The sequence below is a fragment of the Leminorella richardii genome (genome assembly GCF_900478135.1).
Taxonomy (GTDB): domain Bacteria; phylum Pseudomonadota; class Gammaproteobacteria; order Enterobacterales; family Enterobacteriaceae; genus Leminorella; species Leminorella richardii.
Map to the genome: position 1 here is coordinate 485,172 of NZ_LS483470.1, position 57,269 is coordinate 542,440.

Consider the following 57,269-nt stretch of genomic DNA (forward strand, 5'->3'; position numbering starts at 1 on the left):
TTTGGCCGGGTAGCAGGCTGACTCTGAGGGAATGGTCTCGATCCCTTTAAGATAGAGACGCTCTGTCGACGGCGGCGACAGTTCCACGCGAAAGCCGAGCTGGCTGAAAAATGTGTGCCAGAACGGGTAGTTTTCAAACTGGTTGAGCACGCGAGGAATGCCGACGCTCCCCCTAATTGCTAGCTCTTTGGGGAGGGACTTGTAGTTAAAGACCCGGTTTTCTTTGTATTCGTAGAGGTTTGGCAAACGGCTTGGTTCAGCTTCCAGGCGGGCGCCTTTTTCACAGCGATTGCCCGAGACAAACTCTCTGCCGTCTTCAAAGGTATTGATAGTCAGCATGCACTGGTTGTTGCACTCGCGGCAGCGGTCGCCGCTTTGCGCTACGCTGAACGTTTCCAGCTCGCTGGCGGGTAGCAGCGTGGAGGGCAAGCCGTCGGCGGCCTTGTCTCTGGCAATCAGCGCTGCGCCGTAGGCGCCCATCAGCCCGGCGATGTCTACACGGGTGACGTCTCTTTCTGTCAGGTTTTCAAACGCTCTCAGTACCGCCTCATTGTAGAAGGTGCCGCCCTGCACCATGATTTTTTGCGGCAGGGCGTCGAGCTGCTTGAGTTTGATGACTTTGTACAGCGCGTTTTTGATAACGGAATAGGAAAGCCCGGCAGAAATGTCTGCGACGGTAGCCCCTTCTTTTTGCGCCTGTTTGACCTTGGAGTTCATAAATACGGTACAGCGGGTGCCGAGATCTACAGGGCGTTCTGCAAGCAGCGCCAGCTGGGAAAACTCGGTGACGGGGATGTTCAGCGAGCGGGCAAACATTTCGATAAATGAGCCGCAGCCCGCGGAGCAGGCCTCGTTGAGCAAAATGCTGCTGATGACGCCGTCGTGAACGTACAGGCACTTCATGTCCTGTCCGCCAATGTCGAGAATGAACTCTACGCCGGGCAAGAGCTGGTCAGCCGCGCGGTAGTGGGCGACGGTTTCTACTTCTCCGGCATCAGCACGAAAGGCGGCTTTGATAAGCTGTTCACCGTAACCGGTGGTGGCCGACTTGGCGATAACCGCGCCAGAAGGCAGCTGGCGGTAGATGTCCGACAGCACTTCACGCACGATGTTAAGAGGATTGCCCTTGTTGTTGCCGTAGAAGTCATACAGCAGTTCACCGGCCTCTCCAATCAGGGCCACTTTGGTGGTCGTGGAACCTGAGTCGATGCCTAAATAGGCTGCCCCACGATAGCTGCTTAACGGCTGGCGGGACACGTTAGCCTTGGCGTGGCGGGCGCGGAAAGCGTCAATATCGGGCTGCCCGTAGAACAGCGGAGGTAAGAGATCGACCTCTTTGACGGTGCTCTCTTTAGCATCGTTCAGGGCGTTAACCAGTTCGCTTAACGGGATGGATTCACCCTGTTTATCCGCCAGCAGCGCTGCGCCAATGGCGACGAACAGCTGGGGGTTTTCCGGAAAGATAACCTGATCTTTTTTCAACCTGAGGGTTTTGATAAACAGCTTTCTCAGGTTGTCTAAAAAATAGAGTGGGCCGCCGAGGAACGCGACATTGCCTCTTATAGGCTTACCGCAGGCTAGGCCGCTGATGGTTTGGTTAACGATAGCCTGCAGAATGGATGCCGCGATGTCTGACTTGGCGGCACCCTGATTGATCAGAGGCTGAACGTCGGTCTTGGCAAACACGCCACAGCGTGAGGCGATGGGGTAGAGGGTCTGATAGTCGTTGGCCAGCGCGTTGAGGCCTGCGGCGTCGGTTTCCAGCAGGGAAGCCATTTGGTCAATAAAGGCGCCTGTGCCGCCTGCACAGCTGTTGTTCATTCGCTGATCGACACCGTGGCTGTCGAAGTAGGTGAGCTTGGCGTCTTCCCCTCCAAGTTCAATAGCGACGTCCGTATGGGGGATCAGTGAGGTGATGGTTTTAGAACTGGCGATAACTTCCTGTTCAAATGGGATAGAAAGTAGTTCTGACAGAGCAAGACCACCGGAACCGGTAATCACGGGAACAACGTTCAGTGAGGGAAACGCGCCCTGCACTTGTTCAAATAGCGCTGAAAGCGTTTGACGAATGTCAGAAAAATGACGCTGATATGCGTGGTGAACCAGTTTCTTTTGCCGGTCCAATAGTACCAGTTTGACTGTCGTCGAACCTACGTCAATTCCAGCAAGATAATAGTTGGGCACAGACGCCATGTTGATTCAACCTCTTCTCAAAACCTTCCGTATCTTTAAATCGGCTGTGGGCTATCAAGGGGTATAGAACCCAAAAGGCTGCGTGGATCCCGATACTGTCATTTTTTGCCGCGTCTGACGGCTGTCTCTGGGGTAACTCACGCATTCTTATGTAATTAATTGATAAATTACCATTAAACATAGGGGCTTTCTATAGATAAAATAGTGGTGAGATCGACAGTTTAAAGAATTTTATTCGAGCTTAAGGCGTAGCTTCAAAAGGTTAGTGACTTTTTTCATAGAAATGGAATAAATAGCGACGGCGAGAAGGTCGAAAAAAAGCATAAAAAGCGAAAAGTATTTCGGTGCCATTTTTAACAATCTATTTACTTCTATGAGTTACAAGCGTTTTTTTTGAAATAGTTACCCTTATCACTCTTTTTATGAAAGAGCGTGAAACTTGTTCATTAGAGGTCGATTTTGGAAGATAAACTGGGGTAATTATCGATATTTCTTTGCTTTTGGTGAAATTTGTTCTAACGAAAATGGTTGTTTATCGTATTGATATTTTTAATAAAAAATGACCCTTATGGGGGCAGCCGATAGGCGGGAACCCGAATCGCCGGGAAATTTACAAATATATACCCAAATGAGGGAATTATTAGGGCATAATGCGCTCTAACTTTCATTCCAACCTGATTACATGGCTTCCAAAATGTCGAACAATAATGAGGGCCAGGCATCATGATGAGTATGCTGAACCCAATAACAAAACGACTGAGTACCCCTCTGATAAAACTTGTTTGCTGTTCTATGCTGCTGGTCTCCGGCGCAGCGTATTCCTCTCAGCAAAGCTCTGCTAAAAAGGTGCAGGTGCAGAAGATCCAGACGGCAAAAGCTCAGACGAAACAGACCCAGACAAAGAAATCATCAGCCAAGGCTTCAACAAAAACTGCTCAGGTAAAAACGGCGCAGGCGAAGAGCTCAAAGGCTAAAACCACTCAAACAAAGACAGCTAAATCCACACAGACTAAGGCTACGCAGACTAAAACCGCACAGGTGAAATCTGTTCAGGCAAAGAGTGTTCAGGCACAAACGGCTTTGTCTAAGCAGCCGCTGTTGAACGGGCGGAAGTCGTTCAGCATGAGTTCCAGCAGCACCTCTATGCTCCGCTATCCGACAGCAGACGCTTTCCCCGTGACGTCTCACTTTAACCCCGAGCGCGTAAACCCTGTAACGCGCAAGCGCATGCCCCATAAGGGGATCGATTTTTCAATGCCCATTGGCTCTACCGTGATCTCTACGGGAGCAGGTGAAGTGGTTATTGCCAAATTCAGTCGCTCCGCAGGCAACTACATTGTTATTCGTCATGCAAACGGCTACAGCACTCAGTATATGCACTTAAGCAAGCTGATGGTGACCGAGGGGCAAAAGGTTAAGCAGGGCCAGAAAATCGGCCTGTCCGGAAATACCGGTCGCAGTACTGCCGCACACCTGCACTATGAACTGTGGTCTAACGATCGCCCGATAGACCCGCTGTCCAGCCAGTTTAACGGCATGGCCGTAGTGAACAATTTCCGCTACGACGGCACTTCAGCACCGTCGACCACGCTGGCTTCAGCGAATATCTCCAAGGGCAGCGATCCGTTTGCGTCAGGCAGTTCGTCGCGGGATCTTCAGTCTGCCAGCCGTCAAGACGGTGGATATGAAACCCAAATCCTTGGCGACGGTAAAATTCTATATACAAGACGCGCGTCTACCAGCGAAGCTAACTAACTTCTCTGAACAGAACAGCCTATAAAAAAGCCGATGCTCTATAGCATCGGCTTTTTTTATGGTGTGCCCTATCTCTCTCTTGACTATAGTTATTCCATTGCTGCTTGGGAGGAATGATGGCCTGGAAAATTGCGTTCAGCGGGTTTATTGCGTTAGTTATCGTCATGGGAATAGGGCGCTTTGCCTTTACGCCACAGGTTCCGCTAATGCTGGCTGAGGGGCAGTTTTCTCTTACCGGCGCCGGGCTGGTGGCCGCCAGTAACTATCTGGGCTATTTGTGTGGTTCGTACGACGCCATGCGGGCTTCCCATCGGGTTGAGACTCGCCTGTGGGCTGGGGTTTGGGGCGCGGTGCTGCTTACGCTGCTGTCCGGTCTGGTTGACGGCGCATACTGGCACGGGGCGATCCGCTTTGTTATCGGCTGGGCCAGCGGATGGGGGCTGGTGATGGTGGCAGCCTGGAGCAGCGAGCGGCTCTTGGCGCTGGGGCGGCCAGGACTTTCAGCCGCCGTATTTGCAGGGCCGGGAGCGGGAATTTTTCTCAGCGGCCTGCTGGCGGTGTGGTTTCACGCTCAGCAGTGGAGCGCGGATGCCGCTTGGCTAGGCTACGGTACCGTTGCGCTGGTGCTTGCCTCTGCGGTTAGTATGAATTTCCCCCGCAGAGGCGATATGCATCGCCCGCAAAGTGCGGCCACAGTGCCGATAGCGCTGACCGGAAACGTGAAGAGACTGGTGTGGAGCTACAGTCTGGCGGGGTTTGGCTATATCCTGCCTGCAACTTTTCTCTCTCAAATGGCGACAGAGCGGTTTCCCGGCTCCCCGCTTGCTCAGTTTATGTGGCCACTGTTTGGTGGCGCTTCTGTGGTTGGTATCGGCATTCTGATCGCTACTCGGCACTACTTTTCTACGCCAACCTCTCTTCGGTTGGCCATCGCGCTTTGGCTACAGGCGCTGGGGGTTGCCTGTGCAGAGCTTATACCCGGCGTTGTCGGTCTGGCCTTGGGGGCGATTCTGGTGGGGGGCGGATTCCTGTGTGTGGTGCAGCTATCGCTGCTGTACGGCAGGGAGCTAGCGCCAGACTCCGCGCGCTATATGGCGGGGCTGCTAACGACGGGCTACGCTGCTGGCCAGCTTGTAGGCCCAATGCTCTCCGCACTCTCTACTTCATTAACCGGCAGCCTGACACCCGCACTGTATGTAGCGGCTTTTGCCTTAATGCTTGCAGGACTCCTGGTTTGGCCCGTAAAGAAACTAGCCTGAAGGAATATTGGTGATGGCTACGTTAACGTTTCTGGTATCGGCACGCCCGCGATCGTCTATTGCCCGGATGCGATAGCGACCGCTGGCTTCAGGCCGCCATTCGATAGCCTTTTGGCTAGTAGAGTTCCCCAGATAGGCATCGTCAACGAACCAGTAGATAACTCGGCTGTCGCCGTCGGTGATGGCATTAAAGACGATAGGCGTATTTTTCAGGGTTGCTCGCCGCAGTGTATAGGTGGTATTGCGAAGCGGTGAGGTAATACGCGGTGGCGTACCCCCGACTGCGCTGTTGCCATCCCGACAGTGGGCGGTCGAGGGGGGCGCTTTTTTGGGTAGCCCAGCCTGTGCAAACACTTTTGCCAAGTCAGACGGCCAGTATTCGAAAACCTCAATATTGACCTGCGAAGGGTCGTAAGGTGGGCAGACGACGTCGCCGGTTTCCTTATCGATCGCGACTGGGCGATAAACCGTATCAACGCTAATGGGGGACTTGCCGGGGATAAACCAGGTTTTGCCCTTTCGCTGGCACCAGGGGGTAGGAAGGCTACCGCTGGAGAGGCAAACTTCAACCTGACGCAGATTTTCCGGCTGCCGATGGGGTGGCTCTTTAAGCGCTGGGTAGTCAGCAATGACGTTATCAATAATATTGAAAAATAGCGGAGCGGCGGTGTCTGCACCAATAAAGGCGCTGTTACCCTTGCCGTCAAAGTTCCCCTGCCACACCACCAGCACGTAAGGGCCGAAAATGCCGCTGCTCCAGGCGTCGCGAAATCCCCACGAAGTACCCGTTTTCCAGTATACCGGCAGCGAGAGCGGCCTTTGGGCAAGCGTGTCTCCAGGGCGGCGGTGCTGGCTAAGCATGTCTAGTGTAATAAAGCTGGCTTCTTCACTCAGCAGACGAACAGGGGCTGAGGGAGGTGTTGATTCTTCAAACCTCAGCGGGCTTAGTGTGCCTCTGTTTGCCAAGATGGCGTAGAGCCGGGCCAGTTCCTGTGCGGTAACTTCTCCGCCGCCAAGCGCCAGTGAGAGCCCGTAGTGCCGCTCTGTGGCTAAGTTGGCTACGCCAGAGGTTTGCAAAAACTGATAAAGGTTTGGCTGTTTTAGCCGAGCGGCAATAGCTACTGCGGGCACGTTGCGGCTGTAGTTAAGGGCGTCGGTGGCGGAAATGGGGCCGAGAAAGCGGTGGTCAAAGTTCTCCGGTGCATAGGCGCCAAAGGAAGAAGGGACGTCCTTGAGAATGGTCATCGGATGGAGCTGCCCCTGTTCAAGCCCCAGCGCATAGATAAACGGCTTAAGGGTAGATCCCGGTGAACGCTTTGCATCGGTACCGTTAACCTGCCCCTGAATGTCTCGGTTAAGGTAGTCAGCAGACCCAACCAGAGCTCGAACGCCCATGTCGCGGGTATCGACCAGAAGAACGGCAGCGTTGCGGATACCGCGGCTTTTGTTGCGTTCTATAAACGCACTGACCTGATTTTCGACAAGGTGCTGGAGACGAGCGTCCAGCGTGGTGATAACGTCCTGTTTCCTGTTTGTACTTAGGCGGTACTGCCGCTGAAGCTGCTCGACCAGATGGGGAGCGATAAAGGGCATTTTTTCAGGTTGCCTAAAGGTCAGGGGCAGTTGAAACAGCGCTGACAGATTAGCGTCTTCAGGATGCTCTTCCAGCCAGCTCTGATACAGCCGGTTGCGGGCGTTGGTCAGAGAGAGGCCGACGACTCCCGTTTTTGCATCAACCCGGTAGCTGGGGGACTGAGGCAATACTGACAGCGTTAGCGCTTCTGGCAGCGTTAGGGCTGAGGGCTTTTTGTCAAAATAGATCAGGCTGGCAGCGCCGACGCTTTCAATATTTCTACCGTAGGGCGCATAGTTGAGGTAGGCTTCAAGAATATCGCGTTTGGAGTAGCTAAGTTCCAGCTGAATGGCTCTTAGAATTTGTACGGCCTTACCGTGCAGTGTGCGAGTATTAAGCCGCCAGTGCATGCGGGCAAGCTGCATGGTTAGCGTAGACCCGCCCTGCTGGCGCCCTCCGCTGACGTAACTGACCCAGAAGCCGCGCAGCAGGCTGTAGGGGTTAAAACCGGGATGGTAGTAAAACCAGCGATCCTCGTAGCGCATTATGCCTTCAACCACCAGCGGCGAGATGTCTTCCAGCGGAGTCCAAAGCCGATAACGATCGTCGTTAGCCAGCGTTAGCCTCATCAGCGTTCCCTGGCGATCGTAATAGGCGGTCGACAGCGGAAGCCCTTCCGACAGAGGCGGATGCGGCCACAGGCGAAATCCGATAAGCAGTATCGCCAGTAGGAACAGCGCCATCAGCAGGTTTTGCAGAAAGCGCCTCATTCCGGCCCTCGAAAAGCGGCCGGAAGGTTTTGTGGCGATAGGTTCGGGCGACACGTAGTTAACCGCTACCTGATGGCGTTCGGCGCGGTAACCGTTAGGGTACCCGTACCGACGGCCAGCGCCTGAATGTCGCGGTTATACATTGCTTCACCAAAGGCAGGCGGCACGGTAAAGACGCCGGAGTTAGTCGCCTTGATTTGGTAAACGAACTCCTGGGCCTGCTTCGTGGCGTGGCCGTAAATGATGACTCTGTCTTCGCGAATATCGCTATAGCTGGGCTGGAAGCGGGATCCGGAAGAGGCTTTCGGTGACTGCCAAGAGGCGGCTGTACCGTCATCGCTTGAGGCACCGGCGCTTTCCGGTGACTGCTGAACAACTTCAAAGCCGCCGGGCAGCAGGTCAACGATCGCCAGACTGTTGAGCCCCTCTTTGGCGTTAGCGCGGATCTTCAGGCGTACGTAAAGTTTTTCACCCAGCGCAACGCTGTTGACGATATTGCCTTCCTCGTTAACGTAGTCTCGACTGATTTCTAAACCGCGAGAAACGGGCTTTGTCGGCAGGTGCCGATCGTAGCCGGCCTGAGTGACTACGTACCAGGCAGGGACGTTCTCTGGATTGTGGAACAGGACTTCCGTGGCCTGGGCGTCAAAGCTGCTGACGGTCGTTGAGCCAATCATCAGACTGCCGCCCGCCTGCTGTTTTTCTCCCTGTTTAACGCTGATGCTCAGTCCACTTACCGGTGCAGCAGGGGTTTGGAGGCGGGCAGTATAGTATTCCAGCGCTAAAATGGTCATTGCTGAAGAGTAGGTGGTATAACGCTCCTCTTTCAGGCGCAGCGCCATATTTTCCAGCAGCTGAGGCGGGATACTACCAGCCTTCTCTGGGAAATGGCGAACGATGAGGTAAAGGCGAGTGCTGTCTTGAACCAGCGGATCGAAGTAGCCTCTTGTCCACCAGGCTTTGTCATAGCTTTTGCTAAGGGCTTCCCAGGTTGGCTGTAAAAGCGCATCGGCCTGTTTGTCCATTTTCAGCATCTTGTAGGATGCGGCAAGGTACAGCGATCCCAGATCCTGCTGCCAGCTGTCAGGCGCATTCTTTTGCATGCGCGTCTGAACTGCGGCCAGCAGGCCAGTGGTGACCTCCCCTTGGCGCGTTAACAGATAGGTGGCAAAGGCGCGCAGACGCAGGTCGTCTTGCGTGTACATTGCGTCGTTTGCCGCCATACGCGCCAGATAGCCGTTGGCAGATTTAAGCAGCGATTCGGAGATGGGGTAGCCCGCTTCGCGCGCTTCCAGTAAGAACTGAACGACATAAGGGGTGATAAACGGATCGGCATCAGGCGAAGAGCGCCATTCACCGACAGCTCCCTGACTGTTTTGACGCGCCAGAAGCGTAGTGATCACGTTTCTAACCTGACTGCGGGTTTTTTCCTGTACGCTCCCGGCTTTTGTCTCAGGATGGCGCTGCTGAAACAGTAGCGGCACCGTCTGGCTGACAATTTGCTCAGAGCAGGCGTTAGGGTAGTCCGCCAGATACTGAGAAAGGCCGTTAGTCAACACCAGAGGCGAACGGGACACTCTGGCGTCGCGGCGGGCAAACTGATCGTACATTTGACGAATGTCGCTTACGTTTTGCTGAGTGCCGTCCATCCGGCCCATTATAGACTGGGTGCGGAAAGGTGCTGCTGGCCTGAGGGATAGGCTAACGGTACGTGAAGCTGACTTATCGCCAGCGTGGGCGCTAAATTGAATCGACGCATTGCCCAGATTGTCTTTCGCCTTGAGGCGGAAAGTCACAACCCCTTCCTGCTTTTCTGCCAAAGACAGGCTGTAGTTTTGATTGCCAACGACTTCAAGCTGAGGCGGCGGCTTAATAGCCACATCTAGCGTTGTTTTCTCGCCGTTAAGACCAGTCAAGTTGTTAGCGACACCCAGCGTGACGTCAAACTGGTCACCCGGAGAGACGGTTGTCGGCACGTTAGGGCTTAAGACAAAGTCGTCGCGAACGGTAGTGTAGCGCTGGGTATGACCGATGCGTTCTGGCGTAACGGACACCGCCATCACCCGCAGCTTGCCGTTAAAGTAGTCCGGCACGCGGTAGCTAAACTCGGCTTCGCCGTTAACGTCAGTAATGCCTGACCAATAGGCGACGGGCTCATCTTTTTTCCGCTTGAACGGGTTCAGGTGCAGGTCTACGCCTTCGCCCGCATCGCCGCCAGGCGCAGAGGCTAGGGAGAGCATCTTGCTGAACTCTGGCAGGATAAGGTCAAGGATCTGGGCGCTTTCTACTTCCAGCGCGCGCTTGCGGAAGAAATAGTCCAGCGGATCCTTCAGGCGATAGCGGGCAACCTGAAGAATACCTTCGTCCACGGCGAATACGGTAACGCGCTGTGCAGAGTCAGTTTTCACCTTGATAGACAGCGTTTCTCCGGGCTTGATGATTTCCGGTGAATCGATCTCTATTTTTGCCTGACGAGCTTCGTGGCTGATTTTAAACGGAGCCACGCCGTAGCTGAGCGGGCTCATAAAGATCTCATCGGAGTTCATATCGCGAATGAACTGCACGTTGATGTAGCCGTTGCCTTCCATGTCGGCGGGAAGGCGTATGGTTTGTACAGAGCTTGTGGTGTCAGTATGGAACCACTGCCAGTGGTAAACTTTATCCCGTTCAATAGTAATGATGCCGCTGCCCGCGTAGGGCGCATTAATCGCTACCTCAATATCTTCACCCTGACGATACGATGTTTTATTGAGGGTGAGTTTCAGCTCTGCATTGCGCTCAAGTGAACGGGAAACGTTAGCATTGCCCGCCACCGTGTAGGAAACGCGGTTGAGTACTTTATTGTCCGCATCTTTAATCACCAGCACGAAGTTACCCGGCTTTTCTGTGTTCAGCGTAAAGTCAGTTCCCTGAGCGCTGATAGAGAGAGGCTCTTCGGCGATGGCAGCCTCTTTCAGCTTGGACTGATACTTATAGACGCCGGAATTTTCACGGGTCAGTACCGAGAGGTACTTCTGCTCCAGTAGCTCTGCCTTTAGCCCAGACAGAGGGATCTGCGCGAGTGAAGGATCGACAGCAAGCAAGTTTATTTTGCGCTCTGAACGATGGCTGATGTAGTCCAGCGAACCGTCCGCCTTTACGCCGACCAGATAGTCGTGAGGGGAAACCATGACGCGCGCTGCGGCAGTGACAGAACGACCTCCACCGGCCTCAAAGGCTTCTGAAATAAGCTGGAGCTGATAAGTCGCATCGCCGTAGGCTTCAAGCCCCAGAGCAATCGAGGCTTTACCATTCGCATCGGTTGTGCGTTCTTCAAGTTCAGTGTCGAAGCCGTCGCCGCTGCGGCGGTTTTCATAAAACTGATAGTCGGCAAACTGGCTAAAGTTGGGGTAGATCGGGCGCAGCGTGAGTTTGGACTTAACGCGCCTGTCCTGTGCTGGCGTACCGAACAGGTTTTGTACGTCAATGTCAGCCTTTAGTTCGGACGGCTTGACCCAGCCCTGCTTGCGATCTGGCGTGAGGGTAAGGGCTACTTTCAGTCTGTCTGGCTCAAACTCTTTGATTCTAACCATGGTACTGCCCAGCAGGCGGGAATCCCGCTTGTCTTTGCCGACCAGATACAGATCGACGGTCCAGTCGCCAGTGGGTGAGTTTTCTGCGGTAGTGTAACTGAGCTCATTAAAACCGGAGGCTTCCAGTGTGAGCGGAAACTCTGCCATCAGAGTATTTCTTGGATCGCGCACTTCAGCGCGTAGAGGAATACCGGTGACAGGGGTTTTCCAGTCTACGGTTCTTGTAATCAGGCCAATGTTAAACTTTTCCCCAGGACGATAGACACCGCGATCGGAGAATAGATAACTCCCCAGCGTTCGGGGATCCCTAGGCGTGCTTTCACCGAAAATGTCGAAGCGAGAAAGTTCGAGCTGGCGATCGTAATAGGCATACGTAGGTAGGAAAGAGACATCCCCTTCCTTTTCCACCAAGAACATAACCGCCGTCTGTTCGGCGCGAAAGTCCTTTAGAGAAGGGAACGCGACGTGGCCGTCTTCAGCGGTGGTTTTACTTAACAGCGTAGTGCCGTTTTTAGCGATAACGGACACTGTCGCACCGCTGACGGGCTCGCCGCTGTGAATTGACTGAACGAAAACGTCTCGGGAGCCGTCAACTGACGTTTTTGACATAATGCCAAGGTCGGTAACAACGACAAAGCGGGAATCTGTAGGGCGCGGCTCCGCTTCTTCATCCATGGCTTCTGGATCGTTACCGTCATACTCGTTTTCATTCTTTTTAACTGTGTTCTTTTGAGGATCCCAGGGCTTTAGGCTAAGCAGGAAGATACCGCGTTTAGATTTAGGATCGCTGGTCAAATAGCGGCTAAGATCGATGCCCTCGTATTTGACATCACCTGGATTGCTAACGTTGATAGCCGTTTGATAACTGAAGCTTTCAGTAAAGTATTCGGCGTTCAGGCGATCAAAGTCTGCGGCGGTGAAGGTCTCATTCTTAAACGAAACGATGTGCTGTAGCTGGCTTGGAATAACGCGCTTAATATCAAGCTTCAGACCGGGCACGTTGCGGGCAGTGACCGTAATGCGTTTGTCTCCCTTCATGGATAACAGAGAGCCTTCTGATACGAAGCGCAGTGTCTGAGGATAGTCGGGAACGCTGACGAGCCTGTAAACATTATTTTTCAGCCTGTAGCCACCGGCAGAAGCCAGCCCGGCAGAGACTTCCACCAGTAAATAGCGGTTGGCCGGCGCGTTATAGGTAAAGCTGAAGCTGGCCTGATTTTCCTGTTCATTGTCGTTCATCACAATGGGCAGTGAGTCGGATTGAGACATAATGGATTCATCTATCTCCTCAATCTGCCAAGGGTATACAGCATCTTTATCGGTCTGTGCGCTTTTAGTTGGCTTATGCTGGGGGAGAAGCCAGGCTCTCGTGCTAGAAGCGATCGCTTTCTCATTAACTGCGTCGCTTAATGACAGAATCAGCGCCCGAGCGTCTTTACCGCCTTCTGTTTCAATCAGCTGACTGTGAATGTGATCCACACTCAGGCTATAGAGGCTTGGAACCTTGACTGTATAGGTTTTGGGCGTCGCGGTCGCGTTTACTGACGCGGCGCTTGTGACACCCTTATCGATACTGAGTGTGACCTGCATGTCATTATCTGAAGGGGCGATTTGCTCTGAATGAACCCACGCCTGAAGCTTTTTGTCATCGTAAACGACGGAGTGTTTTAGCTTTTGGTTAGGAGACAGGGTTAGGTTGAGGCGTTTTTCAAAGCTCTGTACGTCAACGGGCGCGTTAAAAGTTACGGAGAAAATAGCGCTCTTTTTCTGCGGATCGCGAGGGTCTTGGTAAAACTCTCTTTGGGACAGACGATAGTCGAAAGCAGCTATCTTAAAGGTGGCCTCACTTTGAGTTAGTGCAACCTGTGGAGCGACCAGCTGTGCGTTGTTGAACGTGACTTGGTACTCTTGCCCCATGGGCATCGCTTTGGCAGCAGTAAAGGTCAGTGTACGTTCATCCTGCCAGCGCCATTCCCCAGCAACGGCAGGTGAAAGAGTAATGCCTTCAGTAACGGTTTTACCAATGCGCTCAATGGGCGCTGCGGGGCGTGAAAACTTCAGAGTGAGGCGCTGAGGTTCTGCCGTTGCGCTGCGGTAGTTAACGGGTGACGGCACCTGAAGGCGGACATTGGTCTTGTGAATAACAAGCGGTGCCGGATCGATAGGAACCGGACGATTCAGATTCCAGTGATAGGCGTAGTAGCCGCCAGAGCCCGCGGCAGCCAGCAGAACCACCGCCAAGGCGGAGGACTTAGGATAGCGATTTACCCCGCCTTCAGCCCACAGGAGCGAGCGCCCGACAGCGCGAAGCCAGCCGGGCGTGCGCCACTGCACCCGCCCGATAAAGGGCGTTAACAGCAGGCCAAGAACGCGCAAACAGGCGGACAGCGTCCAGCCAATTGCGCGTAAAAGCGTAAAGGGAAAGCGGAGTAGAAAGCGCAGTACGTCCATATAGCTATAGTCCTTTAAGTGCCACAGGTCGAAAGTAAAAGTGCGTAGTTTTGGTCAGCATAGTTTGCCAAACCAGTATGAAGAGTATGTGAAGTAATAGTAGTGGGAAAGAAACTATCCCGTCCGTTGACCTGTAGGAATTATCGACGAAGCTGGTTCGGACGGGAAGCCTTGAACGCCTATTTAATGAGAGTCACAGCAGCGTTTACCTCCATCGTGATGGCAGTCACCATGGTCATGTTCGCTGCCTTCGTGACTGCATCCACATCCTCCGCCTACTGCTTTTTTCGTTTCATAGTTGGGGGAGCGCTTCCCCTGTTGGGCGTCTGTCAGCGGCGTAAACCCCTCCAGATGCGCGGCACACAGTGCCTGAACGTCGATATTTCCACTGTGGGTCTTGAAGACAGACAGTTCGCGAGAGAGCAGCTTTCCAAGCATGCGCTCGCCGATATGGCGGACGATCACCCGTTGTGCATTTTGACGCTGCAGCATGTTTAGCAGCGCTTTCTTTTCTGCACAGCCACCTTCTCGGGCCGGGTTTATGTGGTGACATACGATGCGGCCTTCGGCGTTGATAAAAATGAAGCTTTCCGCTTTGGTAAAATGGCCAGAGATATGCTCTTTTGTTACGGGAATTGCAGTGATCATTCGCGATCCTCCTGTATATTTTCAGTTTTGTAGTTCATTATCAGCGCCTTTCCCTGAGAGAGGCATTCGATCACTTTGAAACGAGCCGTTTTCAGTATGTTGGCCAGCGTTTGGCGTGAAACCCCCATTTCGGCGGCAGCTCTCTGCTGCTGCATGCCGAGGTAATCCACCAGCCTTAGAGCCTCAAACTCATCTTCTCCGAGTGAGACTTCATCCAGCAAGCGCATGGGGATACCGTTAGGCTTAAAACAGGTATTAGCCGGCTGGCCGCAGACTTTTCTCGGAATTTTAGGACGTGGCATAGTGGCTCCTTATTGGCATATGCTATATAAAATACGCGCTGTTTATGGCATATGCTAATAAATATTTCCGATCTTTGTGACTCGGATAGCTTTAAGTTACGTTAAACTAGTGACTATATTTTCTCTGAGGTCAGGCTATGGCTATTTCCTTAGTGGCTTATGCACGGGGGCTGGATAAGCCCACTAGTGATATTTACGTTGAGAAAAAGGCTATTCGCCGCGATAGCTATCAGGAGAGCGGCGTAAAGGTTGACGTGTGTGAAGAAACCTACCGATTTTGCGACGGTGTTGTGCTACGCCGCTTGATAGAGATTGACGACGTTTGCGCCGCGTTGGAGTCTGAAGGCGTATGTGCCGAGTGTTGGATAAGTTATGAAGTCTTAGATAGCGCGGGAATTGACATCCAGCCAAAGTGTAAGGTCTTTAGTAATACCTGCCAGATGAGGTTTTGGTTGAGGATGGGAGATTTGTCCACGACAGCGTAAAGATAAAAAAGCCGATGTTAAATCGGCTTTTTACTATACATCGTAGCTCTACTGGTTAGCCACCCGATCCCCATAGGGCAGTTTATCGTAGTCGTGCAGCCCGTCTTTTTCATAGGGATCGCCAATCCAACGGGTTCTTTCCTGAAACTCTGGGCTGGTGAGCGAGTAAGTAGGATCGTAGCCGTCATAGCTCAGCCCAGCTAAATCTGACCAAGTGTGTATAAGCTCAGAGCTGCTGTACTTTCTATCGACATAGGCGCTCAGATCGCGAGGGTGGGCTGACTGCCATTTGGGCGATGTCCACATGATAAAGGGTACGGTATACATGTGACGGGTCGGCTGTTTCTCGTTGCGCCCCTGAATATCGTGAGGGGGCGTGTCGTAAACCTCTTCGCCGTGATCGGAGAAGTACAGCAGGAAACCGTTTGGATCCGTTGCCTTATAGTCTTTAATCAGGGATGCCACAACGTAGTCGTTAAACAGGTTGGCGTTGTCATAATCGTTATATGACTCAAGCTTATCGTTGGACAGCCCCGCCGGAGCGTGCTCTGTCTTGCCGTCAAACTTACCCCAGTCTTCCGGATAGCGATACTTGTAGTTCAGGTGTGTTCCCAGCAGATGAACAATGATGAACTTTTTCGGAGCCGGATCGGCCAGCACTTTTTTAAACGGATCCAACACGTTGGTGTCGTATTCGCGGGCGCTTTGGGTGCGCTGCTGGTTCATGTAGTACTGCTCGTCCGTTTGCTTGGAGAAGACCGTTAGCATGGTGTTGCGCTTGGTCATGGTCTGCTGATTGGTGATCCAGAAGGTCTTGTAGCCCGCCTGTTTCATCAAGTTCATCAGTGACGGCTTGGTGAGATAGTCGTCCGGATTCTGTTCATTGGCGAACGTTAGCGCCTGCTGCAGAATTTCGATGGTATAGGGACGAGAGGTCACTACGTTGTTGAAGACAGTTAGACCGCGATCGCTATCGCGTATGGCGTCCAGCTCTGGCGTGGTCTTTCTTGGGTAGCCGTACAGACTCATGTGGCCCCGCTGAGTTGATTCACCGATAACCAGCACTAGCGTTCTTGGCGCTTCACCCGATTCATCTTTAAGGTTTTGCAGCGGCGGTAAAGCGCCGTTTTGGTCAAGCAGGCTATTCAAACTGCTGAGCTGCTGTTGGTACTTAACGTAACCCATCAGCATCTGCCAGGGTGCAGCGGGCTCCATACGGGAGGCGAGGTGCGACGCGCTGGAGGTAATCAGAGGGTTAAGAATAAGTCCGTACAGCAGAGCAAAGGGCACCAGTTGGCGCCAGCGACCGGGAATATAGACAGGGCGAAGGCGCGTCCAGAGAAATATCGCCACAGCCGTGTAAAGCACTAGCACCGCTAATAGCTTAAAGCTGAAGTATTGACTAACGTATTCACTGGCTTCGTTAGTGTTGGATTCAAACAGCGTAAACAGTACGCTTTGGGAAAATTCCTGTCCATAAATCACAAAGTAGGCTAGCGCACAGGCAGAAGCCGCCCACAGCACAATGCCGATAACCGCAGCGATTGCCTTGGTCTTGTTTGGAAACAGAAAAACGGGAATAAGCCACAGCGAGCTGTAAAGCAGCGAGTCGCGTAGGCCCGTGGTACCGCTATATCCGGTAATTAAAATAGTTATCTGGAGTGACGTGGAGAAAAACCAGAAGTAGGCCAGCACCCAAAAAAGGGCTGACCAGCGAAAAGAGGGTTTGGCCTGTTCAGTCGAGGACATCATGAGTTTTGCCTGTAAGAGAGAGAACGCCACGAGAGTAGTCGCCAATCCTTAATAAAAGCTTAACGCTGCCTTATTGAGAGTTGGTGAGTTTTTATAAAGCATTAGCAATGACTTGATGCTAAATATTTATAGTCTATGGATGAGATTTTTGTTATTTGGCGAGACGTTATTTATCAAGATAAGGTTTGTTTAATAATGCTTATTATTTCATTTGTTATTATTTGGTTGTAAGAGCGGGACTGAGGGGATAAATATTTGTAGAGGAAAGGATTAGAGGCTGTTTAACCACATATTGTTAAAGTATATTATGGGCTATCTCGTTTATTAAGGTACTAGGACAGTACTTGGACCTTTCCGTTAGCGGCCTTACCTGAGTATTTTTACGGTCTGCTAATGGGCGATTATTCATAATAGAGTGGTAACTATGAGTTCTCAGCAGGAATTATCAGAGTTTCAATCGTGGTGGGCAACGGAAGGCGACTGGGTTGAAGAGCCGAACTACCGCCGCAAAGGTATGAGTGGCGTACAGCGCATCGAGAAAGACGGCAAAATACTTTACGTGAAGAGAATGACACAGCACCTGTTTCATTCGCTGCGCTACCCGTTTGGCCGCCCGACCATAGTGAGAGAGATGGACGTTATCAGGACGCTGGCTAAAGCCGGAACGCTGGTGCCTAAGATTGTTTACGGTAAAGCATTAAAAATTGACGGAGAGTGGCGAGCGCTTCTGGTTACAGAAGATCTGACCGGATTTGTCAGCATCGATCTTTGGTATGAGCAGCATCAGAAGACGCCTTTTTCTGACGAGGAACGCTTTGCTATGCTGCGCGCGGTAGCCCACGCCTTTAAAAAGATGCACAGCGTAGGGATGCAGCACGGCTGCTGCTATGTGCGCCACATCTTTGTGACGACTCAAGGAGAGGCTCAGGCGGCATTTATCGATCTGGAAAAGGGCCGTCAGCGCTGGCGCAGAGCTAACGCTATTCGCCACGACTTCCAGCAGTTGGAGAAATATCTGGCTCCGATCCCGAAAGAAGACTGGCAGTACGTGAAGGACTATTACTGGTCTCTGTAGTTTTTACACAGCGCGTTGTTGAACGTTCAGCCTGTCGTGTCGCGGCCTTTTGCCGCGACTTTTTGTTTTATAAGCCGGATGTTTTTCCCTGCTCCCGCGATGTGTAAGAAAAAGGCTTTTATCGTCTAGGTCTGGTAGTATTTGCCACATATCTTCTTTTGTGTACGCTATCTGGATAGTGACTTAAACGGCATTGCCCACAGGGCTTTCAACTAATTTTTTAAAATTAAGAAAAGCTCCGTTGCTGGTATAATATGCCCACGAGACAGGTATGTATTGTTCAAAAAATAGACTATCAGCGTTCGGGTAGCTGCAAAGCCTGGGGCGGTAGCGTGTCTTTTTCTCCCATATTCTTTTCTATTATCAAGGATAAAGAGTCCTCTAGTGGATAAGCAATTTAAACGAATTCTTGTCATCAAAATGCGTTTTCACGGCGATATGTTGCTGACAACGCCGGTCATTAGCACGCTGAAGCGGCAGTATCCCGATGCAAAGGTTGACGTCCTGCTTTATCAGGACACCATGCCGATCCTGTCGGAAAATCCCGAAATTAATGCGCTTTATGGCATAAAAAATAAGGGAAGCGGAGCGAAAGAAAAGGTCTGCAATTTTTTATCGCTGATTAGAACCTTTCGAGCCAACCGCTATGACCTGATCGTGAACTTAACCGATCAGTGGATGGTTGCGCTGCTGGTGAGGCTGGTGTCTGCCAAACTGTCAATGACACAGAATTATAGCAATCGTCAGTCGGCATTTTGGAAGCGCAGCTTTACGCAGATTGTGCCTATCACTGGAGTTCACATCGTTGATCGTAACCTGTCGATACTGGCGCCGTTGGGGATTGAACCCTTTTATTCCAAAACGACAATGAGTTATCTCCCCGAGCACTGGGAGTCTCTTAAGGAACGGCTGGCGTCATTGGGTATAAGCGGTCAGTATGCGGTGATTCAACCAACAGCGCGCCAAATGTTTAAGTGCTGGGACGACGAGAAGTTCTCTGCAGTCATAGACGCTTTGCAGGCAAAAGGGCTTCGGGTCGTGCTAACGTCTGGCCCAGGCGCAGACGATCTCGCCTGCGTGAACCACATCGCGGAGGGATGTAACGAACCTCCCGTTACTGAACTGGCAGGAAAAACCAGCTTTCCAGAGTTAGGGGCGCTTATTGACCACGCGGCGCTGTTTATTGGCGTGGATTCTGCACCGATGCATATTGCTGCTGCGGTAAATACCCCCGTGGTGTGCCTGTTCGGTGCGACAGACCACATTGTGTGGCGCCCGTGGTCGGATAACGCGACGGTGCTTTGGGCGGGTGACTATCAGGCGATGCCGGAGCGAGATCAACGCGATAGAAATAAAAAGTATCTGTCAGCGATCCCGGCCGAGGACGTTATTCAGGCTGCCGAGTCGCTGCTGCTGAAAAATGCGCAGCCGCCAGAGCCAGAAAAGGGCGTAGAACCATGATCGTCGCTTTTTGCCTATACAAGTATTTCCCCTTCGGCGGCCTACAGCGCGACTTTATGCGCGTCGCTAAAACGGTAGCCGAACGCGGTCACGAGGTGCGGGTTTACGTTCAGTCGTGGGAAGGCGACTGCCCGCCAGAGTTTGAGCTGATTAAGGTTCCCGTGAAGTCACACTCCAATCACGGGCGCAACGCCGACTATTCTGACTGGGTTCAAGCCCACTTACAGCAGAATCCGGTTGATCGTGTGGTGGGGTTTAACAAGATGCCCGGTCTGGACGTCTACTACGCCGCAGACGTCTGCTACGCGGAAAAAGTAGAAAGAGAAAAGGGCTTTTTTTATCGGCTCACCGGGCGCTGCCGCCACTATTCGGCATTTGAACGCGCTGTTTTTGAGAACGGGGCAAAAACTCGCCTGCTGATGCTGACCGATCGGCAGATTGCCGATTTTAAAAAGCACTATCAGACTGAGGACGAACGATTCCTTATCTTGCCTCCGGGTATTTATCCGGATCGTAAATACGATCGGCAGATCCCTGATGCTTATCAAACCTATCGCGAGAAAAACGGCATTAGTCCAGAGCAATATCTTCTCTTGCAGGTGGGGTCAGACTTTACGCGAAAAGGCGTAGACCGCTCTATTGAGGCTCTGGCCGCGCTTCCCGAAGCGTTACGCAATAAAGCGGTGCTTTTTGTTGTGGGGCAGGACAAGCCTGGGCGCTTTGAAGCTTTAGCGGAGAAGCGAGGCGTGAAGCAGAACGTTCGCTTTTTCTCTGGCCGTAGTGACGTAGCTGAGCTGATGGCTGCTGCGGATGTGCTGGTGCACCCCGCTTATCAGGAAGCTGCAGGTATTGTTCTGCTAGAAGCGATTGCTGCCGGGTTACCGGTTATTGTGACGCAGGTATGCGGCTATGCGCACTATGTTGCCGAGGCAGGCTGTGGTGAAGTTATTCAGGAGCCATTTAGCCAAGAGGCGCTCAATCAGGCTCTGTACCGCGCTTTGGACGACCGCACTCGCCGTAGCGAGTGGGCTGAGAACGCTCGCCGCTGTGCCGATACTGTTGACTTATATAGCCTGCCGGAAAAGGCGGCTGATATCATTTTAGGCGATCGGAATGGTTGAATTAAAAGAGCCTCTGCTCTCCTTGTGGAGAGGTAAAAACGCGTTTAATGAAGTGGAAAAGCTTCAGGGGGAAGTGTTCCGAGCGCTGGAAACGCGCCGAACGCTACGCTTTGAGCTTGAGGGGAAGAGCTACTTTCTTAAGCTGCACTACGGTACAACGCTAAAAGAGGTGATAAAAAACCTTATTTCTTTCCGCCTACCGGTATTAGGCGCGGACAGGGAGTGGCGGGCGATTCACCGCCTGAAAGAGCTGGGCGTGGATACAATGAGTGGGATTGGTTTTGGCCAAAAGGGGCTAAACCCTATCCGCCGAACCTCCTTTATCATTACTGAAGATTTGACTCCAACGGTCAGCCTGGAAGACTACTGTGCCGAATGGATAAAGGTAGCGCCAGCTCCGCATGTAAAAAGAATGATTATTCGACGAGTCGCTGAGATGGTTAGAAAAATGCATCAGGGCGGTATTAATCACCGCGACTGCTATATCTGCCATTTTCTTCTGCACCTTCCCTTTGAGGGGGATGAGGAATCACTGAAGATATCTGTGATTGACCTGCATCGGGCGCAAATTCGCAACAGCGTTCCTCGCCGCTGGCGGGATAAAGATCTTATCGGCCTTTATTTCTCATCATTGAACATTGGGTTGACTAAGAGGGATGTTTTTCGCTTTCTCAAGATTTACTTCGCGCTGCCGCTTAGGGATATTTTACGTGGGGAGAGGGCGTTGATGGCATCGGCGCAAGAGAAAGCCGAGAAAATTAGAGAAAGAACGGATAGAAAATCACTATAATCAAGAGAATATGATGCGCTACTTTGATGATGATGTTGTCACAGAAACTATCCTATACAGTTTTAATCAAGATATCGTTACTGAAGATGAGATGACGGTCTGCTATGGTACTGATAGTGGGTTTATGCTTGGTGCTGCCGTTTCAATAGCCTCTGTGATTAAGGAAAATCAAGGAGCTAACTTATCCTTTCATATTTTTACCAATGAAGTTAAAAATGATTTTTTAACACGTTTTGAAGCACTAGCCGAGAAAAATAGGGTATCTATTTTTATTCATATTATTAACGAAGGTGTGTTATCTGCACTTCCTTCAAATCGACTTTGGTCGACGGCTATTTATTATAGATTTATTATCGCTGATTACTTTTCTGACAAGCGTGAAAAAGTTCTATATATAGATTCTGACGTTGTTTGTTTAGGTAGCATATCCTCTTTGTTTTCTATTGAACTTAAAGAGAATATTCTGGCTGCAGTCACTGAAAGAGATGAGTCTTGGTGGAAGAATAGGGCGAATACGCTTGGAAAAACTGAGCTAATTGACGGTTATTATAATAGTGGTGTTTTATTAATTAACACAGGCTCTTGGGCAAAAAACAGTGTAACCGTTCAAGCTATTTCTCTACTTAATAATGATGTGATTCGTAGTTCATTGACTTACTATGACCAAGATGTATTAAATATCATCACGATTGGAAAAGTTCTCTTTTTAGGGAAAAAATATAATACACAATATAGCCTAAATTATGAGCTAAAAGAAAAGCCAAATCGTCCTAATACTGATAGTGTTATTTTCTTACACTATATTGGGCCTACTAAGCCTTGGCATGAATATGCGTATAAGTATGAGATAGCGTTACCGTATTTTTCTGTGAAGAATGCGTCTCCATGGTGTGATATCCCATTTCAATCACCAACGTCTAGCATGCAATACCGGTATGCAGCAAAACATTATGTGAATCATAAAGCGATGCTACTCGCGATAAAGTCTTACTTTCTCTATTTTAAGTCTAAAGTTATTGGCTAGTAGAAAATGGAAATAATGAACTATAATATTAATAGTTGTATAAAAAACACTGTTTCATTTGGTAATGACGCTGGGTTTGAAGATAAAAAACCTTTCCATATAACTTATGGTGTAGATAAGCGGTACCAGCTTGGGGTTGCAATATCTATTGTTTCTGTACTCATTAATAATAGAAATTCCTTCTGTTTTCATATTTTTACTGATGAATGTTCTGATGAGTATTTAAATAAAATAAAGGATATTGCAGAGAATTTTAGTACATGTATCAATATCTACTATGTAGACCCCGCCTTCTTTCACACTCTTCCTAGTACGAAAGTTTGGTCCCATGCGATGTATTATCGCTTACTTGCCTATGATTGGCTTAATAGTGAAATTGAGCGGGTCTTATATCTTGATGCCGATGTTATGTGTGCAGGCAATCTTAGTGCGTTATTTCAGCTTGATTTTTCTGGGAATGTTGCTGCTGTAGTGGATGACTTTTTCAGTACAAAAGAGAGCAGTATTGTACGATTAGGCTCTAAACTAAAAGATAAACAGCATTACTTCAATTCAGGAGTGATGCTTGTAAATTTAAGAATCTGGCAGGAAGAGAGTTTGACTGAGAAGGCATTAAATATGCTTCTTGACCCTGCGTTAGCTAAAGAAATCAAATATCCAGATCAAGATGTTCTAAATATTATCTTAAGTGAAAGACTAATATTTCTGGAAAGAAAATATAATACTATATATACGTTAAAAGCTGAATTAAAAGATAAAACACATAAAAAATATACGTCAGTGATTAATGATAGTACAGTTTTAGTCCACTATACGGGGGTAACTAAACCATGGCATTCATGGGGTTTTTATCCCTCTGGTGATATTTTCAATATTGCATGGAATTCCTCTCCATGGCGGAACTCTCCTCGTCAATCGGCAGAAACAGTTTCTGAAATGCAAAAAGAATATAAGCATTATTTTGCTTATGGAAAATATCGGAAAGGTATTTTTTCTTTACTGAAATATAAACTTAAAAAATCAAGATAATATTATGATTAAAGGTATGCGCTATCGAGGTTTCTCATTTTACTTCAAAGATAATGACAGTAAATATAAAGAGATTTTCGATGATATTCTTTCCTATAATTTTAAAACAATAAAAGTATTACGCAGTATTGATGATACAAAAGTATCTCTTATTGATACTAAGTATGGTCGGTACGTATTTAAAGTTTTTGCACCTAAAAGTAAGAAAGGCGAGCGCTTTTTCAAATCTTTCGTTAAGGGTGACTACTATAAGAATCTTATTGTAGAGACCGATCGCGTAAGGAAAACCGGCTTTCTTTTCCCTAATGACTTTTACTTTCTAGCTGAGCGAAAGGTATTCAACTATGCCAGCGTATTCATTATGTTAATCGAATACGTAGAGGGAGTTGAGCTCAACGATATGCCTGACATACCCGATTCAGTCAGAGCTGAAATACAGAGCTCAATGAAGAGGCTCCACGAGTTGAAAATGCTGTCGGGCGATCCTCACCGTGGAAACTTTATTGTCAGTAAAGAAGGCGTCAGGATTATCGATCTGTCTGGAAAGCGCTGTAATGCTGAAAGAATGGCGCGCGATCGTATGGCGATGGAAAGGCATTTAGATATTAAAAATGAGCTTGAAGACTGTGGTTATAAAAGAGTGATCTTTAAAACCAAGCTTCGTAAATTTTTAAAGAAATTAAAGGGTAAGGAATAATTTATCCTTCAGCGTTGAGAGTGGACATGGATATCTTACAAGAAAGTATTAGCAGCGTTATGAGTTCAGGAAGCATCAATACAGATGACTTCCCTTCTGGATTAGACATCGCTTACGGTATCGATCGTAACTTTTTATTTGGTGCTGCCGTTTCTATGCAGTCTGTTGCTATGTATAACAGTGGTATTGCGCTTAGATTTCACCTTTTTACCGATTACATTGATGATGACTACCTCATAAGAGTGGATCAGTTCACGCAAAAGAACAAAAATGTTGAGGTTAAAATCTATGTTGTTTCAAAAAAATTTATTGATATCTTCCCTAGTCTAAAGCAGTGGTCATATGCCACTTTCTTCAGGCTAGTTGCATTTCAGATCTTGAGCGACAGTGTAGAAAAGCTGCTTTATATTGATGCGGATGTCATTTGTAAAGGCAGCTTAAGCGGTTTACTTGATATTCATTTTGAAAATGATAAGTATGCGGCAGTTATTAAAGATATTCCGTTTATGCAGGGAAAACCAGCTGAGCGGCTCAATGTGCCAGGCTTACCCGGAAACTACTTTAACGCTGGCGTTGTTTTTCTCCAGTTAGCGGCTTGGAGAGACAATGACTTTATGCATAAGTCGATCTCAATGCTGGCAAGCGATCCAGACCACTTGAAGTATAAATGTCTCGATCAGGATATCCTTAACATACTGTTTTGTGGGCACTGCATATTTATCAGCGGTGACTATGATTGCTTCTACGGCGTTGATTACGAGCTAAAAAATGCGAGTGATAACGACTACAAGAAAACGATTACTGAGGATACAAAGCTAATTCACTATGTCGGCATTACAAAGCCGTGGCATGACTGGGTCGACTATCCCTGCCAGCAGTACTTTAACGATGCTTATAGGTCATCATTTTGGAATGATATTCCTTTTCTGCCTGCCGTCGGCGAGAAGCAGTTTAGCGTGAAGTATCAACACGAATGGAAGAAGGGAAGATATATTTCAGCAATAAAATATTTTATTAAATTTCGTTGCGAAAAGTATTCAAGAAAGTATTTAAAGTAGCAAGATTCTTATTAGCTTTCTATTAAAGGACAATGAATAGTATAATGAAAGTATCAGTTTATGTTATTTCTTTATTAAGGGATAAAGAAAGAAGGGAAAAGATTCAGTCTGACTTTTCAAGTCTGGGTATTGATTTTCAGTTTTTTGACGCAATAGATGCCAAAGATGAACGAAATTCAGATCTTATTGATGGAATGAAGCACGCTGGCCTTGGTAGTGTAATGACGAATGGTGAGATTGCATGCACATTAAGCCATCAGTTTATTTATAAAGATATTGTTGAAAAAGGACATGAATGGGCCATCATTTTAGAAGATGATGTCATCGTCGATCGCCGATTCAAAGATTTTCTAGCATCGTTTAATAATAAAGAAATGAGCAAGTTAGAAAAGGATAATTTATATCTTCTTGGTGGTATGAAAGGATTGCATGATTATCCTGTTATTGGAGTTAGTTTTTTTAATTATATTAAAGTTAGCAGCGCTAAGTTTCGGCGAGTCAATTGGAATCAGCACAAGATACGCCGTTCCTGCTGTTATTTAATGAATAACGTAATGGCTCAACAGCTTTTAGATCTCACCCAAAGCTTTGGAACTTATCGAGCAGACAGCTGGAAATATATCTATCAAAATGGAATGATTAAAGATTTTTATATAGATGAGTTTATATATCACCCAATTGTAACTGAAGGAAACAGTAATCTTGAAAGTGAACGGCGTTCAGTGTCTAAGGAAAAAAAGCCTCGCAGTAAGTTTCAGAGGAAATTAAAAATAATACGTTCCTGGATTAAAGCAATTTTCTTTTCTATATTTTCTAAGTGATATTTTTACTCTAATTTAAGCAAGTGAGCTCATGATAACTAAAAGTTTAAAAGAGAATGGTTGCCATTTGATATTTTTTTCTTATCTTATTGGTCTTATTTTTATCCCAATAGATCCCAATGTATCAAATAAGATAATTAATATAACCGGTGCTTTTTCCTTCTTATTATTACTTATTAAACCAAGATTTTCTTACGATAGAAATATCATTGTTTTATGCCTTGGGCTTTTTCTTCTTGGAAGCTTTTATTTGACGTGGTATGAAGTCTATAAAACTCCAGATGTTGTTTATAGGAATGGTTACCGGGGCTATCTTGAAGCAGGAAAGATGCTATTTTTGGGAGCTTTCACTTTTTTGTTGATGAGTGACTATCGATTTCCAAAGAAGAAAGTAAATTATGTTTTTCTTGCTGCATGTATTGGCCAGATTATTTTAGTAACTAGAGCCTTTTACCAAGGGATCTATTTAGATGCCCCTAGAATACCACTTTCTTCAATGAATGGAAATATTGGTCAAATGGGGGCTGCAACGATTGCAGCCTATATGATAACTTTTAATGCGCTCTACACTTCTATTGTCTTCTTAAGAAGTAAGATAAAATACCATTGGATAATATTTTATCTTAACTTCTTGTTAAGCTTTTCAGCAATCATAATGACAGGAACGCGGTCTGCTATTGTTGCGTATCCTCTAATGATTATCTTAATGCTTATCATTGAATACCGTAAACAAAAGAGTTTCATGTTAAAAATAGTAGCAGCTATGCTATTTCTTCTACTCTCATGTGGATTTATTTTTGGCAAAGAAATTAAGGGACGCATTAACGCTGTTAATTATGATGTTTCTCTTTATGTTAACTCGAACAATAGCCTTTCTTCTGTTGGCGCGCGCCTTTCTATGATTAAAGCCGGTATTGAGAGTGCACCGGATGGCCTGTCATGGCAGTCACTGGAAGAACGAGGTAAAAAGATTATTGCATTAAGCGAGAGCGATAATCTTTATAAAGGGGCAACACTGTTTCTTAATGTTCATATGCATAATGAGGTGATTGAAGCACTTTCTACAAGAGGAATTTTGGGCATTATATTCCTTGCGTTCTTTTATTTCACATTGATTTATTACAGCATTCGAACTAAAAAGTATTTGTTGTTGGTTTTTCCCCTATCAATAATACTATTTGGCCTGAGTGACGTTATTACTCATGCAAAACCTATCCCCGCATCGTGGATAATCGCACTGTTTCTTTCAATTTTATTGCTTTCAGATAAAAGAGAGAAGTCTATATAGTCGTTACGATGGATTGGATATTCTGAAAAAACAAAAACCCGCCTAGGCGGGTTTTTTAATATGGTGCCCGGACTCGGAATCGAACCAAGGACACGGGGATTTTCAATCCCTGCTCTACCGACTGAGCTATCCGGGCAATGGAGCGACATTAAACCGGATTATGGCCGGAAGGTCAAATACTTTAATGCTGTAGGGGTATAAAACTGAACTGGTTGCGCTTTTTTCAATCAACTTTGGGCTTTACCTATAGCACAGCCTGCCCTTGAGGCACACAGAGGAAACCGTTAGAGTGCGTGTTGTCTGATTGGTTACGGTAAGTGAATATACACTTTAATTATCGTTTGTTCCTTTTAAGATGCTTCTCGGAGCATTGGGAATGTCTTAAGTCCGCTTATTGTTAAAGCAGGTGGCCGTTGTTTATGAACGTTGTTTTACAAATCGCTCACTTGATTGGCCTTGGGTTAGTGTTGCTATTGCCATTAACTAATCCGCTAACCTCGGTGGCGCTGTTTTTAAGCATGAGCGGGGATATGACCCGCGAAGAGCGCCATCGTCAGGGGATGATGGCATCGTTTTACGTTTTTCTGATCCTCGTGATTGCGTTTTTCTGCGGTGAACTGGTCATGAGGCTGTTTGGTATTTCGATTCCTGGCTTGCGTATCGCCGGTGGTTTGATTGTGGCCTATATTGGCTTTCGAATGCTTTTTCCACCGCCGCCAGTCCCCAAACCTTTGAAGGTTGAGAGTGAGGAAGAGAAAGTATTAAAACCGGCAACGCAGAGCATTGCGTTTGTCCCCATCGCGATGCCAAGCACGGCAGGGCCCGGGACGATCGCCATGGTGATTTCTGCCGCATCAACCTGGCATCAGGCCGTCAGCTATAGCGCTTGGATTGTGTATGTAAGTGTGGTGTTAACCAGCATTCTGCTGGCGCTGATCCTCTGGGGCAGCCTGAGAAGCTCCGATCTTATTATGAAGGCGCTGGGGAAAAACGGCATTGAAGCGGTTTCCAGGGTGATGGGGTTTTTGCTGGTCTGTATGGGGGTTCAGTTCATTATCAACGGCGTTTTTGAACTGATAAAAACTTACCCCGGCGCCTAGTCCCTAAAACTGTTTGCGGCTTTTACGCGTGTTGAAAGCCGCTATCAGGGGCGTTACTATAGGCGCTCTCTAGCGTTTCGCACAGCGGAATGGTGAATAGAATATTTGAATAACAACGGGAAGATGCGATGGAGAAGTGCTCGAAATGTGGAAATATATCGGTTAACGACGACGGTCTATGTGTCGTTTGTGATGAGGCGGCCTTAGCCGTGAATCCCTATGCCGTTTCCGACACGGTAGCGGAAATTACCGGCGATGCGCCTGACGCTCCGTCTGAAAGCTATTCCAAAGTATTTGTCGGCAGTAAGTACTACTCGTTCTTCCCGAACGGCGGTGATATTCCCAAAAGCTGGAACTGGACTGCGTTTTTCTTCGGCGCATTCTGGTTTATATACCGTAAAATGTATCTCTATGCGGTTCTTTATCTGGTGCTTGGCTTTGTGCTAGCCAGCGTGCAGGAGTTGATGGGAATTTCAGAGGTGATGATTAACGTGACCAGCATTGTTCTGGGCGTTGCCGCTGGGATATGGGCGAATCGACTGTATAAGATGCACATTGATAAAAAGATAGCTGAGACGCTGTCCTATGCAAAGGGAAATGACATTATTCCTGCGCTAAAGGCGAAAGGCGGTACTAATATTGGCGCGCTGCTAGGAACTATGGCGCTGCTTTTTGTGGTGCTCATGCTGGCGGGCATCTAGAAAAGCTAGCTTCTCTTATTTGAATATACAAAGGGCCCGATGTGAAAACATCGGGCCCTTTACTTTAGAACAAATGCTTAGAGCAAAAAGAAAATCACTGTGAGCACGAGGAACATCGGAATAAGAATGCCAAATGACCACTTCATATAGCCAAAGAAGCTCGGCATGTCGATGCCCCTCTGGGTTGCTATGCTTTTCACCATAAAGTTTGGCGCGTTGCCGATGTAGGTTAGGGCGCCCATGAAGACAGAGCCCATCGAGATTGCCAGCAGCGTTTGCGGTAGCTGGTTCATGAGGACATTGGCATCGCCGGCAGCGAGATTAAAGAACACCAGATAGGTTGGTGCGTTGTCCAGAAAACCGGAAAGAGCGCCGCTTAGCCAAAAGTACATGGCGTTAATTGGTGCGCCCTGTGAATCGGAAACCATGGCGACAAGACCGGCCATATGTCCTTCTGAACCGGCGCGCAGGATCGCCAGCACTGGGCCGATGGTGATAAAAATGCCTGCAAACAGTTTGGCGACTTCAAGGATTGGGTCCCAGTTAAACTCGTTGCCTGCACGGATAGGCTTGGCGGTAACGGCAATGGATATTCCTGCGATGACTAACAGAGCGATGTCGCGAACAATATCCTGCAGCGCCATATGTACTCCCAGCAGGGTCACTTCAATGCCGGGGCGCCAGAAGCCGGAAAGCAGAACACAGCCGATGATGGCCAGCAGCAGGACAAAATTGAACTTGCCGTACAGGCGCAGCTTTGAGTCTGGCGTTGGATCTCGCTGCTCGATCTCGTCTTCGCGCTTATAGTAGTAGCTATCGACAAAATAGAACATGACTAACAGAATCAGGCTGCTGATAAGCACTGGCGGCAGCATATGAACCGCTGTCCAGAAGAAATCTACCCCTTTCAGGAAGCCGATAAACAGCGGCGGATCGCCCAGCGGCGTAAGACCACCGCCGATATTTGCCACCAGAAAAATAAAGAAGATAACCACGTGGACGCGGTGCTTACGGTTATCGTTGGCTCGGATCAGTGGGCGAATGAGCAGCATTGCTGCGCCGGTTGTTCCCATCAGTGACGCAAGAACGGTACCGATAGCCAGTAGCGCGGTGTTTAGCTTTGGCGAACCGTGAAGGTTACCCTGAACGAGGATCCCCCCTGAAACGGTAAACAGGGAAAACAGCAGAATGATAAACGGAATATATTCTGCGAACATGGCGTGTGCGACGAGGCCCACGCTGGTGCTAACGCCAAAGGTTATGGCGAACGGAACCAAAAACAGGATTGACCACAGTGCGGTGATTTTCCCAAAGTGGTGGTGCCAGATGGTTGGAATAAGTAAGGGGCAGAGGGCTATAGACAACAGAATGCCAACAAACGGAATGCCCCAGCCTAGGCTGAGAGTTGCGCCGTCAACGTCCGCGGCAAAGCTTAAGGCCGGTGTGGTTAGCCCGAGGAGCAGGCCAACATATTTTAGTCGTTTGAGTGCTAACCGGTGAGCCATTGAGAGAACTCCACTTCTGATAAAATAATTATTAGCGTTGGGAAACATCCATTTGAGCAAAAACCCGATAGTGCTGTCAAAGTACGGTGGGCTTTTTGTTTTCAAAAGGGGCGAATAAGTCAGGACTCAGTGAGAAAATCATAAAATTGCTTACTGATATCCGAAAGGGCCTTCCCGCTTTTGCGGATGACATAAATATCGCGACTTAACGTTTCTTCCGCGATGGGTTTGACCATAATATCTGGGTGCTGAAACATATATAGCGTCAACTCAGGTAAAAACGTAATGCCAGAGTTTGAGAGCAAAAGCCCGAATAGAGTACTCAGTTGCTCAATATCGATATAGTTAATGTTTTTATTATTAGTTATATCAACATGTAGTGATTGGTAAATACTGGTCGTTGAAGCAAATCGAATAACAGTTGAGTGACTGATATCTTTTAGATGAATAGTGTCTCTTTTTGCTAAAGGATGGTGGCGATTAAAAACCAAATAATATCTTTCACTGTGTATTTTGTAGCTTTCGACACCGCTGTCTTGGGGTAAATATCCCACCATTCCTAGTTCAGTCGTTTCATTAACAACCGAAGACAGGCAGTAGTCTGACTGTAAATCCTTAATATCAAAAGCAGCTTTAGGTTGAATAAGGCGAAAGCGCTGAATGTATGAAGGCAGTAGCTTTACCGCAATGGAAGGTAAAACCGCGATAGAGATTTTAAACTGCTCCTGATTAATATGGTCGTGCCAGCGAGATAGCCCGAGATTAAATTCATTAATGATGCCGAGTGCGATATTTTGAAAAACCTCGCCATCAGGCGTGAGTTCAACGGTCTTTGGCTTTCGGTCGAACAGCCGAGCTCCCGCCTCTTTCTCTATCGTGTAGATGAGGTTGCTAAAGGCTGGCTGAGAAAGAAAAACGGATTCTGCCGCTCGAGTAAAATTGCGGTGTTTGCACAATGCCAGAAAGGCGCGAAATTGCTTAATCGACAGATTCATAGCTACCGTTCTCCTAAAGGGGAACACTGTATAAGCTATTTGTTTTTTTTATAGTGTGATAGGACACGCATTCTATTTAATTACTCATTCATCTTTTAAATAGTGTCATCTGATTAATGAATTTCCCTGTTTTTTTCACGCCGCTAGTATGGAATCGAAAATAAAAAAATTCTCTTGAAAACTATTTCTAATTTCGTTTCCTATAACGTTCAAGAACAGGAAATCTTACCTATGATAGCTCTATTTGGACTTCTCACCATCATCGTCGTTTTGGCGGCGATTATGACAAAAAAAATGTCGCCAATGGCGGCGCTGATTTCAATACCCGTCATTATGGCGCTTCTGGCCGGTTTTGACGTTGCTTCCGTAAACAAGTTTGCGGTTAGCGGCGTGAAAAACATTGCACCGGTTATCGGCATGTTTGTTTTCGCCATTCTGTTCTTTGGCATTTTGACCGATGCGGGCATGCTGGATCCCATCATCGACAAAGTTCTGAAGGTCGTTGGCAACAAGCCGTCGCGCATCGTGTTGGGCTCTGCCGTGCTGGCCTCTATTGTGCATCTTGACGGTTCCGGCGCAGTCACTTTTCTAGTGGTTGTTCCAGCCATGCTGCCGCTGTATAAGCGCCTGAAGATGGATCCGCGCGTGCTGGCCTGTTCTGTCGCCATGGCCGCCGGCGTCTGTAACATGCTGCCGTGGGGTGGGCCAACGCTTCGAGCCGCGTCATCCCTGAACGTTCCCGTTATGGATCTGTTCCTGCCAGTGCTGCCGGTTATGTTGACCGGGCTGGCCTTTGTGTACATCTGCAGTTGGTTACTGGGTAAACGCGAAGAAAAGCGTCTGGGCTACAGCACTGGCTCATTGTCGGTGTCTGGTGCAGACCATCATCGTACTGAACTGACAGAAGAGGAGCTGGCTATTCGCCGCCCCAAGCTGTTTTTAGTCAACATTGGGCTGGTTGTTATCGTTATTGGTACCATGATTAGCGGTAAAGTAGCGCCTATAGTCTGCTTTATGCTGGGTACGGTGCTGGCGCTGCTGATTAACTACCGCAAACCTGAACAGCAGAAAGCCCGTATTGACGCTCACGCCAAATCGGCGCTGATGATGGCGGGTATCCTGTTTGCTGCGGGTATTTTCACTGGCATCATGAAAGATTCCGGCATGCTTAAGGAAATGGCGTCCTATATGGCTGCGCATATTCCGGCGGAATCAGCATCACACTTCCCTTTCATTATCGGCTTAATCGCGATGCCGTTAAGCATGATTTTTGACCCAGACTCCTTCTACTTCGGCGTTCTACCTGTAATGGCAACCGCTGGTCAGCACTTGGGGGTTCCGGCTATGGAGATGGGGCAGGCAGCCATCCTTGGTCAAATGACGACAGGCTTCCCTGTAAGCCCACTGACGCCAGCGACGTTCCTGCTAGTTGGCCTAGCCGGTATAGATTTGGGCGAGCATCAAAAGTTTACCTTCTTCTTCCTGTGGGCCGCTTCCATTGTGATGACCATTGCGGCGGTGCTGTTTGGCATATTCCCGATTTAATTTCTACGTAGATAGATGAGTTAAGAGTAATGACTATGAAAAAATTAAGAATTGGCGGTGGTGCTGGCTATGCCGGTGACCGTATTGAGCCGGCAGTAGAGCTGGCTGAAAAGGGCGACATCCAGTATCTGGTGTTTGAGTGTTTGGCTGAGCGCACTATCGCTATTGGGCAAAAGCAGAAGGCGGCGGATCCTACAAAAGGCTTTAACGAGCTGTTGGCGGATCGAATGAAGGCCGTACTGCCGGTCTGCATCGAGAAAGGCATCAAGATTATTACCAATATGGGATCCGCTAACCCGCAGTATGCCGGCAAGCTGGTCGCTGACATCGCTCGCTCAATGGGCGTGAAAAAGCTGAAAATTGCTGTCGTCAGCGGCGATGACGTCCTGAGCGTAGCCACTAAGGCCAACGTTAAGCTGGATGAAATTGGCCAGCCCATTGCGGAATGCGGTAAGCAGATTATTTCCGCTAACGCCTATCTGGGGGCAGAGGCAATGGTTGAGGCATTAAAGAACGGCGCCGACGTGGTGATAGCCGGGCGCGTCTCGGATCCTTCTCTGTTCCTAGCACCTATGATGTATGAGTTTGGCTGGAAGGCTAACGACTGGGAGCAACTGGGCAAAGGCACCCTGATCGGGCACCTGCTGGAGTGCGGCGGCCAGATCACCGGCGGTTACTACGCTGACCCAGGCTATAAAGATGTTCCTAATCTGGCGCGGTTGGGATTCCCCATCGCCGAAATCGATGAGAACGGCGACGCAGTGATTACTAAAGTGGCTGGCTCCGGCGGTTGCGTAACGGTAGATACCTGCAAAGAGCAAATGCTCTATGAAATTCACAAGCCGGATCGCTACCTGACGCCTGACGTCGTGGCCGATTTTTCTCACGTGACCTTCACTCAGGTTGGTGCAGATCGCGTTGAAGTTAAGGGCGGTACCGGCTCTGAGCGCACAGGCACGCTGAAGGTTTCCGTTGGCTATCAGGACGGTTTTATTGGCGAAGGCGAAATTTCTTACGCCGGCCCGGGTGCCGTAGAGCGCGGTCAGCTGGCGCTGGATATTGTGAAAGAGCGGTTTGCCCTGTGCGGTTTCGCACCAGAAGAAACTCGTTATGACCTGATTGGCGTTAACTCCCTGCACGCCGACGCTTTGTCACAGGGCTGTCAGCCGTATGAAGTTCGCGCTCGCGTAGCGGCTCGCTGCCAAACCCGCAGTGAAGCGGCCAAAGTGGGTAACGAAGTCGAAACTCTGTATACCAACGGCCCTGCCGGCGGCGGCGGTGCGACCAAGTCGGTTAAAGAAATTCTGGCGATGGATTCAACGTTGATTTCTCGCGAACTGGTCACTGCAACCGTCGAATTTTTGGAGATTTAGTCATGAAACTGCGCGAAATTGCACACTCACGCACTGGAGACAAAGGCAATACGTCAAACATTTCCGTCATTGCCTATTCCATGGACGACTACGAAAAGCTGAAGAGCGCCGTCACGGCAGAGAAGGTGAAAGCCTATTTTTCTGACATCGTGAAGGGCGAAGTTGTCCGATACGAGCTGCCGGCTATCGGCGCGCTGAACTTTGTCATGTACGGTGCTTTGGGCGGCGGCGTCACGCGTTCGCTGGCGCTGGATATGCACGGTAAAGGGCTAAGCTCTGCCATGATGAACATGGATATCTAAAGCCTACAGGGCCGAGCGCTCGCTCGGCCCTTCATTAACACATAACGCTAATTAACGTCGACTGCGGCGCACGCCTCCGTAGTGGGGATGCTTTTGTCTCAGTTCGGCCGGAGAAGGGCAATGAAGGATAAACAAATCAGTCTTGAGGCTTTCCGCGCCAGTCTGCGCGACGGGATGACCATCATGTTCGGCGGATTTATGGCTGTGGGTACTCCAGCAGCGCTGGTTGCCGAAATTTTAGCCTCGGGCGTAAAGGATCTGACGCTTATTGGTAACGACACTGGCTTCGTCGATACCGGCGTTGGGCCGCTGGTTGCCAGCGGGCAGGTAAAGAAAGTGATCGCTTCCCACATTGGCACAAACCCAGAAACCGGTCGCCGCATGATTGCCGGCGAAATGGACGTTGAGCTGGTTCCTCAAGGCACGCTGGTAGAGCGCATCCGCTGCGGCGGTGCTGGTCTGGGTGGCTTTTTGACGACCACTGGCGTGGGCACCGTTGTTGAAGAGGGCAAGCAAAAGATAATCCAAAACGGCGTGGAGTATCTGCTTGAGCTGCCGCTGCGTGCAGACTTGGCTATTTTGCAGGCGGCCAAGGCTGACCGAAACGGTAATCTGGTTTACTCCCTGACGGCGCGCAATTTTAACCCCATCATCGCGCTGGCAGCGGACCGAGTCATCGCCCAGTGCGATGAAATTGTTAACGTGGGTGAAATCGCTCCAGATGCCGTAATGACACCGGGTGCGCTGGTAGATCAACTCTATTTGGGAGAAGCGTAATGAACGCCAAAGAAATGATTGCTCGCCGCGTAGCGAAAGAGCTAAAGGACGGCGACGTCGTTAACCTGGGGATTGGTCTGCCTACTCAGGTAGCAAACTACCTGCCTAACGATATTCACGTCACGCTACAGTCGGAAAACGGCTTTTTAGGTCTGGGGCCAGTCACTCAACCGGATACTAATTTGGTTAACGCCGGCGGTCAGCCGTGCGGTTTGGTTCCCGGAGCTGCGATGTTTGACAGCGCTTTCTCCTTCGCCCTGATCCGCGGCGGTCATGTAGACGTTTGCGTACTGGGTGGATTACAGGTCGACGAAGAGGCCAATCTCGCGAACTGGATGGTGCCGGGGAAAATGGTACCCGGCATGGGCGGCGCAATGGATCTGGTTGCAGGCGCCAAGAAAGTCATTATCGCGATGGAACACTGCGCCAAAGACGGTGGCGCCAAGCTGCTGCACCGCTGTAATTTCCCGCTGACGGCGAAGGGTAAAGTCAGCATGGTGGTAACGGAATACGCGGTTTTTAGCTTTATTGACGGGCAAATGACGCTGACTGAACTTAGTCAGGACATCACCCTTGATAAGCTGCGGGAAATGACCGAAGCCAACTTTACCGTTGCTGACGACCTGCGCCCTCTAAGCGTTGAGTAAGGAGAGAAAAGATGACTCACTCTGTTGTTATTGTTGCAGCCAAGAGAACGGCGATCGGCAAATTTGGCGGCGCGCTGGCTGGCGTCCCCGCTGTTGATTTGGGTGCGAAGGTGATTGCCGAATGTATGAAAAACCTGCCCGACGATCTGAACGTCGATGAGGTTATTCTGGGGAACGTATTGCAGTCCGGTCTTGGTCAGAACCCGGCCCGTCAGGCGGCCGTAAAGGCAGGATTGTCTATTGAGACCTCAGCGTTTTCCGTTAATAAAGTTTGTGGCTCTGGTTTGAAAACTGTCGCCCTTGGCGCTCAGGCTATTTTGTCCGGCTGTGCCTCGGTGGTGGTCAGCGGCGGTATGGAAAATATGAGCGCGGCGCCTTATCTGCTGGACAAGGCTCGCCAAGGCTATCGGATGGGCAACGGCACGCTGGTTGACTCTATGATTAAAGACGGCCTGTGGTGCGCGTTCAACGACTATCATATGGGCATTACGGCAGAAAACGTGGCTCAGCGCTACGGGTTAAGCCGTGAAGAGCAGGATGCGGTGGCGCTGGCTTCCCAGCAAAAGGCGATTGCAGCGATTGAAGCCGGTCGCTTTGTTGATGAAATCGTGCCAATTGAACTCAAGAGCCGCAAGGGTACGACGCTGTTTAGTCAGGATGAATACCCGCGCGGTGATACCACCATGGAAACGCTAGCCAGCCTGCGCCCTGCGTTTAAGCCGGACGGTACCGTCACGGCAGGCAACGCGTCCGGTATTAACGACGCCGCGGCTATTTTAATGCTGATGCGTGAAGACGAAGCCACTGCACGCGGGCTGAAGCCTTTAGCCCGCATTCGCGGCTGGGCATCGGCGGGCGTTGAGCCTGACGTCATGGGTATTGGGCCGGTTCCTGCATCGCGTAAGGCGATGAAAATGGCCGGTGTCAGCCTGAACGATATCGATCTGATTGAGGCCAATGAGGCGTTTGCCGCTCAGTTCTTGGCGGTAGGGCGCGATTTAGGTTTTGATCCGCAGAAGGTTAACGTCAACGGTGGTGCTATCGCGCTTGGGCATCCTATCGGCGCCAGCGGCGCCAGGATCCTGGTAACGCTGGTTCACGCTCTGAAAGGCTATGACAAAACGATGGGGCTGGCGACGCTGTGCATTGGCGGCGGTCAGGGCATCGCGATGGTGGTAGAGCGGGTATAGTTTTCCTCTGAGAATGATGACTTCGGCGGTTTTGCGCCGAAGTCAGAGTTCAACGGCGACGGGCTTTTCATCGAGAAGCCCGTCGATTAGCCGATAAGAGCCATCTTTCAGCATTTCCAGCGTCAGGTCAGCTTTACGGCTATGAGTGAGTGCTCGCATAACGTTCGGCCCATCGGACTGTTCAAAAAAGCGCTCCGCGTCTTCTCGGCTAGTGCCTCCCTTCATCTTGCGGGCGATCAGCCTCTCTTTTAAACGATCGATGTAGCTACCGATAAAAATGCTGTAGTCGCAGCGGCGGATCAACTCCTGCCAGCCCGGCTCTTTCAACAATAGCCAGTTGCCTTCGACGACCGCGATCGGCGAGGTGACTTCGATGGCATTTTGCTGTGGATCGTGCAGGTTGCGGTCATAGCTGGGCCAGCGTGACTCCGACGACTTCAATTCTGCCAGATGGTCTTGCAGCAGCCCAAGATTAAAGGTGTCCGGCGCGCCCTTGCGGCCGCGCAGACCCTGCTCATCCAGATAGCTGTTGAAGTGGTGGAAGCCGTCCATCGGTAGCCCTTGAAGATCCTGAACATCGGTTTCCTGACGGGACAGCATCTGCCAGAAGGCAGTCAACGTTGATTTTCCCACCCCAGGCGGTGCGGCCAAGAATACGACCAGCCGACGCTTTTTTTCCCGCTGTAGGCGAGTCAGTGTGCGCAGCAGAGGCAGATGAAGGTCGCGGACGTCTTTGTCCGGAAAGGTGGCGATGTAGCTTAGGCCGTTAACGTTAAGTTCCACATGCATCGACTTTCTCCCTGAAGGCGGCACAGGCGCTGAGCGCAGCAAAACTCACTCAGTGCCTGTGCATCCGGCTAAAGCCGTCGCCTATCGACGATAGCTTTTTTGCGCGGTATTTACCTTTTTCAGATAGTTGCGCGATTCTGCTGACGGGTGCTTGGTGGTCAGCGTTTCATACACAGTGCCCGGCTCCATGCCGTTAATGACGCTAGGAGCCCGATTTCTGTCGCTGGAGAACACGCGCAGCACGCTGCCAGCACCGCCGTTATAGGCGGTAATAACAGCATAGCGGCGAGAGGTCGGATTGCTGATACCGCCCAGATAGCTGTTTTGCAAAATGGACAGATAGGCGGTACCGGCGTCAATATTGTTGGCCGGATCGAACAGGTAGCTGCGGCTAGGATGACCGGATTTACCCTGCATTTTAAAGACGTCTTTACCCGCAGTGTGCTGCATAACCTGCATCAGGCCAATGGCGTCAGAGCTGCTGACGGCATAAGGGTTAAAGCTGGATTCCGTCTGCATAATTGCCAGAATCAGCGACTCTTCCACGTTGTACTTGCGGGCTGCCTGACGTACCAATGGCAGATATTTGTGGGCACGCTTGTCGAGGTGGTTGGGCACTAGCGGAATGTTTACTGACCAGATGACTTTAAGTCCAGAATTTCGGCGCTGCAGCTTATTTTGGAGCAGGTAATCGGCAAAGTGATTAGCGCGCCACTCCCAGCGAATGGTGTTACCGTCTGAGTCCAGAACCTGGCCGTACAGGAACGGTTCTTTGCTCAGCTGGATATCGTTAACGTCCGAATACAGATCCGTCGTTTGCGGGTCTTCACCCATCAGCAACGTAGTGATAATGGCTTTGCGCAGGCTGGCCTGCGGATCTGCGCTGATAGTTTCCACAGTAATCACCCCAGCATCAAAGTTGATGTGGCTGCGGGTTTGGTACTGGTCGGTATATTTTACATAGTCTTTAGGGCCAGCGATTAGCACTTCGCTGCGGCCCCAAATGTTTTCAACATTGTGGGCAAACTGCCCCATCAGGATATCAAAACCGTTGGTATCCTTAACGTAGCGATCGTCATCGACAGGCTTCTTTGAGCCACCGCCGCATGAAAACAGCAGCGGCGTAATCAACAAGAGTGCACAGATTTTCTTTATATTTCGCATGATTGACTGACGTTGTTGGTATGGTTAATGACTACACCCTCAATAGTTCAAACGGCAGGCTGGTTTTCAGCGAGAAGCCTGAGCCTCTCAGCATCTCTGATGCGCCTGCGGTTTGAATCGAGCAGCTACAGGCGTCTATTCACTCGGTGGCGTATATCCTTCAATGTGAACGTCTTTACCTTCAAACAGAAAGTTCACCATCTCCTGCTCAAGCAGCTTACGGTGCTCAGGAGTCATCATATTGAGCTTTTTCTCGTTGATAAGCATGGTTTGTTTTGCCATCCACTGCGACCAGGCTTCTTTAGATATTTCATTAAAAATGCGTTTGCCTAGCTCACCGGGATAAAGCTGAAAATCTTGCCCTTCGGCTTCTTTTTGTAGATAGGTGCAAAAAATGGTTCTGCTCATGCTTCATCCTCACGTTAATTGCTAAGCTGCTGGAGTAATCGTTCAACCGGTGCGGCTAAGCCGACCGACGGGGGATTTGCCAAATCGTACCAGATGCCGGGTTTTTCTTCACGGCAGGTTTTATTTAAGTCTGCGCTGTCTAACAGCATTGGCACAATGTCTAAATGAAAGTGGCTAAACGTATGGCGAAACGCAGTGAGCTGCTGTAAAGCGTCTGCACCGAGTTTCTGCTGGGAAAGCCAGTCGTTGAGCTCTTCGCGCTCGCTAAACTGGGGGAAACAGTAAAGCCCGCCCCATAAACCCATTGGAGGCCTTTTTTCCAACCAGACTTTCCCGCCGTCTTTCATTAATAAAAACCAGGCGTTCCTTTCGGGGATCTGTTTTTTTGGTTTTTTACCCGGGTAGTCTCTCCAGCTTTGATTGGCGTAGGCCACACAGCCATTGTTTAAAGGGCAAAGCTCGCACTTGGGGCGTGAGCGAGTACACACCAGCGCCCCCAGATCCATCATTGCCTGATTAAACTGTGCGACCCCCTTTGCTGGGGTGACGTCATCGCTGATTTCCCACAGGCGGTGCTCAACCTCTTTCTTACCCGGCCAGCCTGCAACGGCATAGCAGCGAGCAAGTACTCGCTTTACGTTGCCGTCTAGAATGGGGTAGCGCTGGTTAAGCGACAAAGAGAGTATAGCTCCCGCCGTGGAGCGCCCTACGCCGGGCAGGTCGGCAACATCGTCGAAGCTAATGGGGAAGCTCCCGCCGTGCTTTGTGGCAATCTGCTGTGCAGCTTTGTGAAGATTGCGCCCTCGGGCGTAGTAGCCGAGCCCTGTCCACAGGTGCAGTACTTCATCGGTAGGCGCAGCGGCCAGAGAGGCGACGTCGGGAAAGCGCTCGATAAAGCGCTGGAAATAGGGAATAACGGTAGCGACCTGAGTCTGTTGAAGCATCACTTCGGACAGCCAGACGTGATAGGGCGTTTTTTCGATCTGCCAGGGGAGGGTCTTACGACCAAATTTTTCATACCAGCTCAAAACGGCCTGTGCAAATACCTTTGCCTGTAGCATAACTCAGTGATACTTCCCTAAGATTTTAAAAGATGCCGAGATTCCAGCACAGACACCGACCTGAGTAAACCACGAAGTGACCGTTTTATTGTAAGAGAGATATACGCAAGGAGTGCTTTTTACCCTCCGGCGTTTTGGACAAGAGGAGAATTTGCTATCATGCCGCAAACTAACGTAGACCTGCGGATTAAAAACGGGTGGTGAATGCCGACCGTATGTACAGAGCTTTTATATGATTAATGACGTAATTTCTCCCGAGTTTAATGAAGACGGACGCGCGATGCGCCGCATCCGCAGTTTTGTGCGCCGACAGGGGCGACTGACAAAAGGCCAGCAGTTTGCGCTGGACAACTACTGGCCGACGATGGGCGTAGAGTTTGAAGAGCAGGCGCTGGATTTCCCCACGCTGTTTGGCCGCAGCGCTCCGATTACGCTGGAAATCGGCTTTGGTATGGGAATGTCACTGGTGAAGATGGCGAAGGAAAGCCCTGAACAGGACTTTCTCGGCATCGAGGTACATAGCCCCGGCGTGGGTGCCTGCCTGTCGGCTGCCCATGAGGCCGAGCTTTCTAATCTGCGGGTAATGTGTCACGATGCGGTCGAAGTACTGGAAAAGATGATCCCAGACGCGTCGCTAAGTCGAGTGCTACTGTTCTTCCCTGACCCGTGGCACAAGGCTCGTCACCACAAGCGCCGCATTTTGCAAACGCCGTTCGCGATGGCGATTTTGCAGAAGCTTAAAGTCGGCGGCGTTTTTCATATGGCAACCGACTGGGAAAACTATGCGGAACACATGCTGGAAGTCATGAATGCACTTCCGGTCTATCGGAATCTGTCTGTAGACGGTACGTATGTGCCGCGTCCGGACGATCGCCCGCTGACGAAGTTTGAACTTCGCGGGCAGCGTTTAGGGCACGGCGTATGGGATTTGATGTTTGAGAGGATTGAATAATGGCATATCAGCGTAGTCGCCGTTTGCGTAAGAAAATGCGCATCGACGAGTTTCAGGAAATTGGCTTTATCGTAACTTGGTCGTTTCCTGAAGGAACGGCCATCGAGCAGGTTGACGCCACCATCGATCAGTTTATCGGCGAAGTGTTTGAAAAACACGACCTGTCTTTTGAAGGCGGCGGCTATCTTCAGTGGGAAGGTCTGGTTTGCCTGCAGAAGATTGGCAAGTGTACTGAAGAGCACCGCGGTTTGGTGAGCAACTGGCTGGAAGATAAAGGCATGATCGACGTTCGCGTCGGCGAGCTGATGGACATCAACTACTTTGACGTCGAATAATCGCGCGTGCGTGGTTAATGTTATGTAAATTTCGCCCGGTTTCTTACCGGGCGTGTTATTTTTTGGCTCATTCCGCGCGATAGGCCGCAGGCCCAAGTCAGCGCATAGACCCCACACAGTGAACAACGTTGAGGAACAACTATGTTACGAAAAACCGGTGCGGTGCTGCTGTTACTGGCTGCCGCTCAGGCGCAGGCGGCCTATAAGTGCCCGGTTCAGCCGCAGGATGACATTACGATCAGTGCGCAAACCGTGGAAATCGTCGGCGCCAGCGGAAATCTGGTGATTAATAAAAACGGTGACGTGACGAGAAACGGCCAGGCTCTTGTGCTGTCTGACGCGGTGCGCGCTCAGGCGGTAACATTGCAGCAGGGTATTCGCGGCGATTTCCCCTACATTAACGACGGCGTTCGTTCTCGTCTGGTTGTCGCGCAAAAAGCGCTGGACGGCATTATCGTTAAGCAGTTGGGTAAAGAGAGTAACGTGCGCAATCGTCTGACAGCGCTGACAGCAGACCTGACCAAAGAAATGGAGAAGGTGTTAGAGCCCCGTCAGGACGGCTTTGTGTTCCATCATCAGGCGCTGAGTCAGGTTGAATCGAACAGTCGTACCGTTGTACAAAGCGCAATGGGCGGAGTCCTACAGGACAGCATTAACGAGCTAGGGGTTCAGGCACTAGCGAAGGGCGGTAAGTCAAATAACCCACTTCAGGCCGTATTGGGTAGCCTAGGGGGCGTTCAGCAGGAAATTAAGGACGAATGGAAAAAGCAGGAGAAAGACTTTGATCAGTTTGGTAAAGACGCCTGTGGCCGTTTGACCGCGCTGGACAGCCAGCGAGCTGCGCTTATCAAGGCGCTGCCGCAGTAATCTTTTTGTCAAAGGCCGGGAGATTTCAATTATCGCCCGGCCTTTGTCTTTCTAATTTTTATAAAAACAGTTCCAGCAGCGAGTTTAGAAACAGCTTTCCTTTCTCCGTAACCTGCCACTCTGTATCCGACTCCGTGATGTACCCCGCCTTCAGCGCCCGATCGATATTCTGGCGTATAGTCTTTTCGTCAAGGCCGGTTAATAGCCCAAACTGCTCTCTCGGGCAGGGTTCCAGCAGGCGAAAGCGATTCATAAAGAATTCAAACGGGAGATCTTCTGGCTCAACGTCGTGCTGTTGGTCAAGGTAATTGCCTTCCATATAGCCACGCGGATGGCGAGTTTTTACCGTTCGGACAATGCGCTCGTCGTTAAGACTGACTTTTCCGTGAGCTCCACAGCCAATGCCCAGATAGTCGCCAAAGCGCCAGTAGTTCAGGTTATGCTGGCAGCGATAGCTGGGCTTGGCATAGGCCGAGGTCTCATACTGCTGATAACCCGCTTCGCTCAAGAGCTGATGACCGCGCTGGTAGATATCCCACAGGGCCTCGTCGTCGGGCAGTGTCGGTGGACGGGAGCCAAACAGAGTGTTGGGTTCAATCGTCAACTGGTACCAAGAGAGGTGTGGAGGCTCGAGATCTATTGCCTGACGCAGGTCGTCCAGCGCCTGTTCCTGCGTTTGGTCGGGCAGGCCGTGCATTAAATCGAGGTTAAAGCTGCGAAGGCCGAGCCTTTTGGCGAGACGGGCGGCCGCTATGGCCTCCTGTGGCCCGTGAATGCGCCCCAGCCTTTGCAGCTTTTCAGGGTTAAAGCTCTGCACGCCAATGGAGATCCGGTTAATTCCCGCGTTCTGATAGGCGGCAAAGCGCGCAGCCTCTACGGTTCCGGGGTTGGCTTCCATGGTGACTTCAGCATTGGGGAGCAGAGGTAGCCTTTGCCGCACGCCGTCCATCAGCAGCTGCATAGCGCTGCCGCTCAGCAGACTGGGTGTCCCTCCACCGATAAAGATTGAACCAAGGGGACGATCGCCAACAAGGGCTAGCGATGCGTCAAGGTCGGCCAGCAGATGTCCGACATAGGCCTCATGGGGTACTTCTCCCTTGAGTGCGTGTGAGTTGAAGTCACAGTAGGGGCACTTCTGCACGCACCAGGGAATGTGAATATACAGGCTCAGAGGTGGCATATTAGGCACGGCGCAGAGCGTCCAGCAGCATGCTCAGTGCCTGACCGCGGTGAGAGATCTTGCTCTTATGCTCATGGCTTAGTTCAGCGGCCGTGCAGTTTAGCTCGGGAATATAGAAAATGGGATCGTAGCCAAAGCCGCCTTTTCCCGCCGGGCTGAACAGAACTTCCCCGGGCCAGCTGGCGTGGAACACCAGCGGAATGGGGTCTTCGGCATGGCGCATATATACCAACACGCAGTGGAACTGTGCCTGACGCTGCCCTTCAGGAATGTCTTTCAGGGTTTCCAGCAGCTTGTTAAGATTCTCTGTATCACTGGCATCAACGCCCGCGTAGCGGGCAGAGTAAATGCCGGGCGCTCCACCGATGGCGTCAACGGCGATGCCAGAATCGTCGGCAATGGCGGGAAGACCTGTGACCTGTGCCGCGTGCCGCGCTTTGATAATGGCGTTTTCAATAAAGGTTAATCCGGTCTCTTCGGCGGAGTCTACGCCAAGGTCGGTTTGCGCGATAACGTCGAAGCCAAAATCGCCCAAAAGGTTAGCCAGTTCGCGGACTTTACCGGGGTTTCCGGTGGCAAGAACAACTTTCTGCATGAGAGATTCACCTGTGAGAGTGCATGGGGAAGAGATGAACGCTGCCACCGATGCGCAGTCTGGTGAACAACGCGTGGCATCAGCGCTATAGCATACCCTAAACCAACATCTTCGGCTGAGTGATTTCTTCAGCTCGGCTCGTTTTGTTGTGGGGTTCGGGAGGAAATATTCGTTTGTACATTAAAATGAAATGTTACATATGTGTTATAATAAGCCTTACGAAAGCATGAGGGGTTCAGCTGTCCAGGTATCATGAAAAAGAGAAAAACGCGACTCAACTGGGTGGTTTGTCTGATCGTCTTTATTGGCGCGGTGGCAATCTCACTGGCCGCGCTGTGGGGATGGCGCTACATTCACTCCGACGAGCTTTGGAATATCGTTAACGGAGAATGTGTACCTCATGCGAAAGTGCAGGAGAACGCCAATGCATCCTGCGTTAGTGTCGTATTGACGCCAGATGAAGAGCACGGCTATACGGTGTTTAAAGATCGCAAAGGGCCTTTGCACTTTTTACTGATCCCTACGGTGAAAATTGAGGGACTAGAAAGCCCTGTCTTGCAGCAGCCTGAAACAACACACTATTTCCTTAAGGCATGGCAGGCGCGAGGCTATCTGGCACAGGCCTCCGATCGCCCTGTGGCCCGCAATATGGTTTCGTTAACGGTCAATTCAGCCTATGCGCGCAGCCAAGAGCAGCTGCATATCCACATTGCCTGCATCAGGCCGGAGATTAAAGCGCAGCTTGATAGTCAGATAGAGCGCTTTAGCGAGCAGTGGATGCCGGTAGAATACGGCTTAAACGGCTCTCACTATCTGGCGAGAACTCTGACGGAAAGCCAGTTCCAAGAAATGAGTCCGTTCCGGCGGATGGCAAAAGAGCTGCCTGGCGCTGCTGAAGAAATGAGTAAGTACGGCATTGCTCTGGTGGCCTACAGCGATCTTGATAATCGACCCATGTATTTATTGATGGTAAACCGGATGGACGCGCTGTCGCTGAATCCCGGATATACCGGTGATATTCAGGACTATCAGTGTGATTTGCTCAAAACAACGCGAGTGCTGGGCTAGTGACCCAGTTCCTTTAGCAGAAGAGTGATTTCTTCAGGCACTTGCTTAGGATCGTGAATTTTCACCTGTTTGTGCCGACCCAGCTCCCCTTTTTCAATGTCCACCGCGCCCTTCGGCACGCGAAACTGCTTGGCAAGATACTTGATCAAGTGGGCATTAGCCTGACCGTCAACCGGCGGAGCGGTGATGGCGACTTTAAGCTCGTCACCGTGCAGGCCAACAATCTGATCCCGGCTGGCCTTGGGCTGAATATAAAGCCGGAGCACTATGGCTCCGGACTGTATTTCTATCGCATCCACGTCACTAAAAGCTCTAGAACGTCGGCTTTAAGATAGTTCAGCGCATACAGAATGAGCATCAGGATCATCGGTGACAGATCGAGGCCTCCCATTGAGGGAAGCAGGCGGCGAATCGGATGCAGAAGAGGCTCAGTAAGCTGGATCAGCAGCTGGTCGACAGGGTTTCTCCCTTGGCTTATCCAACTCATCAGAGCGCGAATGATAACCAGCCAGAACACCAGCTTTCCTGCGGCACTCAGGAGTTCAATTAGCGATAACGGCAGGTAGAGCGGGAAAAACAGCATTACGCCGTTGAGGAACCATAGTCCGGCGATGTACTTGATTAAAATAAGCAAGTAGGCAAACAGCACTGACGCGGTGTCTACTGGCCCGATTGAGGGAATAATTCGGCGCAGTGGCCCGAGTACCGGCTGGGTTATCTTGACGACAAACTGAGAGAACGGATTATAGAAATCGGCTCTCGCCCACTGCATCCACACCCTGAGCAGCAGGACGGACACGTAGAGATCGAGTACGGTAAAAAGAACAAACGATAAAAATTGCATGTATAGCCCTTTGGTTATTACTCGTGCTTAAGGCGCAGAAACACTTTCGTCTAGCGCCTTAGCATATAGTAAATCAGGGAAAAATGGCAGCTTGCCGCCAAAGGCGCTCTTAAAGCGATTTTTCCATTTCTACCGCCCGCGCAATGGCGGCCTGCATAGCTTTGGCTACCGTATCAGACAGCCCGCTTTCATTGAATACCCGCAGCGCTTCCGCTGTGGTACCCCCCTTGGATGTGACCTGTTGACGAAGAGTAGCAATGTCTAACTGCGAATTTTCTTCAACCATGTGCGCCGCGCCTAGAGCGGCCTGCTGAACCAGCAGTCGCGCGTCCTGAGAAGAGAATCCCAGCCGTTCGGTTTCCTGCTGCATGGCTTCCATAAACAGAAAGAAATAGGCCGGAGCGCTGCCTGCCGCCGCGATAACGCCGTTAATACCGGTTTCATCGTTGACCCAGCAGACTTTACCGACTGCCGTCATTAACGCTTCCGTATAGTCGCGATCCGCCTGACTGACGTTAGCGGGTGCAAACAGCCCACTCATACCCAGCCCTATTAGTGAGGGCGTGTTGGGCATAATACGAACAATGTCAATTTTTCCTAACAGCTGATAAAAGCGCTCGACGCTGACTCCTGCGGCGATGGAAAGGATCAGCTTACCGCTCAGGTCTAACTGCGTTAACGGCTGACATACGTCAGCCATCATCTGCGGTTTTACCGCCAGAACGATAACATCAGCCTGACGGGCGCTTTCCAGATTGTTGCTGCTGCAGTTAACGCCAAGTTCGGTATGAAGGGGAGAGTCTTGCGTCATGGACGGAGAAGTGGCGGTAATCATTTCGGCGGGATAGCCGCCGTTGACGAGGCCAGCGATAATCGCTTTGGCCATGTTTCCTGCGCCGATAAAGGTGATATGACGGTGCTGCATGGAAAACCTCTCGCGTGTTGTTAGTGAGTGCTGGCGTGTGTGTTAACGATAGTCGCGCGCGCCGAAAATAGCCGTTCCGATTCGCACTAGAGTGCTGCCCGCCTGAATAGCCGCGCCCATATCATCGCTCATGCCCATCGATAGCGTATCAACCTGAGGGTAGCTTTTCTTCAACTGGTTAAACGCGTCAGTCATCTGGCGGAAGACGGCCAGCTGGCGCTGAGGATCGGTTTCTACGGCGGGAATAGTCATTAGCCCGCGCAGTCTGAGATTGGGAAGTGCATGAATGTGCTCAGCCACCTCCGGCAGTTCGGCAAGAGTGATGCCCGACTTGCTTGCTTCATCGCTGATGTTGATTTGAATCAGGACGTTAAGCGGAGGCATGTTCTCTGGGCGCTGTTCGCTCAGTCGGCGAGCGACTTTCTCTCGGTCGAGAGTGTGCATCCAGTGAAAGTGTTCTGCTACCGCGCGCGTTTTATTTGACTGAAGGGGGCCAATAAAGTGCCACTCCAGACGGTTAGCGAAAGGCGTCGTAAGAAAGTGCTGAATTTTATCGACACCTTCCTGAACGTAGTTTTCACCAAACTGCGTTTGCCCCGCATCGATGGCCTCTTGAACGGCGCTCACAGGTTTGGTTTTACTGACGGCAAGAAGATGAACGTCTTTTGGATCTCGCCCGCATTCCTGAGCGCATTGCGCGATCTTCTGTCTTACATTGTCGAGATTTTGGCGGATAGTCGTCATAGGTTTGTTTAGAGAATCAATAATGAATATTTACCAACTGATTGGCCATAGTGTAAAGCAAAACGCCTCCGATCTGCACCTTTGTGCCGGGCATTTGCCTGTCGCCCGTGTGAACGGTGATTTACGCACGCTAGACGATGTGCCGCTGGAGCCGGAAGCGCTGTCCTCCGTGCTGATGTCACTGCTTAGCGCCGAGCAGCAGAGGCGCTTTTGGGAGGCTAGGCAGATGGACGTCGCGCTGAACGTTGAAGGAACGCGCCTGAGGGCAAACCTGTTTTTACAGTTCACTGGTGTGTCTGCGGCGTTACGCATAGTGAACAGTGCGCTGCCGACGATTGAGCAACTGGGCGTGCCGCCGGCGCTGGTCTCTGCGGCTGCCGAGCGGGATGGGCTAATTATTGTCAGCGGGGCAACCGGCAGCGGCAAGTCCACCACGCTTGCAGCACTGGTGGATGAAATGAACCAAAATCAGGAGCGCCACGTTATAACTCTTGAAGATCCCATTGAGTTTATTCACCGCTCACAGCGTAGCCTGATTCAGCAGCGAGAGATTGGCGTACACGTCAACGACTTTACTTCCGGCCTGCTGGCGGCGCTTAGGCAGGATCCTGATGTGATCCTGCTGGGAGAGCTGAGGGATGTTGAAACTCTTCGCCTGGCGTTGACTGCCGCGGAAACCGGTCATCTGGTATTAGCGACTCTGCACACGCGCTCGGCGGCTATGGCGGTGGAACGTATTGTTGACGCCTTTCCTTCTGGCGATAAGCCGTTTGTGAGTGTCCAGTTGGCTAACGCGCTCAAGTCCGTGGTCTGTCAGCGGCTGCTTCCCGGCAAGGCAGGGGGAAGGGTGGCGGCCTACGAAGTGCTGATCAACACGCCTGCCGTTGCTAACCTGATCCGCGAGGAAAAAAGTCATCAGATTGAGACCCAAATGCAGACCGGCGCCGCCTTTGGCATGCAGACAATGGCACAGAGCATGACGAAATTAAGCGTTGCAGGTATGATTAGCGGGTAAGGTCGCTTTTAGTCAATTCTAGCTAAGCGGCCTTTATTGAGCTCACTTTTTTGCCCTGCGTTATGCTCAGCGCCAGTCCGGCGTACGGTGCTTTTGGCCGAACGGGAGATAGCGAAAGAAAGGGAAGAATAAGAAGGATACGAAAGGCCGTGAAAGCGCTTAAAAGCATACTGATACTGATCGTTCTGGCCGCCGTAGGCGCCGCCGGATACTGGTATTACACTCAACGCCTGCCAACTTACGGTTCAGAAGGCACGTTTGAAATTACGGTTGGTCTGCTGGATCCTAAAACGCAGCAGGCGATGCCCAAGACACCGTACTACCTCGTGGTGATTAAAGACGGTGAAGTTGACCCAGCGTTTAAACAGCCTCTGTTTGGTGTAACCGATGCGGAGGGGCGTGCGGCAAAAATTATCAGCAGAACACAGCTGAATGCCAACGACTACGTGCTGGTGGAAAAAGTCGGCAAGGGAGAATACGGAAAATACTTTGCTCTGCTAGGTACTGGAAATGCGATCCCTTTGCCTAACACCAAGTACACCATTACCGGCTGCGGCGATATTCCTGAATACAAGGGAACCTCTAACCGTCAGGGCTATACGGTTTACTATTCCGCAACCCAGGCCTGCAATATAAAAATGAGCATTGACTGGGGAAGCACTATCGACGGCCTGCTGAATCAGTAGACCCGCTTTATAGCTTTCCGCTCGGTGGTTGATTGCCGAGCGGAGAGTTAGATATGTGGGAATCAGAATTGTGGTAGCTAGAGCTATCAAACGCGAGTAAATAGATGGCTGCGTTGATAGATATTCGTTAGGTGATGGATGCGTCAGGACAAATTTTGTTCAAACCAGCTTTCCAGAATAACGACAGCTGAGGCGGCGTCTACGCTGCCTTTGTCCAGCGCCCGATAGCCGCCGCGATCGAACAGCCCTGATTTTGCCTCAACCGTAGATAGCCGCTCGTCGTGCAGAGTAACTTGAACGCCGAACCTTCCGTGCAGCCTAAGAGCAAACTTTTTTGCCTGAGCGGTGACGGGCTGTTCGGTGCCGTCCATATTGAGCGGCAGGCCGACCACAACGAGGTCGGGTCGCCACTCTTTGAGCATTTTTTCAATTTGCTGCCAGTCAGGGGTGCCGTCTTTTGCTTTAAACGACGCCAGCGCCCGGGCTGTTCCGGTTATTTCCTGGCCAATAGCGGCGCCAATGCTGCGTGTTCCAAAGTCAAAGGCGATAACAGTGCGACTGGCCATCAGGCGTGCCCCGCCTGAGAGGATATGGTGTGAATGTTGACGCCGAGCTTTTGCGCCGCAGCAGGCCAGCGTAAGTCGATAGGCGTGTGAAACAGGATTTGGCTGTCGGCTTCAACGGTCAGCCAGCTGTTTTCCATCAGCTCTTTTTCTAACTGACCGCTTTCCCAGCCGGAATAGCCCAGAGCAACCAGCGTTTCGTCTGGCTGTGAGGCGGAGCCCAGCGTTTCAAGCACGTCTTTTGATGACGTGATCATCACGTCGTCGGAAATCTGAATGCTGGAGGAAAAGCCGGGTTTCGGCGTGTGCAAAATGAATCCGCGATCGTCAGCCAGCGGCCCGCCGTCCAGTACTGGTCGGTTCAGGTGTTCTGGATAGACCTTGAACGCCTGATCGATATTCAGCTGTGAAAGCATACCCCGGACCGTAAGCTCGGCAACAGGCTTGTTAATGATGAGCCCCATGGCGCCGTTTTTGCTGTGCTCGCATACGTAAACTACTGAATGGGCGAAGCGCGGATCTTCCAGCCCGGGCATGGCAATAAGAAAGTGGTGCTGTAAGTTCATGGAGTAACCGTTAAAAAAGAGAATGGGATAACGTCGTTACCCCAAAAGCCAATTTTACGATGGCACACAACGCCCGCCAAGGGTAGCAAAGCGGGCGAATGATGATTAGCCAACGCGGCGAGCGATGGCATCCATCAGCATGCCGGTAATAGAGACGTCCGGATAGGCCGCCTCGATCTCGCGAATGCAGGTGGGGCTAGTGACGTTGATTTCAGTCAGCCTGTCGCCAATGATATCAAGCCCGACAAAAATCAGGCCTTTTTCTTTCAGAACCGGAGCCACGCTGCGGGCGATTTTCCAGTCGCTTTCCGTTAGCGGCCTTGCTTCACCACGGCCGCCTGCGGCTAGGTTACCGCGCGTTTCACCCTGCTTGGGAATGCGGGCTAGGCAGTAAGGCACCGGCTCGCCGTCAACAACCAGCACGCGCTTGTCGCCGTCGACAATCTGCGGCAAGAAGTTTTGCGCCATGCAGTACTGATTACCCAGATGAGTCAGGGTTTCAATAATCACCGAAAGGTTAGGATCGTTGGGCTTAACGCGGAAAATGGAAGACCCACCCATGCCGTCCAGTGGCTTAAGGATAATATCGCCGTGTTTGTCATAAAACTGGCGGATCAGATCTTTGCTTCGGGTTACCAGTGTGGACGGCGTCAGCTCTGGGAACCAGGCGGTAAACAGCTTTTCGTTACAGTCGCGCAGGCTCTGGGGCTTATTGACGATAAGCGTCCCCTGGGCTTCGGCGCGTTCCAGAATATAGGTGGCGTAAATAAATTCGGTATCAAACGGTGGGTCTTTGCGCATCAGGATAACGTTGAGGTCTGACAGCGCGATATCCTGTTCGCTGTGAAATTCAAACCAGCGATCGTAGTCATACTGAACGCTGAGGGTGCGGGTACGCGCACGGGCGACGCCGGTATTCAGATACAGGTCGTTCATCTCCATATAGTGCAGCTCCCAGCCGCGCTTTTGGGCCTCCTGCAGCATGGCGAAGCTTGAATCTTTTTTGAGGTTGATGGAGGAAATGGGGTCCATCACGATACCAAGTTTGATCATGTTTATCTCCGTTATCCCAGATCGCCAAAGCGAACCTGTAGGGCGGCAATCGCGGTCAGCGCGGCAGTTTCCGTACGCAGAACCCGAGGGCCAAGTAGAATATCAGTAAAGCCGTAGCGAGCAGTCATATCGATTTCATCCTGAGAAAGCCCGCCTTCAGGGCCTATCAGCAGGCGAACGTTGTTAACCGGCAGCGAAAGCGTGTTGATGCTTTGGCTGGCTCTCGGATGCAGGTTGAGTTTGAGATCGTCACCAGACTGAGCGCACCAGGTTTCGAGCGCTTCAACGGCGCGGATTTCCGGAATGCAGTTGCGTCCGCACTGTTCGCAGGCAGCCACGGCGATTTTTTTGCCACTGCTGAACTTTCTTTTCCAGGCGCTCTTTTTCCAACCGCACGCCGCAGCGTTCCGAAATCAGCGGCGTAATGACGTTAACACCAAGCTCCACCGATTTTTGTATAGTGAACTCCATCTTTTCACCGCGAGAGATAACCTGACCCAGATGGAGATTGAGTGGTGATTCGCGATCGTCCTGCTGAGCGTCAAGCACGCGAACGCGAACCTGCTTTTTGTCTACCTGAGTGATTTCAGCGTCGAAGACGCAGTTGCTGCCATCAAACAGGCTAAGCCTTTGTCCCGCTTGCATACGCAGAACGCGTCCAACGTGATTGGCGGCTTCATCGCTGAGCGCCAGTGAGTCAGCGATCGACAGCGGCTGTGGATGGTAGATGCGAGGTGCGCGCATAGTGTTTCTGGATTTCCCGATAATTCGTTACGCTTCGGGCCTTTTACAGCCTAAAGACTTCACAGTATATATCAATCGTCGCGGGCGTTTACGGCCCGCGGCTATCAGTGTAATAGGCGATAAGATAACACAATCTGTAAAAGAGAGCCTAAACCCGGGATCAGTTAATCGGTCTCATTCAGCTTTAGCAGCGAGCCGCACTGCCTGCAGCGATATTCGCTCTCTTTTCGCAATATCCTGTTGTGCCTGCGTATTGTTAATTGATGAATCTGGCAGTCACAGCGGTAGCTGAAGGTTTTTCCCTGTACAGAAGCGACGTCAAAACGGTGGGTTCGGCAGGCGGAAACGCCGAGCACTTCTTCCATCATCCAGCGCCACTGTGGGCCGTGTGGCGAGACTCGGCCAAACTGACGATAGACTAATAGATGAGCGAGCTCGTGGGGAACCACTTCATCAATAAAAGGCTGGCCGTTTTCCGCCAGAAGTACAGCGTTGAGGCGCATCTCCCACTGCGAAAGGTAGGCTGTACCCGCCGTTGTACCACGCTGCCGAAAGCTGATTTTCGGTTCGGGATAGTTAGCGTTCAGGCTGGCGTTGGCCTTCGCCAAATCGAGACGGAGACGGTCGATAACGGCCTGTTGAATGGCAATGGGGAGTCTTAGCGTTTTCATTGGAAGCTAGCATAGTCAGAGAGAGGATCGGGGGCAAGGGGGAGATAAGGGAACCTTTAGCCGTTAGAGATACCAGCGGCTAAAGGCCCATGTATTTTTAATAGTAAGATATTTGAAACACACCAATGGATTCGAAGCTTCCCGCGGTGACTCTACTCCCATCTTTTACCAGCTGGCCGGTAAAGGGCATCGTAAAGTTAGCACTGGGAGCGGTAAATTTATAATCAATATTGGCTCTGATATCTGCGTTAGGTGTCATGACATATCTGTTCGGTCCGACAATCTCTACACCAACTCCCTGTGCGGCACTGTCTCCCGTTAGCCTATTGGCAAGCAGCATGTTTCCCGCACCTGTTGTTTTGGTTGTGGTTAGCTTGACAGAAACTTTGGGAGCCACGCTGCATGAGCCTGTGATGTTGATGGGCTTCACTGTTGTTAGGTTTTTATTGACTTGGCTAGTGGTGTAAGTGCCCAAATCAACAGTTTTAGGAGCGCTAAAGTTACAGGTGGTGCCTTTAATTGGAAGCTGAATGGAGCTGCTGTTGGCGCTTATCTTGATGTGCGGGTGCTCTCTGCCTGCGACATAGGGGGAACCGACAACAGCTTCACCAATCACTGTATTGGCTGCAGTTAACGACGTAAATCCGCTTGGTAATCCCGCATAGCTGGGGAGCTGATAAATTTCTACATGGGCTATCCAGGATCTGTTTACCATCATGTCATCACGGTTGTCCATATTGTGAAAGACATAGTCGGTCGTTGGGGTAGAGAAGAAGTTTAGCCCGAACGACTGATCTGTTGAGATAGCAACAGTATAGGCAAGCCCAGTTACGTTAGTTTTAAACAAGGCTTTCCCGTCAACGGCCGTGATGTATTCAGGGCTATAAGCAGTTTTTTGGAAGAGATTTTCGCCATCATCGCCTACTTGACAAATTGTTTTAAGGTTAGGAATAAGCCGGAAAATGATAGGACTGCTGCCGCTGATTTTCGTAGGGCTGGATACGGCGGAAACAATATTAATGTCAGGAAAGGGATATTGGGGTGTGGAACCAATGGCGACTTGGGTTCCGTCACCAAGGTCGAATTTACAGTCGATATTTGCCAGGCTTGAAAAAGAGGCAATGGTTAAAATCAAGAAAGCCAGCCTTATGGCTGGCCTTTTAAGAGAGTATTGAGATACTTTCATCAATACCTATCCTTTACTATTAGTAATGTTGGGTATTTTATTTTAACCCAGCAGCCTCGCGCAGGATAGTTGCGCGATCGACTTTTTCCCAAGGGAACTGTTCTCTTCCGAAATGACCATAAGCGGCCGTTTGCTTATAGATAGGCTGAATCAGATCCAGCATGCTGATAAGGCCGTACGGACGCAGGTCAAAGTGCTCGCGAACCAGCTGAGTCAGTCGGTCGTGGGGGATTTTTTCTGTACCGAACGTTTCCAGCATGATGGAGGTCGGTTCTGCAACGCCGATAGCGTAGGAAACCTGAATTTCACAGCGGTCTGCCAGACCCGCAGCGACGATGTTTTTCGCCACGTAGCGAGCGGCATAGGCCGCTGAGCGGTCAACTTTAGACGGATCTTTACCGGAGAACGCGCCGCCGCCGTGGCGAGCCGCGCCGCCGTAGGTGTCAACGATAATTTTACGGCCGGTTAAGCCACAGTCGCCCATAGGACCGCCGATAACGAAGCGCCCAGTTGGGTTGATAAAGTATTTGGTATTTGCCGTCAGCCACTCTTCTGGCAATACAGGCTTAACGATTTCTTCCATGACCGCTTCTTTCAGCGTGGTCTGATCGATATGCTCAGCGTGCTGAGTAGACAGGACCACTGCGTCAATGCCGGTAATTTTCCCGTTGTCGTACAGGAACGTTACCTGACTTTTAGCGTCCGGGCGCAGCCACGGCAGAGTGCCGTTTTTACGAACGAGCGCTTGGCGTTCCATCAGCCGATGGGCATAGGTAATTGGCGCAGGCATCAAAACGTCGGTTTCGTTGGTCGCGTAGCCAAACATGATGCCCTGATCGCCAGCGCCTTGTTCAAGAGGATCGCGACGGTCAACGCCCTGATTGATATCCGGTGACTGCTTTCCGATAGCGCTCAGTACGGCACAGGAATTGGCGTCAAAGCCCATATCCGAGTGGGTGTAGCCGATATCGCAAACAGTGCGGCGGGTCAGCTCTTCAATGTCGACCCAGGCGGATGTGGTGATTTCACCGCCTACCAACACCATGCCGGTCTTAATGTAGGTTTCACAGGCAACGCGCGCTTTGGGATCCTGCTCGAGGATAGCGTCAAGGACGGCGTCGGAAATTTGGTCGGCGATCTTGTCAGGATGGCCTTCAGATACGGATTCGGAAGTAAACAGATGTTGAGCCATTTCTTCTTTTACCTCTAGAGCAATGTAAATTCGGTGTGATGCAAGGGCGCTGTGGCAGAACGCAAAATAAAGGCGTAAACGGAGAGCCGCAAAATGCATCGATTAATCAGTATAGACGGATTAACTTCTGGATGGCTATTCTAAGGATCTGCGGTTCTAATTGCCAGTTGTTTTTTTATGTGAAATTATATAACTTAATGTAATTAAAGAAAGTTTCTTAAAATAGTGTGAAGTTGATCGATCTGCCTAGAGAGATATGATTTCCCTCCATAATTGTCTATCCTTATGCGGTCGCCGCCGCCTTTCTGTTTTTCTGTCATGTGCGTATCTAACGTGGCATCCACGAGAACAGTAAAAGTCGTTCCGGAAGGGCACCGTTTACCAAAACCGTCCCCAATGTTGCGATAATATTGGGTTCTGCTTTCTGTTTTTTATTGTGGGGCGACTTAGGCTCGCTCCCGGCACTAAGAGGTTTTGCTGTGATGACAAACGCTCTGGCAAGCAAGATGATGCGCACTTACAACGTGGCCCACTGGGGCGGCGGTTACTACGGCGTCAATGAGCAAGGGCATATTACTGTATGCCCAGATCCCGAGATGCCACAGGCGAAGGTGGATTTAGCCTCGCTGGTACAGGAGATGCAGGACAAAGGCCAGAGGCTGCCTTCACTGTTCTGCTTCCCTCAAATTCTTCAGCACCGTCTGCGTTCTATTAACGCGGCGTTTAAGAGGGCGCGCGAGTCGTTTGGCTATGAAGGCAACTACTTTCTGGTTTATCCCATTAAGGTCAATCAGCACCGCCGAGTGATTGAAGCACTGATCCAGTCCGGCGAGCCGCTAGGGCTTGAGGCCGGTTCTAAAGCAGAATTGATGGCTGTGTTAGGGCACGCCGGTTTTACCCGTTCAGTGATCGTCTGTAACGGCTATAAGGATCGTGAATATATTCGCCTTGCCCTGATGGGGGAGAAGCTTGGCCATAAGGTTTATCTGGTGATTGAGAAGATGACCGAGATAAAAATGGTGCTGGAAGAGGCTAAGCGTCTGGACGTTGTGCCTCGGCTTGGCGTGCGTGCACGGCTGGCATCTCAGGGATCGGGGAAATGGCAGGCCAGTGGGGGCGACAAGTCAAAGTTTGGCCTGTCAGCTTCTCAGGTACTATCGCTGGTGGAAACACTGCGCACAGAAAACTGTCTGGACAGTCTACAGCTGCTTCATTTTCACCTTGGTTCACAGCTTTCTAACATTCGAGACATCGCGACCGGCGTGCGCGAATCGGCGCGTTTTTATGTCGAGCTTCACAAGCTGGGCGTTAACATACAGTGCTTTGACGTTGGCGGCGGTTTGGGGGTGGACTATGAAGGAACGCGCTCTCAGTCTGACTGTTCGGTGAACTACGGCCTCAA

The 57,269-nt window shown here is 50.4% G+C and carries 52 protein-coding genes, 1 tRNA gene and 1 pseudogene (2 of these 54 cut by a window edge); 28 read left to right on the top strand and 26 right to left on the bottom strand.

All coding sequences use genetic code 11. The features are described from left to right. Nucleotides 1-2,193: the 5' portion of a 2-hydroxyacyl-CoA dehydratase gene (locus DQM29_RS02345; protein ID WP_111739125.1), read on the bottom strand. The gene continues 2,130 nt to the left of window position 1, outside the view; 2,193 of the gene's 4,323 nt are visible here — the first part of the coding sequence; the start codon lies at nt 2,191-2,193; its stop codon lies beyond the left edge, outside the window. A gap of 723 nt (nt 2,194-2,916) precedes the next feature. Here DQM29_RS02345 and DQM29_RS02350 point away from each other — a divergent pair. Both DQM29_RS02350 and DQM29_RS02355 read left to right on the top strand, forming a co-directional pair. Further along, the gene (locus DQM29_RS02350) at nt 2,917-3,948 is read left to right on the top strand and encodes a peptidoglycan DD-metalloendopeptidase family protein (RefSeq protein ID WP_111739126.1); all 1,032 of its coding nucleotides are present in this window, start codon (nt 2,917-2,919) and stop codon (nt 3,946-3,948) included. Nucleotides 3,949-4,064: 116 nt separating this feature from the next. Beyond that, on the top strand, nt 4,065-5,207 hold the full coding sequence (locus DQM29_RS02355; RefSeq protein ID WP_111739127.1) for a YbfB/YjiJ family MFS transporter: 1,143 nt from the start codon (nt 4,065-4,067) through the stop codon (nt 5,205-5,207). Here the strand turns inward: DQM29_RS02355 and pbpC are convergent. From pbpC to DQM29_RS02375, 4 genes are all read right to left on the bottom strand, one after another. Continuing rightward, nucleotides 5,199-7,550, bottom strand: a complete 2,352-nt coding sequence (gene pbpC, locus DQM29_RS02360; protein WP_111739128.1) for a penicillin-binding protein 1C — start codon at nt 7,548-7,550, stop codon at nt 5,199-5,201. The genes DQM29_RS02355 and pbpC overlap by 9 nt on opposite strands. 65 nt (nt 7,551-7,615) lie before the next feature. After that, on the bottom strand, nt 7,616-13,573 hold the full coding sequence (locus DQM29_RS02365) for an alpha-2-macroglobulin family protein (RefSeq protein WP_111739129.1): 5,958 nt from the start codon (nt 13,571-13,573) through the stop codon (nt 7,616-7,618). 183 nt (nt 13,574-13,756) lie between these two features. Further along, complete coding sequence (locus tag DQM29_RS02370; protein WP_111739130.1) at nt 13,757-14,221, bottom strand: NifB/NifX family molybdenum-iron cluster-binding protein; 465 nt, start codon at nt 14,219-14,221, stop codon at nt 13,757-13,759. After that, nucleotides 14,218-14,523 carry a DUF134 domain-containing protein gene (locus tag DQM29_RS02375; protein WP_111739131.1) on the bottom strand — a complete coding sequence of 102 codons (306 nt, stop codon included), beginning with the start codon at nt 14,521-14,523 and terminating at the stop codon, nt 14,218-14,220. Before DQM29_RS02375 ends, DQM29_RS02370 begins: the two co-directional genes overlap by 4 nt. A 137-nt stretch (nt 14,524-14,660) precedes the next feature. Between DQM29_RS02375 and DQM29_RS02380 the strand changes: the two genes are divergently transcribed. After that, the gene (locus tag DQM29_RS02380) at nt 14,661-15,008 is read left to right on the top strand and encodes a hypothetical protein (RefSeq protein WP_111739132.1); all 348 of its coding nucleotides are present in this window, start codon (nt 14,661-14,663) and stop codon (nt 15,006-15,008) included. A gap of 48 nt (nt 15,009-15,056) precedes the next feature. Here DQM29_RS02380 and DQM29_RS02385 read toward each other — a convergent pair whose 3' ends face one another. Further along, nucleotides 15,057-16,757 (bottom strand): phosphoethanolamine transferase CptA, encoded by a 1,701-nt coding sequence (locus DQM29_RS02385; RefSeq protein WP_197708859.1) that lies wholly within the window; start codon nt 16,755-16,757, stop codon nt 15,057-15,059. Between the two features lie 427 nt (nt 16,758-17,184). Between DQM29_RS02385 and inaA the strand changes: the two genes are divergently transcribed. The 10 genes from inaA to DQM29_RS02435 all read left to right on the top strand — a co-directional run bounded on the left by inaA (nt 17,185) and on the right by DQM29_RS02435 (nt 27,124). Next, the gene (inaA, locus tag DQM29_RS02390; RefSeq protein WP_111739134.1) at nt 17,185-17,835 is read left to right on the top strand and encodes a lipopolysaccharide kinase InaA; all 651 of its coding nucleotides are present in this window, start codon (nt 17,185-17,187) and stop codon (nt 17,833-17,835) included. A gap of 384 nt (nt 17,836-18,219) precedes the next feature. Then, the gene (gene rfaQ, locus DQM29_RS02395; RefSeq protein WP_111739135.1) at nt 18,220-19,296 is read left to right on the top strand and encodes a lipopolysaccharide core heptosyltransferase RfaQ; all 1,077 of its coding nucleotides are present in this window, start codon (nt 18,220-18,222) and stop codon (nt 19,294-19,296) included. After that, nucleotides 19,293-20,417, top strand: coding sequence for a glycosyltransferase family 4 protein (locus tag DQM29_RS02400; protein WP_111739136.1), 1,125 nt, complete (start codon nt 19,293-19,295; stop codon nt 20,415-20,417). Before rfaQ ends, DQM29_RS02400 begins: the two co-directional genes overlap by 4 nt. Next, entirely contained in the window at nt 20,410-21,207 is a 798-nt protein-coding gene (gene rfaP / locus DQM29_RS02405) for a lipopolysaccharide core heptose(I) kinase RfaP (RefSeq protein WP_111739137.1), read from the top strand. Before DQM29_RS02400 ends, rfaP begins: the two co-directional genes overlap by 8 nt. A 13-nt stretch (nt 21,208-21,220) precedes the next feature. Beyond that, nucleotides 21,221-22,231, top strand: a complete 1,011-nt coding sequence (locus tag DQM29_RS02410) for a glycosyltransferase (protein ID WP_170126471.1) — start codon at nt 21,221-21,223, stop codon at nt 22,229-22,231. 15 nt (nt 22,232-22,246) lie between these two features. Continuing rightward, nucleotides 22,247-23,260, top strand: coding sequence for a glycosyltransferase family 8 protein (locus DQM29_RS02415; RefSeq protein WP_170126472.1), 1,014 nt, complete (start codon nt 22,247-22,249; stop codon nt 23,258-23,260). 4 nt (nt 23,261-23,264) lie between these two features. Continuing rightward, entirely contained in the window at nt 23,265-23,957 is a 693-nt protein-coding gene (gene rfaY, locus DQM29_RS02420) for a lipopolysaccharide core heptose(II) kinase RfaY (RefSeq protein WP_111739140.1), read from the top strand. 26 nt (nt 23,958-23,983) lie between these two features. Then, complete coding sequence (locus tag DQM29_RS02425; RefSeq protein WP_111739141.1) at nt 23,984-25,015, top strand: glycosyltransferase family 8 protein; 1,032 nt, start codon at nt 23,984-23,986, stop codon at nt 25,013-25,015. Between the two features lie 44 nt (nt 25,016-25,059). Further along, entirely contained in the window at nt 25,060-25,836 is a 777-nt protein-coding gene (locus DQM29_RS02430) for a glycosyltransferase family 25 protein (RefSeq protein ID WP_111739142.1), read from the top strand. Nucleotides 25,837-25,867: 31 nt separating this feature from the next. Beyond that, nucleotides 25,868-27,124, top strand: coding sequence for an O-antigen ligase family protein (locus DQM29_RS02435; RefSeq protein ID WP_111739143.1), 1,257 nt, complete (start codon nt 25,868-25,870; stop codon nt 27,122-27,124). Nucleotides 27,125-27,185: 61 nt separating this feature from the next. Here DQM29_RS02435 and DQM29_RS02440 read toward each other — a convergent pair. Then, a tRNA-Phe gene (locus DQM29_RS02440) sits at nt 27,186-27,260 on the bottom strand. 283 nt (nt 27,261-27,543) lie between these two features. Here DQM29_RS02440 and DQM29_RS02445 point away from each other — a divergent pair. Both DQM29_RS02445 and DQM29_RS02450 read left to right on the top strand, forming a co-directional pair. Continuing rightward, nucleotides 27,544-28,224: a MarC family NAAT transporter gene (locus tag DQM29_RS02445; protein WP_111739144.1), complete on the top strand. Its 681-nt coding sequence runs from the start codon at nt 27,544-27,546 to the stop codon at nt 28,222-28,224. Between the two features lie 128 nt (nt 28,225-28,352). Then, nucleotides 28,353-28,925 carry a DUF2628 domain-containing protein gene (locus DQM29_RS02450; protein ID WP_111739145.1) on the top strand — a complete coding sequence of 191 codons (573 nt, stop codon included), beginning with the start codon at nt 28,353-28,355 and terminating at the stop codon, nt 28,923-28,925. Between the two features lie 77 nt (nt 28,926-29,002). On the opposite strand, the gene DQM29_RS02455 is transcribed toward DQM29_RS02450, so the two are convergent. Beyond that, nucleotides 29,003-30,430, bottom strand: coding sequence for a sodium:proton antiporter (locus DQM29_RS02455; protein ID WP_111739146.1), 1,428 nt, complete (start codon nt 30,428-30,430; stop codon nt 29,003-29,005). 119 nt (nt 30,431-30,549) lie between these two features. After that, nucleotides 30,550-31,425, bottom strand: coding sequence for a LysR family transcriptional regulator (locus DQM29_RS02460; protein ID WP_111739147.1), 876 nt, complete (start codon nt 31,423-31,425; stop codon nt 30,550-30,552). Between the two features lie 231 nt (nt 31,426-31,656). On the opposite strand from DQM29_RS02460, the gene DQM29_RS02465 reads away from it, so the two are divergent. The 6 genes from DQM29_RS02465 (at nt 31,657) to DQM29_RS02490 (ending at nt 37,259) form a co-directional block, all read left to right on the top strand. Further along, on the top strand, nt 31,657-32,970 hold the full coding sequence (locus tag DQM29_RS02465; protein ID WP_111741963.1) for a CitMHS family transporter: 1,314 nt from the start codon (nt 31,657-31,659) through the stop codon (nt 32,968-32,970). 35 nt (nt 32,971-33,005) lie between these two features. After that, entirely contained in the window at nt 33,006-34,343 is a 1,338-nt protein-coding gene (locus tag DQM29_RS02470; protein WP_111739148.1) for an acyclic terpene utilization AtuA family protein, read from the top strand. A 2-nt stretch (nt 34,344-34,345) separates the two neighbouring features. Beyond that, nucleotides 34,346-34,645: an AtuA-related protein gene (locus DQM29_RS02475; RefSeq protein ID WP_111739149.1), complete on the top strand. Its 300-nt coding sequence runs from the start codon at nt 34,346-34,348 to the stop codon at nt 34,643-34,645. 120 nt (nt 34,646-34,765) lie between these two features. Further along, the gene (atoD, locus tag DQM29_RS02480) at nt 34,766-35,422 is read left to right on the top strand and encodes an acetate CoA-transferase subunit alpha (protein WP_111739150.1); all 657 of its coding nucleotides are present in this window, start codon (nt 34,766-34,768) and stop codon (nt 35,420-35,422) included. Beyond that, nucleotides 35,422-36,069 carry a 3-oxoacid CoA-transferase subunit B gene (locus tag DQM29_RS02485; RefSeq protein WP_111739151.1) on the top strand — a complete coding sequence of 216 codons (648 nt, stop codon included), beginning with the start codon at nt 35,422-35,424 and terminating at the stop codon, nt 36,067-36,069. The genes atoD and DQM29_RS02485 overlap by 1 nt, the downstream gene beginning before the upstream one ends. Nucleotides 36,070-36,080: 11 nt before the next feature. Beyond that, on the top strand, nt 36,081-37,259 hold the full coding sequence (locus DQM29_RS02490) for an acetyl-CoA C-acetyltransferase (protein WP_111739152.1): 1,179 nt from the start codon (nt 36,081-36,083) through the stop codon (nt 37,257-37,259). Between the two features lie 42 nt (nt 37,260-37,301). Here the strand turns inward: DQM29_RS02490 and DQM29_RS02495 are convergent, their stop codons facing one another. The 4 genes from DQM29_RS02495 to mutY form a co-directional block, all read right to left on the bottom strand. Continuing rightward, nucleotides 37,302-38,048, bottom strand: a complete 747-nt coding sequence (locus tag DQM29_RS02495) for a nucleoside/nucleotide kinase family protein (RefSeq protein WP_111739153.1) — start codon at nt 38,046-38,048, stop codon at nt 37,302-37,304. 81 nt (nt 38,049-38,129) lie between these two features. Then, entirely contained in the window at nt 38,130-39,203 is a 1,074-nt protein-coding gene (gene mltC, locus DQM29_RS02500; RefSeq protein ID WP_111741964.1) for a membrane-bound lytic murein transglycosylase MltC, read from the bottom strand. 144 nt (nt 39,204-39,347) lie between these two features. Continuing rightward, nucleotides 39,348-39,620, bottom strand: coding sequence for an oxidative damage protection protein (locus DQM29_RS02505; protein WP_111739154.1), 273 nt, complete (start codon nt 39,618-39,620; stop codon nt 39,348-39,350). 14 nt (nt 39,621-39,634) lie between these two features. Further along, on the bottom strand, nt 39,635-40,681 hold the full coding sequence (gene mutY / locus DQM29_RS02510) for an A/G-specific adenine glycosylase (RefSeq protein ID WP_111739155.1): 1,047 nt from the start codon (nt 40,679-40,681) through the stop codon (nt 39,635-39,637). A gap of 232 nt (nt 40,682-40,913) precedes the next feature. Here mutY and trmB point away from each other — a divergent pair, with 232 nt between their 5' ends. The 3 genes from trmB (at nt 40,914) to DQM29_RS02525 (ending at nt 42,835) form a co-directional block, all read left to right on the top strand. Next, nucleotides 40,914-41,633, top strand: coding sequence for a tRNA (guanosine(46)-N7)-methyltransferase TrmB (gene trmB / locus DQM29_RS02515; protein ID WP_111739156.1), 720 nt, complete (start codon nt 40,914-40,916; stop codon nt 41,631-41,633). Then, entirely contained in the window at nt 41,633-41,968 is a 336-nt protein-coding gene (locus DQM29_RS02520; protein WP_111739157.1) for a YggL 50S ribosome-binding family protein, read from the top strand. The genes trmB and DQM29_RS02520 overlap by 1 nt, the downstream gene beginning before the upstream one ends. Nucleotides 41,969-42,109: 141 nt before the next feature. Further along, complete coding sequence (locus tag DQM29_RS02525) at nt 42,110-42,835, top strand: DUF2884 family protein (RefSeq protein WP_111739158.1); 726 nt, start codon at nt 42,110-42,112, stop codon at nt 42,833-42,835. A gap of 58 nt (nt 42,836-42,893) precedes the next feature. Here DQM29_RS02525 and hemW read toward each other — a convergent pair whose 3' ends face one another. Then, entirely contained in the window at nt 42,894-44,024 is a 1,131-nt protein-coding gene (gene hemW, locus DQM29_RS02530; RefSeq protein ID WP_111739159.1) for a radical SAM family heme chaperone HemW, read from the bottom strand. After that, entirely contained in the window at nt 44,017-44,610 is a 594-nt protein-coding gene (rdgB, locus tag DQM29_RS02535; protein WP_111739160.1) for an RdgB/HAM1 family non-canonical purine NTP pyrophosphatase, read from the bottom strand. The genes hemW and rdgB overlap by 8 nt, the downstream gene beginning before the upstream one ends. Nucleotides 44,611-44,862: 252 nt before the next feature. Here rdgB and DQM29_RS02540 point away from each other — a divergent pair, with 252 nt between their 5' ends. After that, a complete protein-coding gene (locus tag DQM29_RS02540; RefSeq protein WP_111739161.1) occupies nt 44,863-45,678 on the top strand; it encodes a CDP-diacylglycerol diphosphatase in 816 nt (271 codons plus the stop codon). On the opposite strand, the gene yggU is transcribed toward DQM29_RS02540, so the two are convergent. From yggU to DQM29_RS02560, 4 genes are all read right to left on the bottom strand, one after another. Further along, nucleotides 45,675-45,977 carry a DUF167 family protein YggU gene (yggU, locus tag DQM29_RS02545; RefSeq protein ID WP_111739162.1) on the bottom strand — a complete coding sequence of 101 codons (303 nt, stop codon included), beginning with the start codon at nt 45,975-45,977 and terminating at the stop codon, nt 45,675-45,677. The genes DQM29_RS02540 and yggU overlap by 4 nt on opposite strands. Further along, nucleotides 45,965-46,522, bottom strand: coding sequence for a YggT family protein (locus DQM29_RS02550; protein WP_111739163.1), 558 nt, complete (start codon nt 46,520-46,522; stop codon nt 45,965-45,967). The genes yggU and DQM29_RS02550 overlap by 13 nt, the downstream gene beginning before the upstream one ends. Nucleotides 46,523-46,631: 109 nt before the next feature. After that, nucleotides 46,632-47,447 (bottom strand): pyrroline-5-carboxylate reductase, encoded by an 816-nt coding sequence (proC, locus tag DQM29_RS02555; protein WP_111739164.1) that lies wholly within the window; start codon nt 47,445-47,447, stop codon nt 46,632-46,634. A 42-nt stretch (nt 47,448-47,489) separates the two neighbouring features. Continuing rightward, complete coding sequence (locus DQM29_RS02560) at nt 47,490-48,191, bottom strand: YggS family pyridoxal phosphate-dependent enzyme (protein ID WP_111739165.1); 702 nt, start codon at nt 48,189-48,191, stop codon at nt 47,490-47,492. A gap of 22 nt (nt 48,192-48,213) precedes the next feature. Here DQM29_RS02560 and DQM29_RS02565 point away from each other — a divergent pair, with 22 nt between their 5' ends. Both DQM29_RS02565 and DQM29_RS02570 read left to right on the top strand, forming a co-directional pair. After that, nucleotides 48,214-49,206, top strand: a complete 993-nt coding sequence (locus DQM29_RS02565) for a type IV pilus twitching motility protein PilT (RefSeq protein ID WP_111739166.1) — start codon at nt 48,214-48,216, stop codon at nt 49,204-49,206. A 149-nt stretch (nt 49,207-49,355) separates the two neighbouring features. Continuing rightward, nucleotides 49,356-49,892 (top strand): flagellar basal body-associated FliL family protein, encoded by a 537-nt coding sequence (locus DQM29_RS02570; RefSeq protein WP_111739167.1) that lies wholly within the window; start codon nt 49,356-49,358, stop codon nt 49,890-49,892. A gap of 143 nt (nt 49,893-50,035) precedes the next feature. Here DQM29_RS02570 and ruvX read toward each other — a convergent pair whose 3' ends face one another. The 7 genes and pseudogenes from ruvX to metK all read right to left on the bottom strand — a co-directional run bounded on the left by ruvX (nt 50,036) and on the right by metK (nt 55,867). Then, nucleotides 50,036-50,458, bottom strand: coding sequence for a Holliday junction resolvase RuvX (ruvX, locus tag DQM29_RS02575; protein ID WP_111739168.1), 423 nt, complete (start codon nt 50,456-50,458; stop codon nt 50,036-50,038). Beyond that, complete coding sequence (locus DQM29_RS02580) at nt 50,458-51,021, bottom strand: YqgE/AlgH family protein (protein ID WP_111739169.1); 564 nt, start codon at nt 51,019-51,021, stop codon at nt 50,458-50,460. The genes ruvX and DQM29_RS02580 overlap by 1 nt, the downstream gene beginning before the upstream one ends. A 105-nt stretch (nt 51,022-51,126) precedes the next feature. Next, on the bottom strand, nt 51,127-52,074 hold the full coding sequence (gshB, locus tag DQM29_RS02585) for a glutathione synthase (protein ID WP_111739170.1): 948 nt from the start codon (nt 52,072-52,074) through the stop codon (nt 51,127-51,129). 11 nt (nt 52,075-52,085) lie between these two features. Continuing rightward, a pseudogene (gene rsmE / locus DQM29_RS02590) lies at nt 52,086-52,818 on the bottom strand (16S rRNA (uracil(1498)-N(3))-methyltransferase). 164 nt (nt 52,819-52,982) lie between these two features. Further along, nucleotides 52,983-53,489, bottom strand: coding sequence for a SprT family zinc-dependent metalloprotease (locus tag DQM29_RS02595; protein ID WP_111739171.1), 507 nt, complete (start codon nt 53,487-53,489; stop codon nt 52,983-52,985). A gap of 97 nt (nt 53,490-53,586) precedes the next feature. Further along, nucleotides 53,587-54,675 carry a fimbrial protein gene (locus DQM29_RS02600; RefSeq protein ID WP_111739172.1) on the bottom strand — a complete coding sequence of 363 codons (1,089 nt, stop codon included), beginning with the start codon at nt 54,673-54,675 and terminating at the stop codon, nt 53,587-53,589. Between the two features lie 37 nt (nt 54,676-54,712). Further along, a complete protein-coding gene (metK, locus tag DQM29_RS02605) occupies nt 54,713-55,867 on the bottom strand; it encodes a methionine adenosyltransferase (protein ID WP_111741965.1) in 1,155 nt (384 codons plus the stop codon). Between the two features lie 482 nt (nt 55,868-56,349). Between metK and speA the strand changes: the two genes are divergently transcribed. Then, a protein-coding gene (gene speA, locus DQM29_RS02610) for a biosynthetic arginine decarboxylase (RefSeq protein ID WP_111739173.1) crosses the window boundary here: on the top strand, nt 56,350-57,269 show its 5' end (the start). It continues 979 nt past the right edge of the window; the window shows 920 of its 1,899 coding nt (coding positions 1-920); it begins with the start codon at nt 56,350-56,352; its stop codon lies off the right edge, out of view.

Coding starts and splice junctions, on each gene's coding strand:
- DQM29_RS02350 (WP_111739126.1), top strand. CDS start 2,917: ATGATGAGTATGCTGAACCCAATAACAAAACGACTGAGTACCCCTCTG.
- DQM29_RS02355 (WP_111739127.1), top strand. CDS start 4,065: ATGGCCTGGAAAATTGCGTTCAGCGGGTTTATTGCGTTAGTTATCGTC.
- pbpC (WP_111739128.1), bottom strand. CDS start 7,550: ATGAGGCGCTTTCTGCAAAACCTGCTGATGGCGCTGTTCCTACTGGCG.
- DQM29_RS02365 (WP_111739129.1), bottom strand. CDS start 13,573: ATGGACGTACTGCGCTTTCTACTCCGCTTTCCCTTTACGCTTTTACGC.
- DQM29_RS02370 (WP_111739130.1), bottom strand. CDS start 14,221: ATGATCACTGCAATTCCCGTAACAAAAGAGCATATCTCTGGCCATTTT.
- DQM29_RS02375 (WP_111739131.1), bottom strand. CDS start 14,523: ATGCCACGTCCTAAAATTCCGAGAAAAGTCTGCGGCCAGCCGGCTAAT.
- DQM29_RS02380 (WP_111739132.1), top strand. CDS start 14,661: ATGGCTATTTCCTTAGTGGCTTATGCACGGGGGCTGGATAAGCCCACT.
- DQM29_RS02385 (WP_197708859.1), bottom strand. CDS start 16,757: ATGTCCTCGACTGAACAGGCCAAACCCTCTTTTCGCTGGTCAGCCCTT.
- inaA (WP_111739134.1), top strand. CDS start 17,185: ATGAGTTCTCAGCAGGAATTATCAGAGTTTCAATCGTGGTGGGCAACG.
- DQM29_RS02400 (WP_111739136.1), top strand. CDS start 19,293: ATGATCGTCGCTTTTTGCCTATACAAGTATTTCCCCTTCGGCGGCCTA.
- rfaP (WP_111739137.1), top strand. CDS start 20,410: ATGGTTGAATTAAAAGAGCCTCTGCTCTCCTTGTGGAGAGGTAAAAAC.
- DQM29_RS02410 (WP_170126471.1), top strand. CDS start 21,221: ATGCGCTACTTTGATGATGATGTTGTCACAGAAACTATCCTATACAGT.
- DQM29_RS02415 (WP_170126472.1), top strand. CDS start 22,247: ATGAACTATAATATTAATAGTTGTATAAAAAACACTGTTTCATTTGGT.
- rfaY (WP_111739140.1), top strand. CDS start 23,265: ATGATTAAAGGTATGCGCTATCGAGGTTTCTCATTTTACTTCAAAGAT.
- DQM29_RS02425 (WP_111739141.1), top strand. CDS start 23,984: ATGGATATCTTACAAGAAAGTATTAGCAGCGTTATGAGTTCAGGAAGC.
- DQM29_RS02430 (WP_111739142.1), top strand. CDS start 25,060: ATGAAAGTATCAGTTTATGTTATTTCTTTATTAAGGGATAAAGAAAGA.
- DQM29_RS02435 (WP_111739143.1), top strand. CDS start 25,868: ATGATAACTAAAAGTTTAAAAGAGAATGGTTGCCATTTGATATTTTTT.
- DQM29_RS02445 (WP_111739144.1), top strand. CDS start 27,544: ATGAACGTTGTTTTACAAATCGCTCACTTGATTGGCCTTGGGTTAGTG.
- DQM29_RS02450 (WP_111739145.1), top strand. CDS start 28,353: ATGGAGAAGTGCTCGAAATGTGGAAATATATCGGTTAACGACGACGGT.
- DQM29_RS02455 (WP_111739146.1), bottom strand. CDS start 30,430: ATGGCTCACCGGTTAGCACTCAAACGACTAAAATATGTTGGCCTGCTC.
- DQM29_RS02460 (WP_111739147.1), bottom strand. CDS start 31,425: ATGAATCTGTCGATTAAGCAATTTCGCGCCTTTCTGGCATTGTGCAAA.
- DQM29_RS02465 (WP_111741963.1), top strand. CDS start 31,657: ATGATAGCTCTATTTGGACTTCTCACCATCATCGTCGTTTTGGCGGCG.
- DQM29_RS02470 (WP_111739148.1), top strand. CDS start 33,006: ATGAAAAAATTAAGAATTGGCGGTGGTGCTGGCTATGCCGGTGACCGT.
- DQM29_RS02475 (WP_111739149.1), top strand. CDS start 34,346: ATGAAACTGCGCGAAATTGCACACTCACGCACTGGAGACAAAGGCAAT.
- atoD (WP_111739150.1), top strand. CDS start 34,766: ATGAAGGATAAACAAATCAGTCTTGAGGCTTTCCGCGCCAGTCTGCGC.
- DQM29_RS02485 (WP_111739151.1), top strand. CDS start 35,422: ATGAACGCCAAAGAAATGATTGCTCGCCGCGTAGCGAAAGAGCTAAAG.
- DQM29_RS02490 (WP_111739152.1), top strand. CDS start 36,081: ATGACTCACTCTGTTGTTATTGTTGCAGCCAAGAGAACGGCGATCGGC.
- DQM29_RS02495 (WP_111739153.1), bottom strand. CDS start 38,048: ATGCATGTGGAACTTAACGTTAACGGCCTAAGCTACATCGCCACCTTT.
- DQM29_RS02505 (WP_111739154.1), bottom strand. CDS start 39,620: ATGAGCAGAACCATTTTTTGCACCTATCTACAAAAAGAAGCCGAAGGG.
- mutY (WP_111739155.1), bottom strand. CDS start 40,681: ATGCTACAGGCAAAGGTATTTGCACAGGCCGTTTTGAGCTGGTATGAA.
- trmB (WP_111739156.1), top strand. CDS start 40,914: ATGATTAATGACGTAATTTCTCCCGAGTTTAATGAAGACGGACGCGCG.
- DQM29_RS02520 (WP_111739157.1), top strand. CDS start 41,633: ATGGCATATCAGCGTAGTCGCCGTTTGCGTAAGAAAATGCGCATCGAC.
- DQM29_RS02525 (WP_111739158.1), top strand. CDS start 42,110: ATGTTACGAAAAACCGGTGCGGTGCTGCTGTTACTGGCTGCCGCTCAG.
- rdgB (WP_111739160.1), bottom strand. CDS start 44,610: ATGCAGAAAGTTGTTCTTGCCACCGGAAACCCCGGTAAAGTCCGCGAA.
- DQM29_RS02540 (WP_111739161.1), top strand. CDS start 44,863: ATGAAAAAGAGAAAAACGCGACTCAACTGGGTGGTTTGTCTGATCGTC.
- DQM29_RS02550 (WP_111739163.1), bottom strand. CDS start 46,522: ATGCAATTTTTATCGTTTGTTCTTTTTACCGTACTCGATCTCTACGTG.
- proC (WP_111739164.1), bottom strand. CDS start 47,447: ATGCAGCACCGTCATATCACCTTTATCGGCGCAGGAAACATGGCCAAA.
- DQM29_RS02560 (WP_111739165.1), bottom strand. CDS start 48,191: ATGACGACTATCCGCCAAAATCTCGACAATGTAAGACAGAAGATCGCG.
- DQM29_RS02565 (WP_111739166.1), top strand. CDS start 48,214: ATGAATATTTACCAACTGATTGGCCATAGTGTAAAGCAAAACGCCTCC.
- ruvX (WP_111739168.1), bottom strand. CDS start 50,458: ATGGCCAGTCGCACTGTTATCGCCTTTGACTTTGGAACACGCAGCATT.
- DQM29_RS02580 (WP_111739169.1), bottom strand. CDS start 51,021: ATGAACTTACAGCACCACTTTCTTATTGCCATGCCCGGGCTGGAAGAT.
- gshB (WP_111739170.1), bottom strand. CDS start 52,074: ATGATCAAACTTGGTATCGTGATGGACCCCATTTCCTCCATCAACCTC.
- DQM29_RS02595 (WP_111739171.1), bottom strand. CDS start 53,489: ATGAAAACGCTAAGACTCCCCATTGCCATTCAACAGGCCGTTATCGAC.
- DQM29_RS02600 (WP_111739172.1), bottom strand. CDS start 54,675: ATGAAAGTATCTCAATACTCTCTTAAAAGGCCAGCCATAAGGCTGGCT.
- metK (WP_111741965.1), bottom strand. CDS start 55,867: ATGGCTCAACATCTGTTTACTTCCGAATCCGTATCTGAAGGCCATCCT.